Origin of the sequence: Bradyrhizobium sp. SZCCHNR2028, from assembly GCF_032380995.1 — a bacterium.
GTDB lineage: Bacteria > Pseudomonadota > Alphaproteobacteria > Rhizobiales > Xanthobacteraceae > Bradyrhizobium.
On record NZ_JAUHJF010000018.1, the window covers coordinates 1 to 57,671 of the forward strand.

42 protein-coding genes (1 of these 42 running past the window's edge) are annotated in these 57,671 nt (G+C 64.6%); 19 read left to right on the top strand and 23 right to left on the bottom strand.

Annotation, left to right across the window (positions count from 1 at the left end; translation table 11 throughout):
- A partial coding sequence (locus QX121_RS24395; RefSeq protein WP_409999369.1) for a class I SAM-dependent methyltransferase occupies nucleotides 1–443 on the bottom strand: 443 nt, incomplete at its 3' end.
- 400 nt (nucleotides 444–843) lie between these two features.
- Here QX121_RS24395 and QX121_RS24400 point away from each other — a divergent pair.
- Both QX121_RS24400 and QX121_RS24405 read left to right on the top strand, forming a co-directional pair.
- Nucleotides 844–1,113 (top strand): hypothetical protein, encoded by a 270-nt coding sequence (locus QX121_RS24400; RefSeq protein WP_315777190.1) that lies wholly within the window; start codon nucleotides 844–846, stop codon nucleotides 1,111–1,113.
- Between the two features lie 149 nt (nucleotides 1,114–1,262).
- Nucleotides 1,263–3,353 (top strand): TIGR04372 family glycosyltransferase, encoded by a 2,091-nt coding sequence (locus tag QX121_RS24405; RefSeq protein WP_315798949.1) that lies wholly within the window; start codon nucleotides 1,263–1,265, stop codon nucleotides 3,351–3,353.
- Nucleotides 3,354–3,440: 87 nt separating this feature from the next.
- On the opposite strand, the gene QX121_RS24410 is transcribed toward QX121_RS24405, so the two are convergent.
- Nucleotides 3,441–5,651 (bottom strand): TIGR04372 family glycosyltransferase, encoded by a 2,211-nt coding sequence (locus tag QX121_RS24410; protein ID WP_315813242.1) that lies wholly within the window; start codon nucleotides 5,649–5,651, stop codon nucleotides 3,441–3,443.
- 474 nt (nucleotides 5,652–6,125) lie between these two features.
- Between QX121_RS24410 and QX121_RS24415 the strand changes: the two genes are divergently transcribed.
- Genes QX121_RS24415 through QX121_RS24430 form a run of 4 tightly spaced genes read left to right on the top strand, consistent with a single transcriptional unit; the run spans nucleotide 6,126 to nucleotide 13,269 of the window.
- A complete protein-coding gene (locus QX121_RS24415) occupies nucleotides 6,126–8,228 on the top strand; it encodes a TIGR04372 family glycosyltransferase (protein ID WP_315798947.1) in 2,103 nt (700 codons plus the stop codon).
- Between the two features lie 14 nt (nucleotides 8,229–8,242).
- Nucleotides 8,243–10,207, top strand: coding sequence for an acyltransferase family protein (locus QX121_RS24420; RefSeq protein ID WP_315798946.1), 1,965 nt, complete (start codon nucleotides 8,243–8,245; stop codon nucleotides 10,205–10,207).
- 25 nt (nucleotides 10,208–10,232) lie between these two features.
- A complete protein-coding gene (locus QX121_RS24425) occupies nucleotides 10,233–11,312 on the top strand; it encodes a hypothetical protein (RefSeq protein ID WP_315813243.1) in 1,080 nt (359 codons plus the stop codon).
- Nucleotides 11,290–13,269, top strand: a complete 1,980-nt coding sequence (locus QX121_RS24430) for an acyltransferase family protein (RefSeq protein ID WP_315813244.1) — start codon at nucleotides 11,290–11,292, stop codon at nucleotides 13,267–13,269. The genes QX121_RS24425 and QX121_RS24430 overlap by 23 nt, the downstream gene beginning before the upstream one ends.
- Nucleotides 13,270–13,275: 6 nt before the next feature.
- Here the strand turns inward: QX121_RS24430 and QX121_RS24435 are convergent, their stop codons facing one another.
- The 18 genes from QX121_RS24435 to QX121_RS24520 form a co-directional block, all read right to left on the bottom strand.
- Nucleotides 13,276–14,253, bottom strand: a complete 978-nt coding sequence (locus QX121_RS24435) for a TylF/MycF/NovP-related O-methyltransferase (RefSeq protein ID WP_315813245.1) — start codon at nucleotides 14,251–14,253, stop codon at nucleotides 13,276–13,278.
- 251 nt (nucleotides 14,254–14,504) lie between these two features.
- Nucleotides 14,505–15,479: a hypothetical protein gene (locus QX121_RS24440; protein WP_315813246.1), complete on the bottom strand. Its 975-nt coding sequence runs from the start codon at nucleotides 15,477–15,479 to the stop codon at nucleotides 14,505–14,507.
- Nucleotides 15,480–15,486: 7 nt separating this feature from the next.
- Entirely contained in the window at nucleotides 15,487–16,380 is an 894-nt protein-coding gene (locus QX121_RS24445; RefSeq protein WP_315813247.1) for a hypothetical protein, read from the bottom strand.
- A 52-nt stretch (nucleotides 16,381–16,432) separates the two neighbouring features.
- Complete coding sequence (locus tag QX121_RS24450) at nucleotides 16,433–17,521, bottom strand: GSCFA domain-containing protein (protein ID WP_315813248.1); 1,089 nt, start codon at nucleotides 17,519–17,521, stop codon at nucleotides 16,433–16,435.
- A 57-nt stretch (nucleotides 17,522–17,578) separates the two neighbouring features.
- The gene (locus QX121_RS24455) at nucleotides 17,579–18,523 is read right to left on the bottom strand and encodes a TylF/MycF/NovP-related O-methyltransferase (protein ID WP_315738906.1); all 945 of its coding nucleotides are present in this window, start codon (nucleotides 18,521–18,523) and stop codon (nucleotides 17,579–17,581) included.
- 701 nt (nucleotides 18,524–19,224) lie between these two features.
- Nucleotides 19,225–19,887 carry a class I SAM-dependent methyltransferase gene (locus QX121_RS24460; protein ID WP_315738905.1) on the bottom strand — a complete coding sequence of 221 codons (663 nt, stop codon included), beginning with the start codon at nucleotides 19,885–19,887 and terminating at the stop codon, nucleotides 19,225–19,227.
- 27 nt (nucleotides 19,888–19,914) lie between these two features.
- A complete protein-coding gene (locus QX121_RS24465; RefSeq protein WP_315813249.1) occupies nucleotides 19,915–20,952 on the bottom strand; it encodes an aminoglycoside phosphotransferase family protein in 1,038 nt (345 codons plus the stop codon).
- A complete protein-coding gene (locus tag QX121_RS24470) occupies nucleotides 20,939–21,556 on the bottom strand; it encodes a hypothetical protein (RefSeq protein ID WP_315813250.1) in 618 nt (205 codons plus the stop codon). Before QX121_RS24470 ends, QX121_RS24465 begins: the two co-directional genes overlap by 14 nt.
- 9 nt (nucleotides 21,557–21,565) lie before the next feature.
- The gene (locus tag QX121_RS24475) at nucleotides 21,566–22,603 is read right to left on the bottom strand and encodes a zinc-binding dehydrogenase (protein WP_315753230.1); all 1,038 of its coding nucleotides are present in this window, start codon (nucleotides 22,601–22,603) and stop codon (nucleotides 21,566–21,568) included.
- An 8-nt stretch (nucleotides 22,604–22,611) separates the two neighbouring features.
- The gene (locus tag QX121_RS24480; protein ID WP_315753229.1) at nucleotides 22,612–23,535 is read right to left on the bottom strand and encodes a transketolase family protein; all 924 of its coding nucleotides are present in this window, start codon (nucleotides 23,533–23,535) and stop codon (nucleotides 22,612–22,614) included.
- Nucleotides 23,532–24,380: a transketolase gene (locus tag QX121_RS24485; RefSeq protein ID WP_315813251.1), complete on the bottom strand. Its 849-nt coding sequence runs from the start codon at nucleotides 24,378–24,380 to the stop codon at nucleotides 23,532–23,534. Before QX121_RS24485 ends, QX121_RS24480 begins: the two co-directional genes overlap by 4 nt.
- A gap of 42 nt (nucleotides 24,381–24,422) precedes the next feature.
- Nucleotides 24,423–25,421: an NAD-dependent epimerase/dehydratase family protein gene (locus QX121_RS24490; RefSeq protein WP_315777123.1), complete on the bottom strand. Its 999-nt coding sequence runs from the start codon at nucleotides 25,419–25,421 to the stop codon at nucleotides 24,423–24,425.
- 12 nt (nucleotides 25,422–25,433) lie between these two features.
- Nucleotides 25,434–26,042 (bottom strand): SIS domain-containing protein, encoded by a 609-nt coding sequence (locus QX121_RS24495; RefSeq protein WP_315712798.1) that lies wholly within the window; start codon nucleotides 26,040–26,042, stop codon nucleotides 25,434–25,436.
- Entirely contained in the window at nucleotides 26,039–26,977 is a 939-nt protein-coding gene (locus QX121_RS24500; protein ID WP_315738896.1) for an SDR family oxidoreductase, read from the bottom strand. The genes QX121_RS24495 and QX121_RS24500 overlap by 4 nt, the downstream gene beginning before the upstream one ends.
- A gap of 108 nt (nucleotides 26,978–27,085) precedes the next feature.
- Nucleotides 27,086–27,808, bottom strand: coding sequence for a nucleotidyltransferase family protein (locus QX121_RS24505; RefSeq protein ID WP_315777124.1), 723 nt, complete (start codon nucleotides 27,806–27,808; stop codon nucleotides 27,086–27,088).
- A 9-nt stretch (nucleotides 27,809–27,817) separates the two neighbouring features.
- Entirely contained in the window at nucleotides 27,818–29,305 is a 1,488-nt protein-coding gene (locus QX121_RS24510; RefSeq protein ID WP_409997764.1) for a PfkB family carbohydrate kinase, read from the bottom strand.
- A gap of 482 nt (nucleotides 29,306–29,787) precedes the next feature.
- Nucleotides 29,788–30,900, bottom strand: coding sequence for a hypothetical protein (locus QX121_RS24515; RefSeq protein WP_315813252.1), 1,113 nt, complete (start codon nucleotides 30,898–30,900; stop codon nucleotides 29,788–29,790).
- Nucleotides 30,901–31,206: 306 nt separating this feature from the next.
- Nucleotides 31,207–32,709 (bottom strand): MBOAT family protein, encoded by a 1,503-nt coding sequence (locus QX121_RS24520; RefSeq protein WP_315738893.1) that lies wholly within the window; start codon nucleotides 32,707–32,709, stop codon nucleotides 31,207–31,209.
- 455 nt (nucleotides 32,710–33,164) lie between these two features.
- Here QX121_RS24520 and QX121_RS24525 point away from each other — a divergent pair, with 455 nt between their 5' ends.
- The 3 genes from QX121_RS24525 (at nucleotide 33,165) to asnB (ending at nucleotide 38,585) form a co-directional block, all read left to right on the top strand.
- Nucleotides 33,165–34,214, top strand: coding sequence for a hypothetical protein (locus QX121_RS24525; RefSeq protein ID WP_315777126.1), 1,050 nt, complete (start codon nucleotides 33,165–33,167; stop codon nucleotides 34,212–34,214).
- A 406-nt stretch (nucleotides 34,215–34,620) separates the two neighbouring features.
- Nucleotides 34,621–36,576, top strand: a complete 1,956-nt coding sequence (locus QX121_RS24530; RefSeq protein ID WP_315813253.1) for a TIGR04372 family glycosyltransferase — start codon at nucleotides 34,621–34,623, stop codon at nucleotides 36,574–36,576.
- Between the two features lie 38 nt (nucleotides 36,577–36,614).
- Nucleotides 36,615–38,585 (top strand): asparagine synthase (glutamine-hydrolyzing), encoded by a 1,971-nt coding sequence (asnB, locus tag QX121_RS24535; protein WP_315813254.1) that lies wholly within the window; start codon nucleotides 36,615–36,617, stop codon nucleotides 38,583–38,585.
- A gap of 102 nt (nucleotides 38,586–38,687) precedes the next feature.
- On the opposite strand, the gene QX121_RS24540 is transcribed toward asnB, so the two are convergent.
- Entirely contained in the window at nucleotides 38,688–39,650 is a 963-nt protein-coding gene (locus QX121_RS24540) for a lysylphosphatidylglycerol synthase transmembrane domain-containing protein (RefSeq protein WP_315798930.1), read from the bottom strand.
- 186 nt (nucleotides 39,651–39,836) lie between these two features.
- Here QX121_RS24540 and QX121_RS24545 point away from each other — a divergent pair, with 186 nt between their 5' ends.
- From QX121_RS24545 to QX121_RS24570, 6 genes are all read left to right on the top strand, one after another.
- On the top strand, nucleotides 39,837–41,120 hold the full coding sequence (locus tag QX121_RS24545; RefSeq protein WP_315782703.1) for a nucleotide sugar dehydrogenase: 1,284 nt from the start codon (nucleotides 39,837–39,839) through the stop codon (nucleotides 41,118–41,120).
- Nucleotides 41,121–41,130: 10 nt separating this feature from the next.
- The gene (locus QX121_RS24550; RefSeq protein ID WP_315777131.1) at nucleotides 41,131–42,147 is read left to right on the top strand and encodes an NAD-dependent epimerase; all 1,017 of its coding nucleotides are present in this window, start codon (nucleotides 41,131–41,133) and stop codon (nucleotides 42,145–42,147) included.
- A gap of 11 nt (nucleotides 42,148–42,158) precedes the next feature.
- Nucleotides 42,159–43,571: a mannose-1-phosphate guanylyltransferase/mannose-6-phosphate isomerase gene (locus QX121_RS24555; protein WP_315758396.1), complete on the top strand. Its 1,413-nt coding sequence runs from the start codon at nucleotides 42,159–42,161 to the stop codon at nucleotides 43,569–43,571.
- Between the two features lie 69 nt (nucleotides 43,572–43,640).
- Nucleotides 43,641–45,863 (top strand): tetratricopeptide repeat protein, encoded by a 2,223-nt coding sequence (locus QX121_RS24560; protein WP_315813255.1) that lies wholly within the window; start codon nucleotides 43,641–43,643, stop codon nucleotides 45,861–45,863.
- Nucleotides 45,864–45,944: 81 nt separating this feature from the next.
- A complete protein-coding gene (locus QX121_RS24565; RefSeq protein ID WP_315813256.1) occupies nucleotides 45,945–48,164 on the top strand; it encodes a tetratricopeptide repeat protein in 2,220 nt (739 codons plus the stop codon).
- A gap of 84 nt (nucleotides 48,165–48,248) precedes the next feature.
- Complete coding sequence (locus tag QX121_RS24570; protein ID WP_315777134.1) at nucleotides 48,249–50,468, top strand: tetratricopeptide repeat protein; 2,220 nt, start codon at nucleotides 48,249–48,251, stop codon at nucleotides 50,466–50,468.
- A 13-nt stretch (nucleotides 50,469–50,481) separates the two neighbouring features.
- Here QX121_RS24570 and QX121_RS24575 read toward each other — a convergent pair whose 3' ends face one another.
- On the bottom strand, nucleotides 50,482–51,192 hold the full coding sequence (locus tag QX121_RS24575; protein ID WP_315777135.1) for a DUF1223 domain-containing protein: 711 nt from the start codon (nucleotides 51,190–51,192) through the stop codon (nucleotides 50,482–50,484).
- Nucleotides 51,193–51,552: 360 nt separating this feature from the next.
- Between QX121_RS24575 and QX121_RS24580 the strand changes: the two genes are divergently transcribed.
- On the top strand, nucleotides 51,553–52,563 hold the full coding sequence (locus tag QX121_RS24580) for a Gfo/Idh/MocA family oxidoreductase (protein ID WP_315777136.1): 1,011 nt from the start codon (nucleotides 51,553–51,555) through the stop codon (nucleotides 52,561–52,563).
- Between the two features lie 55 nt (nucleotides 52,564–52,618).
- Nucleotides 52,619–53,770: a DegT/DnrJ/EryC1/StrS family aminotransferase gene (locus tag QX121_RS24585; RefSeq protein ID WP_315777137.1), complete on the top strand. Its 1,152-nt coding sequence runs from the start codon at nucleotides 52,619–52,621 to the stop codon at nucleotides 53,768–53,770.
- A 1,141-nt stretch (nucleotides 53,771–54,911) separates the two neighbouring features.
- Here QX121_RS24585 and QX121_RS24590 read toward each other — a convergent pair.
- The gene (locus QX121_RS24590; RefSeq protein WP_315777138.1) at nucleotides 54,912–55,319 is read right to left on the bottom strand and encodes a hypothetical protein; all 408 of its coding nucleotides are present in this window, start codon (nucleotides 55,317–55,319) and stop codon (nucleotides 54,912–54,914) included.
- A 630-nt stretch (nucleotides 55,320–55,949) separates the two neighbouring features.
- On the opposite strand from QX121_RS24590, the gene murJ reads away from it, so the two are divergent.
- A complete protein-coding gene (gene murJ, locus QX121_RS24595; RefSeq protein ID WP_315777139.1) occupies nucleotides 55,950–57,479 on the top strand; it encodes a murein biosynthesis integral membrane protein MurJ in 1,530 nt (509 codons plus the stop codon).
- Nucleotides 57,480–57,629: 150 nt separating this feature from the next.
- Nucleotides 57,630–57,671, top strand: the 5' end (the start) of a protein-coding gene (locus QX121_RS24600; protein ID WP_315813257.1) for a xanthine dehydrogenase family protein molybdopterin-binding subunit. It continues 2,268 nt past the right edge of the window; the window shows 42 of its 2,310 coding nt (coding positions 1–42); its start codon is at nucleotides 57,630–57,632; the stop codon falls past the right edge of the window.

The following is a 57,671-nucleotide window of genomic DNA, read 5'->3' on the forward strand; positions in this document are numbered from 1 at the left end:
CGTTCGGCACGGAGGGTGGCCTGCCAGGTTTCCAGATAGGGATAGCGCCCCGCCGCGCCGTCGGCACCGAGCGCAAGGGCGCTCGCGGTGAGCCCGCGGGCCTGCAATCTGCCCAGCAGGGGCCCCTCGAATGGACCGGTGCCGAGGGCGGTGCAGGCCCGCGGCTTCAACGACAGCAGTTCTCCGACCAGGGCGTCGAGATGGCCTTCCGGCTCCCGGTAGCGGATCCATGGCACCTCGGGAACAAGCACGTCTGGCGGTGGAGGCTCGCGGAGCTGGACGAGCTGACACGTGTCGCACGCGACGATGTCGAGGGTTATCCGAAGCTGGACATGGTTCTCACGCGCGAACCGGTTGCAGACCGGGAGCTCACCAAGCGGGAGCGCCTGCGTGGAGATCGGCTGACCGCACAATCGGCAGCCGGATCGTGGTCCGGTGGACATGGCTCGGCTGGATCGCTCGATCAATGGACACGCTCAGGCTCGCCGCTGCGTCCAGCGCGCCGGCTGCTATGGATGTTGCCATCTGGAGGCAACCTCCATAGCAGTGTAATCGGGAACATGACAACGTAAAATGTTCGGCTTGGCACAGACCCTGGAACTCGCGTCATTTGTGATGTTTCGCGTTACTATTGCTCTTTGAGCGCTCGCATCACTCCTTCTCGGTTCAACCGACGAATCAGTGTCAAGAACGCCAGTAGATATTTGTTCTACAGTAGCGGGGATTGTGCGACTGGGCAGTCTTCCAGCGAAGATGCTACACATGATGACCAGGGGCTTTGGCGGCTATTGTTCCGCCGCATGAGATCTAACGTTGGTAAGAGGGGGCGCCGGCGTGAAGGATATGGTTTTCGTTTTAAGATCGATCTTGCGCACCGTCTGCGTGAGCACGGTCCTCTTCTGTGTTCTTCTTGCAGTCGGCGCAGGGTTCCTCAACGCCTTGCTTGCGGGATTTGTGGCTTTCGTCTTCATCTTGCTGGGGATCGGCCGGCTTGTGCTCGAGCGGCTGGCTCTGTGGTCGACAATTCTGCTGATTGTCGACAGGGCAGGGCTGTTGCCGATCACCGAGTGGGTTCACGGGATCATCACGCTCATTGGTCGCGGGTTGGCTTGACAGCCCGACAGGCATGCGGCGTGTATTGCCGACAGCCAATTCGAGACAGGCGACAAACGGCATAGCCTTCTCCTGGTCTGCCGCAGGGCGGTCTGGATGTTCGAGAACGGGGGCCTGGCCGTGAGCCGAAGACGGATTTGGGGTAGCCGATGCAGCGCTTCAAGGAGCCGCTAGTTCTGCAGAGCCAAGTGCGCAGACGCGGATTCCTTGGGCTGTTCAACGCACTGGAGACTCTGCCTGCCGAATCGGCCCGTTGGGGAGAGCGGTCTCTGCTGGGGCCGCAGCGATGGGCGCGCATCCTGATTGTCGGGACTGCCAAGCTGCTGAGCCTGCTGCCGCCGCGGCTGGCCTTCCTGATCCTCGCCTTCTTCGAGATCGGAGACCTTCGCGATCGCCGCCTGCTGCAAAGAGCCTATCAGGTCTACTGCGCGTCTCTGCTGGCGAAGGATCCGGACCTGCGGTTTTCGGGATTGCTCGGACGGTGCTTTCCAATGCTGTCAGCGGAACTGCTGCTTCGGATCGGGGCCGATTGGGAAGCCTATGATCTGGTCCTCCAGGATCAACTCGCAGCCCGCTCGCCGGAACTGGCGAACATGATGATTCGCGCGCTCTTCGAACTCGGGGAGTTCGACAAGGCCTATCGGCTGGCCTCCCAGCTGGATCTGAGGGCAAGGTCGGAATCGGAGATACATCTCGCCTTTCTCAAGGGCATGCTTGAGATCATGGTGGGCAACGAGGCCCGCGCCGTCGAATGCATGTCGGACGCATGCCGTGGCATTCCCGACTACATGCGTCCTCACCAGAACATGGCGTCGCGGCCGGCGCGGAACTATCATCCCAACCCCCTCGATTTCACCTGCGGCTCCGCGGGCAGGCTGTTCGATCTGTGCAACTTCACCGGCCAGCGCGTGACTCATGTCGGCTCTGGCGATGTCGGCATCGGTCTGTTCACGAGAGCGCTTGCGGCGCAGTCGGAGCTGCTCGGCAAGGCGGCGCCGGCCGTATCAGCGGAGGCCAGCCACCTGTTGCGCAGGTTGGGAATTCCACTGGAGCAATTGCGGGTCCTTCCCGAGGAATGGACGACCCAGATCGGTCACCTCGGGATGCTGGACATCCTGTTCCGAATGCGCGACCTGGGGTGGTGGTCGGGAAGACCGCTGATCGTCGTGCGACCGAACTGCGTGGCGAACAGGGCGTTTCTTCGGCTGTTCGAAAGGTTCGCCGATATCGTCGTGATCGGGGAAACCATCTCTCACGCGCTCGGCGAAGAGCTGCTGTCGCTGCAGCGTTGGTACGGCATGAACTTCAATGTGTTTCGACTGCCGAACGGCGACGTGGTGCCGTGGCAGGAAGCCGGGGCGCTTGCCATTCTGCAGTGGGAGCGGGATGGCCGCGGGCATCCCTTGCGCGACGAGTATGACCGCATCTACGAGGCGGCGCCGAAATTGCAGGACGACTATCGGCGGATGCGCGAATCCTGGGGCATGAAGCCGGACGACTGGTACGTGTGCCTGCACACCCGCGACGGTTCCCATTATTCCGAGGTCGACGGCACCGGCCAGACCCATCGCAATGCGCCGATCGAGACCTACCTCGATGCGATCCACGCGGTCACCCGCAGGGGCGGCTGGGTGATCAAGCTCGGTGGTCCAAATTCACCCGGACTTCCGCCGCTCGACCGTGCAATCGATTATGCTCAGAGCGGGTTCAGATCCGAACTGATGGACATCTGCCTCATCCGGAATGCCAAAGCCTTCATTGGCACGACTTCAGGATTGACGAATGTCGCGATCAGCTTCGGCATTCCAAGTGCCCTCGTGAATTGCATCACCACGGATCCACAATTGTGGAACAGCGCTGTTCGGTTTGCGCTGAAGCCGGTGCGTCTCGCCGACGGAAGGATGCTGACCCAGACTCAGCTCACCTCGCCCCCCTGGCGCTGGCGCTTGTTCGACGCCTGCGTTCTCAGCCGCAACGGAGCGCAGCCGTTGAACAACACGTCAGACGAAATCCTCGCGGTCGTCGAAGAGGTCGTCGATCTCGCTTGCGGGCATGCGGCCAACACCGCCTCGCAGCAACTCTTGTCGCTCTGGAGGGAGCAGCTTCTGCTGCCTCACTACTACGGCGGCGGCACGATCAGTGCCCACTATCTCGCGAAGTACGAAAGTGCATTCTTGGTGCCTGGACCGGCTCCGCTGCGGAAGAGCCTCCCCGAGGCCGCCATGGCACGACAACGCTAGTCCGACAGCACGGCCCAACTATTCGCGGCCGACGTCCTCAGGTGCGCGCCTGGTCCAGGCGGCATCGCTCGATGCGTTGCGCTGTCCTCACGGTTCTCTCAGCAGGTCCTGAGCGTATTTCTCGAGGAAATACCGGCTCGGCCGCGAACTGCCGAAGAAGCCCGGCACCTGGACGTGACGCTCCCATTTGCCGTCCACGCCGGGGGCGGGTCCTTTCCGCCGGGGATCGGAGATTTCGAGCACCTCGCGCACGGCTTCCAGGATTTCGTCGGAACTGCTCTCGCTCACGACGAGTTTGGCACGCGCCATGGATTCATGGGTCGGGTAAGCCCAGCGATACTCTTCCGAGGTCCATTCGCTCAGCGAAAGCATCTGGCCGTCCGCCGTGTGCACGGGCTTGAGCGCAAAGCGGGTGTCCGTCGACCACAGCAGGCCGATCGAGCTCAAGGCATTCACCATCGCGGTGGGGATGCCGAAGCTGCTTGCCACATAGGCAAAGCCGGAGGTCGTGCCGATGAACATGCGGGCACGGCGCATCAAGTGAATGTCCATCTCCGGAAACGCATCGTCGCTGCGGGCATAGTCCACCACCCGTTCCATTTGCGGGAACGGCGGCACCTTGCGACCGCCCATCCGGACAACCCATCCGCCGCATTCGGTGATGTGGCGGACCGCATCGAGATAGCTCGCGAGCGACGCGTTGCGGATGGATTCACCGACGCCTTCGGTATCATTCCGGGTCTGGGCGTCGCGCACGTGCAGGCAGACGAACCAGTCGCCGTCTGCCATGCCCCACCTGCGCCGGTAGTCCTGGTACGTCTGCTCGACGCGGTTGTCGGCAAGCAGTCGGCGGTCGTAGATGTCGCGCAGCGGAAAGCTTCGTTGCCGGCTTTCCCATTGCTTGAGCGCGAGTGAGCCCGCATCGTTCCAGTACACCGCGCGTCCGTCCTCGAAGCGGAATGCCTGGTGGGAATCCCCGATGAACGGGGTGAGGCTGGCGAGTTCGTGCCATAGTCCGGCGCTGACGTTCTCGCCCAAGGTGAGCGTCGGACAGATCTCGGAGAACAGCGACAGAAACGGCTTGTTGGCGATCCGGTCCTTGTAGGCCAGGAGCAGCGGCTGGCCCTGCCACCACTCCATCTCGCGCATCATCAGATGAACGTTGAGATGGCCGTTATGCCCGATCAGCGCGCTCCAGTCCGGAGAGAGCAGCCTGACGTCCGACAGATCGGTGTCGAGCTTCTTGAGAAGGGCCTTGAGCTCGGGGCTTGGCGCGGGAAGATGACGGCGCAACCGCTTCTGTGTCTCCGTCAGCTTGGTGTAGACCTGCGGGACATGGAAGCCCTCGCCGCTGTGATATGTCGTCAGCAGAAGGTGGCGATAGGCGTAGAACAGGTTGATCTCCGACAACACCTTGCGCTGCGGATGGTCGGCGGGAAAGCGCTCCCAGTATTGGCCGCGGTCCTCGCGTGCGGCGAGGATATCGTCGTGCCGGGGGAGACCGAGCTGAGTGACGAGGGTCTCGATCAGCTCCTTGTCGCAGAAGAAGTTGGGAACGTAGCGGTCGAGCGGGGCTTCGAACAACTCGGGGTCGCCGTCTCGGCGCGCATCATATTGCCGTCCTTCGAAGGACGTCTGCTCGAAACGAAAGTTCCGGTGCTCCAGCATGATCTTGATCAGCTCGGCAAACCGGCGCAGGTCTTGCGGACGAAGTGCGGTCCAATTGATGGTGTGGGCCTGCGCCAGCAGCTCCATGAAGTAGCCGGACGTCAGCTTTTTCGTCAGTTTGCCGATCGCCTCCATGAACTCGTCATCGACCCGGTCCCAGTCGATTCTGGGAAACAGCTCCAGAACGCGCTTCTCCTTCTCGCACATCAGAAGGAAGAGGATCAGCTCGTTGCCGTACTGACCCGAGTGGCCGCGGGCGAGCACCCATTGCATCTCCTTTTCGATGTCGGGACCGCAGAAATAGCGAAACTGCCGGTCAAACTCGTTCCGGTGTGCATAGCGGTGGAAGACGAGCGCCACCATGAAGGCCTGTTTGAAGGTCAACAGGGCGAAGATCAGGTCCTTCAAAGATTCCGCCCGTTCCTGGCCGGCTGCATTCAGAAGCCAGCCGATCGCTCTCGCGGCACGTCCGGCGAGGTTCGACTTCAACGCTTGTACCCGACTGCGTTGACGTGGCGCGGGATGCCCGGCTGGATCTGAGTGAACGGACTCGAAGAACATTTCCAAGGCCCCATGACGATATCGAAGGTTTCTCCGGCGCACTGCTTCTGCAGCCCAACCGCCCGGCATTGAAACGGGCCTGCCAGCTTTCCAGACCAGACAGGGATTGCGCCCAGGCGTGGCAGGAGCATAGAGCGCGAGTCGGTTGGCCGCCAGTCCAAGCGCTCGCCGTCTGTCAGGAGAGGGGGACTTGAACGGACCGCTGCCAACGACGATGGCAGCTCTCCGACGGGGCCGTTCGGATGGCTGTTGGGCTCGCGAGAGCGGATCCGGAGCCCCTGGGGCGTCGGCAAGTCCGGCGGCAGTGCTTCGCCCGATTGAAGCCGGGCGCGCCGCAATTCTGACGGTCTCGCCACAAGCGAGGGAGGCGAATTCACGCTGTCTCCGATGCAGGCATCACTAGGCACAACGTGCGGCTTATGTCCCCGAAGGCGGATCTCGAAGGCGGGCGCGGCGGCTCCTTCCGCCGGATTCGGGTTGATCGGGTGGGGCCTTCACAGTAATCGTTGCCTGCTGTTTCCGAGGTTGCGCCGGAGGTGCGGTTTGCCGCTCGACACCATTTCGACCGAGGGCCCGCCCGTCGGCAGCTCTCCGGTCCGCGACCTGACGCTCGCGGAACGTGCATTCGGACGGCATTATCCTCTATTGCGCCTTCTCGCGCGGCTTCCGGGTCGGCATTTTCTGCGCAATCTGGCATTCACGGTGTTGCCGTTCAGGGCGAGGTTTTGGCTGACGGTACAATTCCGCCACTTCTTCCAGCATCCGGGCCTGGACCGCCACTTCGTCTTTTTCTGCGGTCCCTTCCTGGGACGGCACTTGCCCTGGATCTTCAACAGCCCTGTTTGGGAGCGCTACCCGAACGAGGTGGCATTCTATCTTCTACTCGCCGGGTACCGGAAAGAAGCGCTGCCGTTGTTCCGCCGGTTGAAGTGGGATGGCGAGCACCCGATTGCCGAGCTCGCCTTGCACGGAACAGGCGTCGTCGGTGACGGATACTCGATGGATATGCTGACGCAGATCCATTATCTTGACTGGCAGCAGGCTGCCGAGCGGTCGCCAGCGATGCGGACCTTCGTCCGGCTGATGTTGGAGCATCGCAACTTTCAATATGAAGAACGGGCTTTTCGCGGGCGTGTCGAGTTCGATCACGTTCCGAGGGACGTTCCGGCCGAGCAATTCATTCCTTATTTCTTCCGCGACCGCGAGGTGATCGCGCGCCTGATGCAGGAACTCGGTCTCGTCGATTCGACGGGTGTCCTTCGAGAGCTGGATGAGTCCGGGCAGTACTGGGAAAGCCTCCCCGCGCATCTGCCTGATCGCGGGGTCTGTCTCGACATCTACTTGTTCTATGCTTATCGCGAACTCCTGCTCAGGACTTACCACAACGGTGAAGGAGATAAGGTCCCTCTCGTTTACAGACGCGGTCTGGACACGCAACGTCGCCTTCGCCGTCATCTTCCGAAGCCGTCTGCCGAGCTGAAGCGTGTGCTCGATGGGATCGGTGCCGAGCTCGGCGATGTCAGATTGCTCTCACCCGATTGGAGCGCGCTGATCGGTCACAATGGTCATCTGAACGTGCACCTGATGATGCGGAGCATGGGCTGGTGGAAAGGACAGCCGCTCCTGCTCGCCTACAAGGATCGGATCGCCAACAAGCCGTTTCTGTCGCTGTTTTCCGAGATCTGTCCAACGCTCACCCTGGGCGAGAATGTTTCTCCCGGCGCTTGGTACGAGCTCGCCAGCCTGACGCCCTTCCTCGGTGACTCGCATCAGGCCTTCCAGTTCGAGGACGGCCGGACGATGTATTGGAACGATGCAGGCGCGATGGCTCTCCAGCAGTGGGAGCGCGCAGGCAAGGGTTTTCCGTTGCGCGACATCTATGACGCGCGCATGCAGGCGGACGACAGGACCGAGGTGCTGTACCAGGCGCTGCGTCGGAAATGGGGGCTTGCACCCGGCGATTGGTTCGTCTGCCTGCACATGCGCGACGCCGAAGCGCGCGGCGAGACCCTCGGCACGGGCGAGTCGATCCGCAGTGCCACCATCGGTAACTATCTCGACACCGTCCGCTACGTCACCCAGCAGGGCGGCTGGGTGATCCGCATGGGCGGACGCAAGGCGCCGCCGCTGCCGGACATGCCGCGCGTGGTCGACTACGCGAGAAGCGAGGATCAGGTGGCGGAGATGGACATCCACCTGATGCGCCGCGCGCGCATGTTCATCGGCACGACCTCGGGCTTTGCCTATGTCGCGACCAGCTTCGGCATTCCGACCGCCATGGTGAACGCCTTGAGCTCCGTCGGCCTGCTGTGGTCGAAGGACACGCGCTTCTCGCTCAAGCCCGTGCATACGCGCGAGGGGCGCATGCTGTCATTGAGCGACGTCACCTCCGAGACCTGGCGCTGGACGTTTCCGACCTATGAGACGGTCAAGGCTGCCGGCCTCACCGTCGGCGAGAGCTCCGCCGACGAAATCCTCGAGACGACCCGGGAGGTGCTGGATCTGTCCTCCGGGGCGCCGCCCGTCATCCCGCCGGTCGACGATGCCTGGGAAAAATGTGTGAACATCCAGGGATTCTTCGGCAACTCGCGACCGTCCCGCTATTTCCTGGACAAATATGCGGCGTCGCTGCTCGATCGCTCCTGAAACGAACCGGTCCGATGAACTTTGCACAACCGAACATGTCCCTGGAAGAAGCCCGCGCCACGCCGCTCGGCTACCGCGCCGACATCGACGGCCTGCGTGCCGTGGCCGTGCTGCCGGTTCTCTTCTACCACGCGTTTCCCACGGCCGTGCCCGGCGGCTTCTATGGCGTCGACATCTTCTTCGTCATCTCCGGCTATCTGATCACCGGGATCATCCACAAGCAGATGCTGTCGAAGACGTTCAGCATCGCCGATTTCTATGCCCGCCGGATTCGCCGCATCTTTCCGGCACTGATCACGGTGGTGCTGGTCACCTTCCTGATCGCCTGGTTCGTGCTGCCGCCGCGCGAGCTGAAGTCGCTCGGCACCAACATCGCCGGCGGTGCCGTCTTCATCCAGAACTTCGTCCTGCTCGGGCAGGTCGGCTATTTCGACCTCGCCGCCGAGAAGAAGCCGTTGCTGCATCTGTGGTCGCTGGCGATCGAGGAGCAATACTACATCGTCTGGCCGCTGCTTCTGATGCTGATCGGCTCATGGCGGCGCAGGAGCCTCGCGATCACGGTTGCGCTGGCGGCGGCGTCGTTCGTTGCGTGCCTGATCGTGCAGCCGCGCGCGCCAGAGTATGCGTTCTATCTGCCGGTGACGCGGGCTTGGGAATTGCTGGTCGGCTCGGGACTGGCGCTCTGGGTCAATGGCCGCAGTGCGGAGGCTCGTCCGCAGCCGCTGATCGACGTCCCGTACGTCCGCGAGCTCATCGCGCTGGCCGCGCTGCTCGCGATCGTGGTCGCGTTCTGGCGCTACGGTCGCCTCACCCCGCATCCGGGCGTTCACACGTTGCTGCCCGTGCTGGGCGCAGCCGCCCTGATCGCGACCAGCGGCACGCTGGTGCATCGCTATGTACTGTCGTCGACACCGGCCGTCTTCGTCGGCCTGATCAGCTATCCGCTCTATCTCTGGCACTACCCGCTGATGGCCTATGCGCGCATCCAGTTCATCGATGCGGTGCCGGTGTGGGTCATGGTCGCGATCATCGTGGCCAGCATGGTGCTGGCCTGGGCCACCTACCGCCTCATCGAGCGGCCGATCCGCTTCGGCCGACGCCTGGTGCCGCTCAAGGTCGGTGGACTGCTCGGCGGCATGGTCGCGCTGGGCATCGTCGGTGTGGTCGCCGACCGTACCAATGGCCTGCCGGCGCGCATTCCCGCCGAGCTTCGCGGCTTCATGCTGGACGGCAGCGAGACTGCCCGCTTCTGGCGGGCCGACAAATGCCTGCTGAAGCCGGATCAGAGCGCGTCCGAATTCTCTCCGGAATGCGCGGGCACCGGCCGCCATCCGCTCATTTTGGTCTGGGGCGACTCCTATGCGGCATCGCTCTATCCGGGACTTGCTCATTTCGGTGCCGAGCGGGGATTCGAGGTCGCGGAATTCACCGCCTCCGCCTGTCCGCCGCTGCTCGGTTTCGTCCATCCGGAACGGCGGTTCTGCAAGGGCGCGAACGACTTCGTCATCCAGAAGGTCGCCGAGCTGAAGCCGGATCTGGTCCTGTTCTATTCGACCTGGAGCTATGGTCCGGACGACCTGCGCAATGGGCTGGATAGAACGGTTGCCGCCTTGAAGGAGCTCAATGTTCCGAAGATCGTCCTGCTCGGGCCGCCGGCGACCTGGCTCGGCGAAAGCCTGCCCGCGAACATGCTCGACTATTATTTCCGGACGCATTCGCTGCTGCCGGAGCGCACCAAGTTCCGCTCCAACGACAACTGGACGCGGGCGCTCGACGAGTTCCTGGAGGCGCACGCGCAGCGCGTGGGCATTCAATACATCTCGGCGCGCCGCATGATGTGCAACGACGACGGATGTCTCGCCCGGATCGGCGCGGACGGATCCGACCTGACCGCGTATGACAGCGGCCATTTGACCTATCCCGGCTCCGTCTTCATTGCCAGACAGGCGCTGGAGGCGTTGCCTGGCTTCGACAAATAGCCGCGTCGTCCGCCCCGGGGCCGCCATGGATCGTCGGACAGAGCAGACCGGTTGGGCCGGGCATGAGGCCGGGGACGGCCTCGGCCGGGCAGGGCGCTATCTCGCCAGCCTGCTCGGGATGACGGCGGCGATGCTGGGCGGTGTCAGCCTGTGGCTGGCTGCGCAGGGCGGCGACCATTTCAGCGCGATCAGCAGGGCCGGGGATCGGTCATGGTACCGCAATTTCGGCGGCGACAGCGTCACCGAGATCCAGGACCAGGATCTGTTCTACCATGGCATCGGCCGCTCGATCGACAACGCCCGCCAGGCCGATGTCATCATCCTCGGCTCGTCTCTGGTGTCGTTTGCGGTCGACGAGACCGTCATGCGCGAGCGCCTCGAGCACCCCTATGGCCTCAAGTTCTACAACATGGCGTTCGTCGGCGTTGCCAGCGGCGAATTCGCGCGGCAGATCGCGCTGAAGCATCACCTCCGTCCGCGGCTGTGGATCTTGAACGCCGACGATGGCGGAGGCGGGGGCAACTTCTTCCACCGCAACCTCACACGCGCGTTCGGCGCCGACGTCCGTCCGATCCCGAGCACGAAGCTCAGCCGTTTCGGCGCGACCTACGAGATCATCCGGCGCAATCTGCGCTGGCGCTTCGAGGACGTGACGCGGCCATGGCGCCAGGCGCTCGCCGGTCCGCGGGCCGGACCGCTGCCGCGCTTCGACCGCGATGATCGCACCGGCGCAGCCGACATGAGCACGTTTCCGCGCTTTCTCGCCGAAGGCAATCCGGGCGTGAAGATGACGCGCGATCCCGACTGTCACACCACGCCCGACGTGATCGCCAATGCGCGCGACCTCGTGCAGTCGCTCGGCGCGCCCGTGGTCTTGACTTTCGTTCCCAATTTTCACGGCTGCCTGACCCAGGTTCGTGAGATTGCGGATGCCGTCGGCGTCGAGACGGCGCTGCCGGCGCGGACCGACTATTCGAGCTGGGATGGCGGCGGCCATCTCGACGCCAGGGGCGCGGCTGATTTTACCCGCGACCTCGTCGGCGCTCTGGAAAAGACGCGAGCGTTTCAGGGAATGCGTGAGAATGGCGATCACCGAAAGCCTTGATCATGCGGCCGCAGCGGATCGCCATGAGCGGCCGATCAGCCGGGCGCACGCGCTGCTCTATCGTCCCGACATCGACGGCCTGCGCGCGATCGCCGTCGTCGCCGTGCTCGTCTTTCATACCTTCCCGCGGCTGCTGCCCGGCGGTTTTGCCGGCGTCGACGTATTCTTCGTGATCTCCGGCTATCTGATCACGGGCATCATCGATCGGCAGTGCGCGGACAAGAGCTTCAGTTTTGCGACCTTCTACGCCCGCCGCATCCTCCGGATCTTCCCGGCTCTCATCACCGTGGTGCTGGCGACGTTCGTGATCGCCTGGTTCATATTCCCGGTCGCCGAGATGGAAGCGCTCGGGTCCAACATCAAGGGCGCCGCCGCCTTCATCGAGAACTTCATGCTGCACGAGCAGATCGTCGGCTATTTCGATCCGGGCGCGGAGCGTCTCCCGCTGCTGCACCTGTGGTCGCTCGGCATCGAGGAGCAGTACTACATCGTCTGGCCCGCGATGTTCGTGCTGATCGCCCGATGGCCGTCACGGAAGGCGGCCATCGTGGCCGCGCTCGGACTCGGCTCCCTGGTGGTCTGCCTGTCGACTCCCGCAAGAGAGGCGGCGTGGGCGTTCTATTCCCCGACCACGCGGGGCTGGGAGCTGCTGGCCGGCTCGCTCCTGGCGGTGTGGCTGCGGCAGCGTGCCGATCGCCCGATCGGTGCGGCCACCAGCAATGCGCTCGCGGCTGTTGGCGTGGCGGGCCTCGCCGTCGCCTTCTTCGCGTTCAGCGCAGCCTCGCCATGGCCCGGCATTCGCACCACGGTGCCCGTGCTGGCGACCATGGCCCTGATTGCGACCGGCGGCACGCTGGTTCAGCGGGTGTTGGCGTGGCCCGCCCTGGTGTTCGTCGGCCTGACCAGCTACCCGCTCTATCTCTGGCACTTCCCGCTGATCGCCTTCACCAAGCTGCAGTTCGGCGGGGCGGCTCCGGCGTGGATCTTGCTCGCGGTGCTCGGGCTGAGCGCCGTGCTGGCCTGGCTCACCTATCGTTTCATCGAGCTGCCGATCAGGTTCGGAGCCGCGCCCGTCGCGTGGCGGGCGTGGTCTTTGCTGGCCGTGATGGCGGCGATGATCCCGATCGGCGTCGCGGCGACGAGCACGCGCGGCCTGCCGGTCCGGTTCGCGCCGGAGATCAGGGGCTTCATGCTGTCGGGCAGCGAGACCAATTCGCATTGGCGCCGTGGCCGCTGCCTGCTGCTCCTGCAGCCTGCCTCCGCATTCGGCGCCGACTGCGCCGGGCAGGGACGCCGGCCGCTGCTGCTGATCTGGGGCGATTCCTACGGCGCGGCGCTCTATCCGGGGCTGCTGCATCTGTCGACGGAGCGCGGCTATGACGTCGCGCAATATACGGCCTCCGCCTGCCCACCGCTGATCGGCTACACCTTGGAGGCCCGGCCGTTCTGCAAGAGCATCAACGACGACGTCGTGTTGCGGATCGGCCGTCTCCGGCCGGACGTCGTCATCCTCGACGCGACCTGGGGCCACGCCGAGTCCGTGCTGCGCGAGGACCTGCCGCGCACGGTCGCGCTGCTCAGGACCAACGGCATTGCGAAGATCGTGCTGATGGGACCGCCGCCGAGCTGGCAGGGCGTCGGCCTGTCGCACAACGTGCTCGACTACTACCGGCAGACCGGAACGGTGTTGCCGGAGCGGACCCTGTTCCGCTCCAACGACGAATGGACGCGCGGCCGCGACGCGCTGTTTCGCGAGCTGACCCGTGAGCTCGGCATCGATTATATCTCCGTGCGCGACGTGTTCTGCAACGACGAAGGCTGTCTCAGCCGGATCGGTCCGGACGGCTCGCAATTGACGGCATTCGATCCCGGGCACCTCACGGTGCCCGGTGCCGTCTTCCTGGCGCGCCACACCATCAACAGCCTGCTTGGCCCGGCCCAGCGGCCGTCGCCGTGAGCCGCATTACTCCGGATCAGCCGGGATGCCGCGATAGGCGTGGATGATGAAGCGGGTGCCGCCGACCGAATAGTCGCCGCCGTTGGAGGCCTCGATCGCGAACATCTCGACCAGCTCCTTCCAGGCCTGCCGTTCGCCCGTGGTCGGAATGGCACGATTGGCGTTCCAGTCGTCGAAGCAGATGACGGCGCCGGTCGAGATCATGCCGCGCTCGAACAGAGGGACGAGCGCATCCATGGTCGACTGGTAGAGGTCGCCGTCGAAATGGATCATCGCAAACCGCGTCTCGGGCGGCAGCGTCTTCACGGTGTCGGCGAACCAGCCTTCGTAGAGCTGAAAGCGGTGCGGCGGAATAATCTTGCCGATCACGGCGCGCAGCTGCGGCGCGGCCAGCACCTTGCAGCCGCCCTTGGCCCACGCGCCGGAGATGACGTGCGGAGCGACCTGGTCGACCGGCGAGGTGATCTCGGGAAGGCCCTCGAAGCTGTCGAACAGGCGCAGAATACGGAACGGGTTTTCTCCGGACGCGCTCTTGCCGAGCGGCTGGCGCTGCAGGTCGAACACCATCGACGTGGCGATCGCGCGGGCGCTGAAGCCGCCCATCGTGCCGAACTCGGCGATGTCGCCGTTCACATGGGCGCTGTTGATGTATTGGACGCACAGGGTGAGCGTCTTGGCGATCTCCTGTGCCGGCAGGATCAGCACGTCGGCATAGCTGTAATATGCGCCGGGCGAGGGAAGCTGCCGCGCGCTGTATTTCTCCAGCGCGATGTCCTGGATGATGCGTCCGTCATCGACCGTGTCGGCGGACGGGGCTGCGATTGCCACGGCCGGAGGCCTGTCCTGTACGGTGGCGCTGCTGCCGTTCCCGTAGGGCCAGGGCAGCGGCGGCTCGAACATGATCGCCCGTTTGACCGAGCGCATCCAATACAGCGCGTCCGGCGGCAGCGAGGTGGCGAGCGCATTCTTCAACGGTTGCAGCATTCAAATTCTCCAACGCGGCGCTGTTCGATGACCGCAAAACGGCCTTGAGGGATGGCGCAGATGCGACGCTGCGCCGAAGAGAGGTGTTCGCCTGGCAACGCCCGACAGGCGGCGTCACGTCGAGACGGGATCGCGCGCTCGGTGACGGCGATATCGGCGGTGAGTGCGCGCCTTCTGCGTCGCGCGCAAGCCCACCTGCTGCCTTCTGGCTTAGCCGTCCTCCATCCATGGTGCAAGCGGGCGGCCATGCGTCAATAGAGGCTGGCAGCCCGGCGTCCGTCGGCCAATGCGTCGTGGGCGTCGGCGGGCCGCTCCTTCGGCAGCTTGACGAAGAACGGGTCGGCGGGCCAGTGGTTCATGCCGACGACCATGATTGTCATCTCCTCGTCGGGCATGCGCGGCATGAACACCAGATCGATCGCGGAGCGTGTCTTGTGCGACGGCGGGCTGCCGCGATGCATGAGGCGGGTCGCATCGAACACCAGCAGATCACCAGTCTTGCCCAGAACCGTGTGCTCCCGGTAATTGGCGTCGCGATACTGGAACGGACCGGTCTGCTCGTCGACATCGCAGAGATAGAGCACGCCGCGAATGACGCCGGCCGGGCAGCCGTCGCTGTGCCATTGCTGGGGACCGATGCCCTCGGTCAAATGCGGCTTCGAGCGCACCAGCCGGACATTGGCGACCTTGGCGGGGCAGCCGAGCACGCCGCGGAAGAAGGAATCGAAATCGCCGCCGCTGAACAGCGCGTGCAGATAGTCGACGAGCGCCGCCGAGGGCATCCCGGTCTGCAGATCCTGCGTGTAGGGAGCGACGCTGTTGCCGGCCCAGTCCCATGCCGAGTGGCGGTTGCTGACGTCGCGGTCGAAGCTCTCGGTTTCCCGGAACATGGCCGCCTTTTCCGGATTCGTGCTGATCACCGTGACGCCGTTCTGCTGGAAGGCGACGATCTTGTCGGCGAGCTGGCTCGGCGTCTTCTGCGGATCGAACTTCGGCGCATAGGCCGTGCACATCGGCGGCGCGCTGTTCGCGGCCGGCAGCAGCGTCAGCTGGCGCGGCTGCGCCGTGCCGTTCTTGTCCGCGGGGGCTGCGTCTGGACTGGGATGTCCGTTCAGGCGGTCGAACGTGTCGGCCCGCACCAGGCGGTAGCCGAGAGCGCTGAGCGCCTGGTTGACGCCGCCCTTGAGCCGCTGCTTGGCAGTGCTGATCATCGGTCCCAAGGCCATGATGTCCTCATGCTGCGTTCGGCTTGGTGGGCTGGAACGGATCCAGGCCGCACGCCATTCGATAATAGAGTTCGTATCGCGGGTGATTGGCGACGAGGCCGCGGCTGTCGATCGCATGATCGATCAGCGACTCGAGCAGGAGACGGGCGCCCTTGGGCGGCAGATGCACCCCGTCGAAATCGAACTCCGGACGCAACAGATCGCCCTCGGTCAGGTCGGGCCAGCGGTCGACCGTGAAGAGGTTCACCGAACGCACCTTCTGCGCCAGCTTCCAGTTGAACGCCTGAACCAGCTTGGTCCGGACGGAGACAGGGCAGTCGTAGTTCTGCAGCTCTCGGACGCGCGCTTCCTGCCGGGTCGGGGGAACGACGCTCTGCACGTAGACGCGCTTGAAGCCGGCCTTGACCAGCTGATCGAGCCCGGCGACGAACGGCCCGAGCCGTGCCTCGATCGCCTCGTCGATGAGATCCCACGGCACCAGCGGCTTGTCGAGCAGAGGCAACGTGGTGGCGAACGGCGGAACGAAGTCGTGGGTGTCCTTGAGGAGTTGCAGGAGCGGACCGCGAACGTCGATCTCGCCGACGGTGATCATGATCAGCGGCGGCCGCACGGCCTGGCCGACCGCCTTGGCAATGGCGAAATCGACCTCGTCCATCGACAGATGCGTCGCGCGTCCGTTGCGCACCAGGCCCTCATATTCGAGGAAGGCGATGAAGTCAGGATGAAACTCGCCGGTGGCGGGATCATAGAACTCCCGCGCCGTGGCGCCGGGGATGTACTTGGTACGGGCCATCACCCAGGCGCCGGTCCACCGCTCCCGGAACACCATGTTCCGATACGGCAGGGAATGGCTGTCGCCGACGATATAGACCGGCAGAACCGCTTCGAGCTCGGTGTCCACGCTGATACGTCCCCCCTCACATCACAGGCTCGGCCGCGGCCGCCGCTCGTCCTCAGTTGTTACGGCTCGCGGCCAGTGCGCGGTAGAACTCGTCCTCGTCGCAGATGATCTGCGGCGCGGCCGGAGGAGCCGCCGGTTGCATTCGTTCGTCATCACGTGCGGATCGCACCTCTGCGCCAGCGTCCTCGCCGGTGAACTGCGCGAAGAACAGCTTCATCGCGCGCGCGACGCCCTCGGTCGTGACCGAGCGCGCATCGTCGGCGAAATACGCCCCCGCATTCTTCGCATTGGTGATGATCTCGTAGGACGCGAAATAATGCACGTTGTCGAAGCGCCGGACCATCTCCTCGGCGGCGACGCGCAGCACGCTCTTGGAATAGGTCGTGGCCTGCAGCACGTGGCGCGGCTCCATGGTGGCCGCGAGCGGGACCGGCGAGACCGTCAGGATGATCTGCAGGCGCGGATTGGCTGCCGACATCAGGTTGATCGCCTCGGCAAGATAGCCGGTGGTCTCCATGACCGAGAGATTGTGGAACGCGTATTTGGCATCGTCGAAGTCGCCAGCGCTGCCGCACCCCGGACAGGTCGGATACACCGTGCCGTCGAGCTTGGACACCCAGCTCTCGGTCAGACCGAGCGTGAAGATGAAGATGTCGGTGGTTTCGAAGAGCCGCCGCACCGCCTGCAAATGCTGCTTCAGATCGGCCTCGGCCTCGACCATCGAGATGTAGCCGCGCGGCGTGATGCGGGGGCGCAGCAGATCGAACACCCAGCCGTCGCTGTCGGTCCAGAACTGATCGGCTGGCCGGAAAGCTCCGAACGCCCGCTGCAGCAGTTGCAGCAGTTGCAGGGTGCTGTAGACGTTGCCGTAGCGCGCGGAGAACACGCCATAGCCGAAGCGCTCCTCCTGCTCGGGCGTCAGATGCGGCGGCGCCGGCTCGGTGACAAAGTAATTGTAGCCGCGCTCCTTCAGGGCGCGCGAGATGTGCTGCGCGAAGCAACTGCCGGCCGAGGCGACGCGCTGATCAGGACCGAAGCGGAGCCGCGCGGTCAGATGAGGATCGAGATCGGATGGGCTGCGCTCGGCAACGGCCTGACGCCAGAAGCTGCTCGCGGGCAGCGTGGTGTAGGGACAACTCATGCACTCACCCTCTGACCGCATGGGGCCGCGACGCAACGAAAGCGAAGCGCATGCTGCTCAAGCCCTCGGCTTCATTCCGAGATAGGAATGAATGATGAACTTGGTGCCCTGGATCGAGTAGTCGCCGGAATGGCTGGCGACGATGTTGAAGCGGCTGACGAGGTCGGCCCAGGCCTTGCGCTCGCCGGCCTCGGGGTCGGCCTCGTTGCAGTTCCAGTCGTCGAAGCAGAGCACGGCGCCCTTCGAGATGAAGCCGCGTTCGAAGCACGGCACCAGAGCATCCATGGTGGATGAGTAGAGGTCGCCGTCGAAATGGATCAGCGCAAAGCGCGTGTCGTCCGGGAGCAGCTTCACCGTGTCGGCGAACCAGCCTTCATAGATCTCGACCCGGCTGGGCGGAATGATGGCCTCGACCATGGTCCGCAGATCCGCGGCGCTGAGAATCCTGCAGCCACCCTTCGACCAGGTGCCCGATTTCACGTGCTGCGACTCGAGATCGACCTGCGCCGTGATTTCCGGCAGGCCCTCGAAGCTGTCGAACAGGCGCAGCTTGCGCAGCGGCTGGTTCGGCTGATAGCGCGGGTCGAACACCATCGCGTTCGCCAGGGTGCGCGCGGTGAAGCCGCCCATGGTGCCGAATTCGGCGATATCGCCTTTGACATCGGCGCTGTTGATATACATCACGCTCAAGGTCAGTGTGCGCGCGATCTCCTTGGCGGGCAGGATCAGGACGTCGTCGATATCGAAGAACAGGTACGGCGCGCTGATCTTGTGGGCGTCGAGCCGTTCCAGGGCTTCGGTCTGCCGCGTCCGCGGCTCCGACCCCGCTCCGGCGGCCGGCGCGGGGACCGGTTGAGGCTCGGGTTCGGGCTTTGGCTCCAAAGCGGCCTGCGGCCGTTCCGGAGGCGGCTGCCCCATCAGCGCGCGCTTGATCGAGCGCAGCTTGAACAGGGTCTGGGGGGGCAGGCCTTCGGCGATCGCCACCTTCAACGACTTCGTCATGACAGCCCCGTTCCCTGCCGCTCGCGATGTTTCGCTGCCAATCTATAGATACATTTTGCAAAGATCGCAAAAGCGGCATGCGGGATCCGCACTCGTTTTGCGTGGGTCTTCAGCCGGGGAGGCCGACAAAGCCGCAATCCGGGTCGCCGGCGTTCGAGCCGGTTCCGACGTGCGCGTCGACGACGAATTGGCTCGCATCTTCAGGTGCATCACCCTTGTCCAGTCAGGTGACGAAAAATATTCTTCTTTCGTTTTTCCAGAAAACGTGGTTTTCTCTCACCATCCCGCCTCGTGCAGAGGGACGTACGCGTCGTCACGATACGTGGAGGTGGGCTGCGATGGACGTGACGGCTGCGCCCGACGAGCGCAAGCGTTACGGACGGCGAAGTCGTGTGGTCCTGGCCTCTCGACGCTGAGGTCTGCGCAACGCGCCAAAGGCGCGTTGTCGCAAAATGGGGGCAAGAACGCCGATCCCCAGGGAGAGCACGAAGGACACCGTTAAAACCGATCGCGCGGGGAAGGCCGGGATGTCCCAGCCGAACCTGTGGTACCTGCCGCCTGCATTTCTTTCTGCAGGCGGGCCATGGGGGCGGCAGGCTCCCGGCCTTCCTCGCGCCCTCTCAATCGAGAGGGCGATGGTCAACTCACAGCTCGGACGCCAATGCGTCGCGAGAGCGCCTGTCGACGCTCTCAGCTCACCCTCATTCGAAGAAGATGAATTCGTGGTCGCCGGTGTAGCCGGAGCGCTTGAACTCGAACGCCCATTCCTCGGGGGTGTGGAAGATGCGGCAGGTGAGCTGCCAGTACATCAGGTTCACCTTCTCGCGCTCGTTGCGGTAGCCCTCGACGCAGAGATATTTGGCGCCGCGGCTGACGCGCTCCATCTCGCGCAGGGCGGCATCGAGATCGTAGTTGTAGAGGTTGTGCAGCGTGTTGATCGAGATGACCAGATCGAAGTGCTTGTCGGGGTAGGGCAGCTTGGCCGCGCTGCCGACCTGGCAGAACGGCTTCACGCTCTCCATCGTGTGCTCGACGCCGTAGGACGAGACGTCGATGCCGGCGACCTCGAGATCCGGGATGGCCTCGCGGAAATCGTGCAGAATGAAGCCCTTGCCGGAGCCGACGTCGAGCACGCGCATGCCCGGCTTGATGCCGTACGTCTCGATCATCGCGTCGGCGACCTTGCGCCAGCGGCCGTCATATTTGTAGCCACCATAGCCGGTCTCGCGGCTGCCGTCCCAATAGTCGTAATCGTACTTGATCGCCATCTCCGCGACATCGGCCTTGTCGCGCTGGGTGACACGCGCGAGATAGTCGCGCTTGGTCGATTTGTGGACGAGACTGACGAACTCGCGATAGGCCATGAAGATCTCCGGGCGTGGGATTGTCGGTTAGTCGGATGTGGCGCCGATCAGGCCGAGCTGCGCCTCGGCCTTGGCGAGCTGCGCGGCGCAGCGCTGCGCCCAGGCGCCGGTGTCGGCGAAGGCGCGCCTGATGGCGCCGAGCGGCAGGAAGTCGTTCAGGATGATGCAGGTCCACTTGACCTGGTAGGCGTCGAGCAGCAACCGGCAGCGCGCGACGCTGGCCGCATCGAGCCCGAGGCCCTCCGTCAGCCGCTCGATGAAATGCTCGTGCACGGCCAGCGGCACCGGCACCTCCGGCTGGCAGAAGAAGTCCGACACCAGCTTGGCCGGGTCGTCGCGGCCGGCATATTCGAAATCAAGGAAGGTCAGCTTGCCCGCGTTGTCGATCAGCGCGTTGTGGAAGCCGAAGTCGGACGGCGACAGGCAGACCTGATCGGCGGGGATGGCGGCCTCCAAGCCGAGCCCTTCGGCCGCGGCGCCGCTCAGAATGGTCGCCTTCACGTCTGCCCAGGCCGGCTGCAACTGCGTCGCCACGAATTGCCGGGCCTCGGCCACATGCGGTACGTCGGAATCGAGTGTCGCCAGCCGCGCCACACGGCGCTCGACGGTCGCGATGTGCTCGGCCAGCGAGAAGCAGGCTTCCGAGCCCGGCGCCAGCGCAGGGCGGGGTGGGGCGTTCACCGCGAGCACGAAATCGATCGCGGCCTCGACATGAACAGGTGCCAGCTCGGCAGCCGTCAGCTTGCGTCCTTCGACGAAGCTATAGAGGCCAGCCTGCTCGGCGCGGTCGCAGGCCAGCGGTTCCGGCACGACGCGAACGCCGCGCGACCAGGCATGGCTGATGAAGCTCCATTCAGCGCCGAGCCGGTCGCGGGTATCACGGGCATCGGTGAAGTAACGCTTGAGCACGAGGGGACCGGCCTCGGTGTCGACGCGAAAGACCTGGTTGTTGCGGCCGCCGGCCAGCCGCGTCAGTCCCGTAGGGCTGGCCTTGCCGGCCTGCGCGGCGAGGCGCTGGGCGAGCGCCAGCAGGGCGGCGTCGGCGTTGGCCTCAGCCGCGGTCACGGACGACATCCGCCGCGATCTCGGCCCAGGAGGCGCGGCGCTCATAGCCCGTGGCCTTGGTCGCGAACTGGTCCTCCGGATCGAACAGCACCTTGCGCATCCCTTGCGGGAATCCGGTCATGCCCAGGATCTCCGGAAGGTCGTCGACAAAGACCTCGCAGGCCAGCGCATGCGCACGGGCAACCTTCTCGTCCTTGGTCAGCTCGAAGAACACCCGGTCCGGCGCGATCTGGCCGGGCGCTGATCCCATCAGGCCGCGGTCTGTCAGGAACCCGCGCGCCGCGGCATGCATGTCGTGCTTCGGCCCGAGAATGGGGTGCCTCGTCTTATGGCTGACGATGAACAGGTCATGGCCGACGGCGCGGGCGGCGGCGACGAATTCCGCGAAGCCGGGGTAGGGCGACACCAGATCCATGCGGGCGCCGTAGACATAGCCCTGCAGCTCGGTGAAATCGTCCTTGCGCCCGCTGCCGTTGAGATGGTCGCGGACGCTGTTCTTGTCGCGGCCGAGATCGGCCGGGATCAGGCCGCGCTCGAGTGCTGCCGCATGAAACACGCCGTCATAGCAGGCGATCGTGTTGTCGAAGTCGATCCCGATCCGCATGGCCTGGACTTAACGCAGCGACATGTCGATCAGCGGACGGCCGACCTTGCCGGCGGCCAGATCCTGCAGCGCCTGGTCGGCCTGGGCGAGGCTGTAGGGCTTCGACAGGAGATCCCGCACCGGGAAGCGGCCGGAGCTCAGCAGCCGGCCGTAGCGGCCGTAGTCGCGATCCGGCACGCTGTCGCCGCCCCAGGTGCCGAGCAGGCTCTTGCCCTGGTTGAAGACGCCGGGATTCAGCGTGAGCGCCGCGCCGTGCTTGGCGTTGCCGATGACGACGGCACGGCCGCCCTGCTGGCGCGTCGAATTGATCGCCTGCTCCATAACGGCCGGAATGCCGGAGGATTCGACCGCGAGATCAACGCCCTGCGGCACGATCTTCTTGATCTCGGCCAGCACGTCGCCGCTGGCATCGATCACGTGGGTCGCGCCGTAGATCTGCGCCAGCGCGCGGCGGGTCGGGTTGGGATCGATGCCGATCACCGGCATGGCGCCCGCGAGCGCCGCTGCCATCAGCGCGTTGAGGCCGATGCCGCCGGTGCCGAACACGGCGACGGCGTCGCCCGGCTGCACCTTGAGCACGTTGTAGACCGCGCCCATGCCGGTCGGCGCGGCGCAGCCGAGCAGCACCGCGACATCCATCGGCAGGTCGGGCGGCAGCAGGGTCAGGCGGTTCTCGCTGACGACCGCATGGCGCTGGAAGGTGGTGACGCCGCCGGCGTTGACCTTCTTGCCGTCCCAGTCATAGACGGCGCCGCCGGCCTCGATGCCGGTGCCCTTGATCCAGGACAGCACGACCTTGTCGCCAACCTTGACCTTGGTGACGGCGCTGCCGGCCTCGATCACCGTGCCGGTGCCCTCATGGCCCAGGCAGTGCGGCACCCATTTGTCCTCGCCCTTGTCGCCGCGCCACTCCATCACCTGCGTGCCGCAGGCGCCGGAATAGGCGATCTCGACCAGCACCTGGCCCGGCTTCAACGCGGGGGTCTCGATCTCGGCCAACACGAGCGGTTGGCCGGTCTGGACCAGGAGGGCAGCTTGGGTCTTCATGTGATGTCTCAGCTCAACGCGTGGATGATCTTGTCCGCGATCTGGTGGCCGGTCAGTCCCAGCACCTCGCGGGCGTATTCCTGTTCGCCTGATTTCTTGAAGAAGGCGTCCGGCGTGCCGAAGCGCAGGAACTTCTGGTGCTTCGTCTCGGTGTCGGCGAGCCATTCGGAGACGGCGGAGCCGAAGCCGCCGATCAGCGAATGCTCCTCGATGGTCGCGACCAGCTTGAAGCGGCTGAAGGCCTGCTTGAGCTTGTCCTCATCCAGCGGCTTCACGGTGTGGAAGCTGACGACCTCGGCGGAGATGCCCTTCTCCTTCAATCTATGTGCGGCTTCAATGACTTCCGGCAGCATGTTGCCGGTCGAGAGCAGGCAGACGTCGGAGCCTTCCTCGATCGTGATCGCCTTGCCGATCTTGAAATCCGCAAGAGGGCCCTTGTGAACGACCGGCTCACCCTTCTTGCCCATGCGGATGTAGACCGGGCGGTCCTGCTGCATGGCCGCGCGCAAGGCGCCCCGCACCTCGAAGGCATCGCCCGGGCAGATCACGACCATGTTCGGGATCGAGCGCAGGAACGAGATGTCCTCGCAGGCGTGGTGGGTCGGGCCGAGGCCGGAATAGGCGAGGCCGGCGCCGACCGCGACGATGGTCACGGGGACCTCGTGATAGCAGACGTCGGTGCGGATCTGCTCCAGGCAGCGCGTCGTCACGAACGGCGTGATCGTGTAGGCGACTGGGCGGAGGCCGTTCATGGCCATGCCGGCGGCGACGCCCATCATGTTGGCCTCGGCGACGCCGCAGTTGAAGAAGCGGCTGGGGTGCTTGTCCTTGAATTTGTCGAACAGGCGATTGCCGATGTCGCCCGAGAGCATGACGACGCGGCTGTCCTCGTTGCCGAGCTTGGTCAGTTCGTCAGCGAACGCGTTTCTCATGACAGGCCGAGCTCCTTGAACGACTTGACGACTTCCTCAGCGGTCGGGGCGCGATAGTGCCAGTTGTTGTCGTCCTCCATGAACGACACGCCCTTGCCCTTCACGGTGTGGGCGATCAGCGCTACCGGCTTGCCCGAGCCGTTCGGGATGTTCTGCATGGCTTCCGCCAGCGCGCCGACGTCATGGCCGTCGATCTCGTGCGCGTCCCAGCCGAACGCCGCCCATTTGTCGCGCAGCGGTGCCAGCATCAGGGTTTCGTTGGAGCGCGCGGTCGCCTGCCACTTGTTGTAGTCGACGACGACGCAGACATTCTCGAGCTTCTGGGCGGCGGCGAACATCGCCGCCTCCCACACCGAGCCCTCGTTGTTCTCGCCGTCGGAGAGCAGGGCGAACACGCGGTAGTTCTCGCCCTTGATGCGCCCTGCGAGCGCCATGCCGCAGCCGAGCGGCAGGCCGTGGCCGAGCGAGCCGGTGGCCGCCTCGACGCCGGGCAAAAGGTTCGCCGGCGGATGCTCGGCGAGCCGGCCGCCGTCCTGGCAGTAGGTGTCGAGCTCCTCGATCGGGAAGTAGCCCTTCATCGCCAGGGTCGCGAACAGCGCCGCGGCGGCATGACCCTTGGAGAGGATGAAGCGGTCGCGCAGCGGGTCGGTGGGATTCTTCGGGTCGATGTTCAGCACATGCCAATAGGCTGCGGTCATCGCATCGGCGCAGGACAGCGACGAGGCCAGATGCGCGGCCTGCGCCTTGTGCGACATCTCGATGATCTTGCCGCGCAACCTTGCGGCCTGCGCCTTCAGGGCGGCGGCGTCAGGCTTGGCCGCCGGGCTCCGGACTGCAACGTTCATCGTGCTCTCCAGTCGCGCTTCTCCGGGAAGCGCAGGGGTCGATCAGGGTTTATGTTCGTACTTGGTCGGCAGCTTGGCCATGACATCCTCGAAACGTCGCGCCCAGGCGATGACGTCGTCGATGCCCTGTTCCAGCGAGAACGTGTCGCGCCAGCCGAGCTCGGTGCGCAGCTTGAAGCTGTCGAGCGTGTAGGCGGTGTCCTTGCCGGGGCGCTCCGGTCCGATCTCGACGCAATCCTCGAACGACTTGCCGAGACGCGCCAGGATCATCTCGACCAGGGTGCGGATCGAGACCAACTCGTAGCCCGAGATGTGATAGGTCTCGCCGAGCTTGCCGCTGCGTCCGATCTTCACCGTCGCATCCGACACGTCGGTCATGTGGATGAAGACGCGGATCGACTTGCCGCCGCCGTCAAGCCGCAGCTTCTGCCCCGTCATCGCCGCCACGATGGTGCGCGGCACGATGCGGTAGAGCTGCTGGCCCGGGCCGTACACATTGGCCGCACGTGTGAAGACCACGGGGAACTGGTAGTTGGCGAAATAGGTGCGCAGGCTCATGTCGCCGGCCGCGCGCGACACGGCGTAGGGCGTCGACGGGTTGAAGGCTGCGTCCTCGCGCACCCAGCCCTCGGTCGAGCCGTAGACCTCGGGCGTCGTGACGTGGACGTAGCGGTCGAGGCCGTCATAGTTGCGCAGGATGTCGTGCAGCCGGACCGCGGAGACGACGTTGGTCATCATCCAGTGGTCTGGATGCAGCCAGCTCTCGCCGACCATGCTCTGGGCCGCGAAGTTCACGACGTGAGTCGGCCGCTCCGAGGCCAGCAGCGCCTTGAGCGCATCGAGATCGTGATTGAGATCGACGCGCTGGAAGCGGACCTTGCCGGGACGCTTCTGCCATTTGTACGGCAGGAAGGCGTCATGCGGCTCGTCCGAGCGGCTGGTCGCGATCACGTCGTGACCGGCGGCAGCCAGGAAGTCGACGAAGGTTGCGCCCGAAAACGAGTTCGAGCCGAGGATCAGGTACTTTTCGTTCGCAGCCATCGTCCCTGTCCGTCAGACCTCGCGCGTCGTGATGATGTCGCCGCGCTGCGCGTACAGCCACTGCATGATCATGTGGCCGATCACCATCTGCGCGTCCTCGGCGATCTGCATGTCGTCGACCGCGAAATGGATCGGCACGTCGGCGAGCGCCTTGGCCTTGCCGCCGGAAAAGCCCAGCACGGCATAGCTGGTCATGCCGATCTTCTTGCCTTCTTCCAGCGCCTTCAGGATGTTCGGCGAGTTGCCGGAGCCGGAGAAGGTGATCAGCACGTCGCCCTTGCGCGCGAGCACCGCGAGCTGCAGCGAGAACACCTGGTCATAGCCTTCGTCATTGGCGAGGCAGGTGATCACGGATGGGTTCGACGACAGCGAGTGCACGCGCAGACCCGAGCCCGGCGTCTTCGAGAGCGCGTAGAGGAAATCGTTGGCGAGGTGGTTGGCGTTGCCGCCGCTGCCGCCATTGCCGCAGAAGAACACCTGCCGGCCGGTCTGCCAGCAGTCGCGCAGATCATAGGCGAGCTTCTCGACCGGGCTCCAGTCGAAATCCTTCAGCACGGTGCTGAAGCGGCTGGTGTAGTCGGCGAACAGGCTGCCGGGGGTCTTGAAGGCCAGGACGTTCATTTCACGACCTCCTTCTCCATCCATTTCAGATTGTACCAGCGATCGTCGTTCTTGAGCTGGCCCTGCGAGTACATGCCGATGATTTCCTTGATCGCGTCCTCCACCGTCTTCTTCGGGCGGAAGCCGGTCGCGAGCAGGCGATCGGAGTTGACGCGATAGCTGCGCGGGTCGTTCGAGGGCGTCACGATGACCTCAGCCGGCACGTGCTTGGTGACCAGATTGGCGATATCGAGGATCGAGATGTTCTCGAAGCCCGCATTATAGATCCCGGTGTGCTCAGGATGATCGAGCAGGAAGAGATAAAGGTCGGTGATGTCGTCGATGTGGATGTTCGGCCGGGTCTGGTCGCCGCCGAACACGGTGATGCGGCCGTTCATCAGCGCCTGCATCGTCAGCATGTTGACGGAGACGTCGAGCCGCTGGCGCGGAGAGTAGCCGCACACGGTCGCGGGACGGACGATCTGCACCACCATGTCATCCTTGTAGGACAGCACGATGCGCTCGCCGCACATCTTGGTCTTGTTGTACTCGGAGATCGGCAGCAGCTCGAGATCCTCGGTGACCTGCTCCTCTTCCTTCACGCCGTAGACGCTGCCGGAGGACGCGTAGATGAAGCGCTTGATGCCATGGCGATAGGCGCGGTCGGCGAGCTGCATCGTGGCGAGGCAGGAGATCTCCCAGGTCAGCTTGGGGTCGAGATCGCCGCACGGGTCGTTGGCGACGCTGGAGAGATGGATGATGGCGTCGACCCCGGTCAGGTCGATGGCGTCGGGATTGCGGACGTCGCCCTGGACGACGGTGAGATCCGGATGCGGCTCGAGGAAATTGCCGAACCACATGATGTCGAACGCGACCACCTTGTGGCCGGCCTTCAAGAGCTTCGGCACGAGCACGCTGCCCTTGTAGCCGCACGCTCCGGTCACGAATATCTTCATCTGAGCAATCCCCGTGGCTCGCCTGTCGTGTCGCCGGCTGGCGCGTCGCGCGCACCTTTATACAAATTGGCTAGGGAAGGCGACCAGCCCGGCGGCGCAAGCCGCCCGTCAGACGTCCCCGCCACGGCGCGGTTCGTGATTAAACTCCAAATGGGCCCGGCGCAAGCTTTCCGGGTTACCGATATCCCGATGATAACCGCTGGTTTCCACGCACAAAATGCGTCCGAGATAGTTGGGGATGATTTCGGTGGAGAGATCGACGATCGGCTTTCCCAACGCGGCGATGTCGGTGATGACGGCAGGATCGAACACGTAGACCGCGCCATTGGCGAGGTTCCCAGGCGGATTCTTGACCTTCTCGTGGAAGGCGATCACCCTGTGCTGATCGTCCAGCTCGAGAATCCCGCACGAGCTCGGATCATCGGTGCGGAACGCGAGCATCGTCATGATGCAGCCATCAGGGCGGTTGCGATGGGCGGAGAGCAGCCCCGCGACGTCGAAATCCGTCAGATTGTCGGCGTGAGCCACGAGGAAGGGCTGGTCGCCGAACCAGGCGCGGTTGGCAAGCATGGTGCCGCCCGTCCCGAGCAGTTCATCTTCGTGAACGAGATCGATGCGGTCCCGCCAGCGCGATTGCGCCACGTGCACGCGCACCTGTTCGGCGAGCCAGTGTGTGTTGAGCAGCGCGCGCTCGATGCCGCCTTCGAACACGAGATCGAGCCAGTAGTCCAGCAATGGCCGGTCGTGCACACGCACCAGGCATTTCGGCGTCGTATTGGTCAGCGGGCGCAGCCGGCTTCCGATCCCCGCCGCGAGCAGGAGGGCACGCATGACGACATCCTACTCCTGGCTGAACCCAGTCTCGTCGATTTCCCGCACCAGCTCCGCCGTCGTCAAGGGCAGGTTGCCGACGCGGGAGACCTGGAGGGCGGCCGCCAGCGATCCGAGATAGGAGGCCCGCCAGATATCGGCGCCCGCGCGCAGGCCCATCGAGCAGGCCATGAAGAAGCTGTCGCCGGCGCCGGACACGTCCTTCGGCGACGGATTGAACGCCGGCAGCCGGTCCGAGGTGAAGGTGCCATCCGCCAAGGTGTTGATCAGCGCGCCTTCGGCGCCGAGCGTGATCACCAGATTCTTGGTGCGGGCCCGCTCGACCAGCCGCTCGCTGATCACGGCGAGGCCCGAGATGAAGTCGTTCAGCGCGACGCGCGCCTCGCGCTCGGTCGGCGTCAGCAGGGTCATGCCCTTGAAGCGGGAGACGTCGCCGGTCTGCGAGGACACCTGGCTGTCGGCCGCCATCATCACGCCCTGTGCGCGGGCGCGATCCGCGATCGCGTCGACCAGATCCTGCGGCAGGCAGCCATAGTTGAAGCAGGAGAACAGCAGCAGATCGCAGGTCTTCAAGGCACGCTCGACCGATGTCAGCATTTGCCGCTGCAGGTCGGCGTCCGAGGCGTGCTGGCGCAGATGGTTGACCCGCAGCAACGTCTTGTTGAGCGCGCGAAAACGCTGTTTGCGCGTGGTCGGCCGGCTCTGGTCGGTGAAGGCGTTGAAGTTGACGCCATGCTGTTCCAGCGTGTTGCGCGCGAATCGCGCCGCCTCGTCGTCGCCGACGAGCGTGAAGAACTTCACGTCCGCGCCGAGGCCATGGGCATGCGCCGCAACCGCGCCGGCACCGCCGACGAAGGTGCGGGTCATCAGCGGCGTCACCACGATGGTCGGATCCTCCTGGGACATGCCGACCGCATCGCAGGTGACATATTCGTCGACGATCAGGTCGCCGATGACGGCGACCCGCATGCCGGAGAGCTTGCGGAGCAGATCCTTCAGATTCGTGATCTCGAAGCCGTGGCGCTTGGGAAATTCCTGCGGTTTGCGAACCGTGGAGATGTCGATGTTGGCGTCGCGTTCCAGCAGCGACAGCGACGCAAAGCGCAACTCACCGGACGAGAAGATCAGCCGCCCGCCATAGACGTCCACGGCCTCCTGCTCGGGATTGGCGCGATCCTCGAACTCCTTGCCCTTGACGACGACGGTCGGCTTCAGATGCGCGATGAAGTCGGACGCCGACGTATCCAAGCGCACGGCATGGTGCACAAAGGCGATGGAACGCACATTTTCGAGGCGCATGTCCTGCGCCAGGGTCACGCCGGGCGTCGAATCGGGATTGACGCCCACGACCAGCACGTCGGCCTGCTCGGCGGCGAACTTCAAGAGCCGTAGATGTCCGGGGTGCACGACGTTGAAGTTGCCGGACACGAACGCAATCGTCTCCCCGGAGTCACAAGAGGCGCGAACAGTCTGGCAGGCCAGATCCATCTCACTCATATCGATCACCTGATCCAAGGAATTCACCTCCGGCTCGATCGGGCTGAGGTAGGACATCCGGCCAGCGTGTCATTCGCCGGCCGAAGAACTCCGATGCAAAGCGTCGCTGTCGCCCGGCACATCTGCACCGCGAATCCCGTTCCGATCTGCATCTTTCATGCCCGACATTGATTTCGTTGCGAAAAAAACAAGCGCGACCCCGAGATCGGAGCGATGGAGGGGCCGGCGGCCGATCATTTCCAATGGTCTCTTTATCAGGTGTGCGCAGCAGCACAAACAGTCCTGTTAGCTTGCGGTTGTGTGGTCGCGTCGGAATGCGGCTTCCGGAGAGCTCATCGTCCTTCACGGCAATGCTCGGCGCTGTGCAGACGAATCAGGCGAAGGATGGATCCAAGAATGCTCCGGCGAGAGACGGACTGCGTTGCGCTGGTCGGCGGGCCACGCGGAAAAGCCTCGGGGACGCCAGTCTCTCGCAGGACGTCTCAGTGATAGAGGTCGAACTGTTCACCTTGTCCTTTTTCAAGATCGGCCGTCAACGCGCTGCGGTCGATCAGCGGAAACAGCTTGCCGAACTCGGGGCGGTCCAGCAGTGCGAGGTAGGTCTTGAGCATGCCCCGTTCCGAAGGATGCGCGGGATCGAAGAAGTTGCCGGCATCGCGCGATATCTCGGTGCGGCTCATGTCGAAGAACTGAATGCCTAGCTGCGCAAATCTTTCGACGGTCTGTGGACTCCTGATCTCGCGCCAGAGTCCGGAATAGGGCCAATAGGCCTCATCGGTGTCGAGAAAGGCGGCAGCGCTCTCCAGGAGCGGATACTGGATTGCAATCACCGAGAACCCGCGCTCGCGGGACAGCCGAGACAGCCGCTCGATCTCGCCAAATTCGCGTTCGCTGAGATGGGGCGCGCCCGGAAACGAGGAGGTGACGTATTGAGCGCCGCGCGCCAAGGTTTCGGCTGCTGCATTCCGGTAGGGTGGCGCGACCATGACGGAACCATCCTTGCGGAACCCGAACTTGCCACGGATCGCCTCTGTTCCTATCAGCCTGTTGTTGTCAACAGGCTCGAGCTGCGGCGTCATCATGGCCGAACGGATTGCATCGAGGTCTCCGTGGGCCCGCGTGACGAAGTCTGCGACGTCGTGCAGCTTCCGCCGATGCGAATCGATGCCCTGGGCGAAGTCCATCGTGCGTTCTTTCCGCCAGACGTCAGCGAGGAAATCGCCAAACAGGAAGTAGTCCAGCGCTACGACGACTACGCGCGGCTTCGCCACCGTGGTTGCGCGATCGACAAAGTCCACAACGTGCGTGAGAGGCCAAGCCGTCAGGCACGCATTGTAGGTCACATAGGGGCGGAACATCTGCTCGCGCGCCTGACCGCACCGCGAACTTCCTACCAGCAGAACCTCAGGACGGACCTGTTTGATTCGTTCGAGCTTGTAGGGTGCATAGTCCTTGAAGGTGCCGAGCCAGACCAGCCGTTCTGTGCGCGATTGCTGGGCTGCAATCATGGAGAGCGGAACGGTCGCGCCCAATCGCCAGCCGGCCCATTCGAAAACAGCCAGCAGCGGCAGGAAAACGACAGCAAACAGCGCCACTACGATCGCAAGATACCGCGCCAAAGTTCGAGCCCGCCTTGATGATTGTGCTTCGGGAGTTAGCGAGTTTGGCTCGCAATCCGCGTCGTGCTGGGAGTTGATTGCGCTAGAATCAGGCTAATAGCTTGGCGTGGTTGCCGCAAGCGGATGATGCGCCAGCGCCACGCCGCCTGCCTGGACAGCTTCGACGAGAACATATTCGGATTCCTCAGCAGGATCGGCGCGATCGACGGCCCTTCTGCGTTCACTAAGCCAGAATGTCGGTGGCGAGGGCTCGAGGCCCGTCGCTTGCCACGCCCGGCTCGTTCAGAATTGGAAGTAGAGGAACTGCGAGGTGTCTCCGGCAATGATGTTCATCAGAACTGCCGCCACGAGCGCGATGGAAGTTCCGATTGCCCACGGCAAGGACGGTCGCCACTTCAGGTTCAGAATGCTCCAGGGACGAGGGTTGTGGTAGGTTTCCAGCCCGACTTTCCAACGCTCGAACATTGTGTTCACGTTGGGCAGGGTGAAACAGGCGACATAGCCTGCCAGGATCGCGATCATGACGCGCGGATCGACGAGGTTCGTTGCCGTGATCTTCTCCGGGTTGGACAGGGCGAGCATCCCCTTGATCAGCCTGACCGCGGCATTCGGATTGTCGGCCCGGAAGAAAACCCATGCCAGAACCACGACGAACTGTGTCAACAATAGAGCCGCCACCGCATACCAGGCGGTCGCCGACAGGCGGGTGAGGGCCGGTCGCTGCGCGACGAATTTGCTCCAGCGATGATTGACGATCAGAAACAGCCCGTGCAGGGCGCCCCAGATGATGAAGGTGAAGCCGGCGCCGTGCCAGAGACCGCCGAGCAGCATGGTGGCGAAGAGGTTGGCGTTTCTCCGGTGCTCGCCGTAGCGGTTGCCGCCAAGCGGGATGTAGAGATAGTCGCGCAGGAAGCGCGACAGCGAGATATGCCAACGGCGCCAGAATTCGACGATGCTCAGCGACTTGTAGGGGGAATCGAAGTTGAAGGGCAGCCGGATCCCGAACATGATCGAGATGCCGATCGCCATGTCCGAGTAGCCTGAGAAATCGAAGTAGATCTGCAGCGAGTATGCGAGCGCGCCGCCCCAGGCGTCGATCAGGTGAAGGTGGCTCGAATTGGCGGCCTGGAACACGGGATTCGCGATCAGGCCGAACCCATCCGCGATGAACGACTTCTTGAATAGCCCAATGGTCAGAATCGTGAGGCCGACCGCGACTTTTTCGAGCGAAATCCTTCGGCTCTCCTCCGAGCCGAATTGCGGCATCATCTCGCGGTGATGGAGGATCGGGCCGGCGACCAGATGCGGGAAATACGTGACGAACAGGCCGTATTTCACGAAGCTTCGCTCATCGGAATACCCCCCGTAGACGTCGGCGAGGTAGGCGATCTGGGTGAAGGTAAAAAACGAAATGCCGAGCGGGAGAACGATCGCGAGCGAGGGGTGTTTCGACGCGGTGATCGCATTGAGGATCTGGATGCCGAAATTCGTGTATTTGTAGAACGCGAGCGCAGCCAGGTTGAGCGTGATGGCAGCTGAAAACAGGCCAGTGCGGAGCTTTCCGGTCTGTCCGGCAATCAGCAGACCCATCGTATAATTGAAGACGATGGAGACCAGGATGATCGGGACGAAGTGAATGTCCCAATAGCTGTAGAAGGTGAGCGACGCCGCGGTGAGCCAGCTGAGGCGCACGACGGGGGCGGCGAAAAAGCGAGCCAGCAGAAAATAGCCGACCAGGGTCACCGGCAGGAACAGGAACAGAAACTCAAACTGCGTGAAAAGCATAACAAGTTTCTTGATGTTGCTGCATATTGCGTTGCTTTATCAATGATTGAGGGCGCTGCCAAGTTGGGTGCACCTCTCCCGCTGCGAATTTCGGGGGATGCCGCCTCCTGACGGCAGCGACGTGCGGCCGGCCTCTCGAAAAGAGCGGGCCCTTTTCGATCAATGATTCTTCTGCTATGGCAGCTCGAAAATCTGACCAACGACGCCAATCCGACGACGCCATGATGGGGTTTCGCGCAATCACTCTCGCCGATGATCGTAGCGGCGAGGAAACCCTCTATGGGCCATGCAGATGACATCCCGATAGGTCTGCGCTCTCGCGCGCAAAGCAAACTGGGGAGGAGCGGGAAACCCTCTGTTCCACCGGCTGACGTCGTGTCTAGACTCTCGTTGTCGAAGCCGAAAGCAGCTGCCACGACACCCACCGAGACAACCTATCGAGCGGGAATTGCGTCATGTCGACAGTCGGCCGGTCTGCACCGGAAAAGTCAGCTGAACCGGGTGGATTCGGGCGCTATCTCATCGCAGTCGGAATTGTGGGCCTGGCGGCCGCGTTCGCGTTTTCGCTCGGTTTGTCGCTGTTCTCGTCCGACGTGTGGACGTTGCGCGATGGAGTGCTGCAGATTCCGCGCCAAGGCGACACCAACTGGTATCGTGATTTCGGAGGCCGCAGCATTCCGCAGATCCAGGACCAGGATATCTTCTACAGCAACCTCGGAGGATCGGTCGAAGCCGCCAAGCGGGCTGACATTGTCTTTCTTGGTCCGTCCTTCGTCAGCTATGCCGTGGACCGGCAGACGCTCGCGCAATCGCCGGTGCTCGGTCGATTGGGGATCTACAACATGGCCTTCGTGGGCATTCGCGGCGGTGAGTTCTCGCGGCTCGTGATCCAACGTTGGAAAATCCGTCCGCGTCTGTGGATCATCAATGCCGACGATCAGTTCGTGCACTTTTTCAGCAACGATCTCAACGTCACTCTTGGTCCGCAGAAACAGCCCATTGCCGCCGTCCAGCGCAATCGAATGCGGGGGTACCTGACGGTGATCGGCCGCAATTTGCACTGGCGTATCGAGGACTTGGTTGCGGCGTATCAGAATGGCTATTTCTCGCCCACCGGCCTCTATCGCAACATCACTGATGGTGACATGGCGCTGGATGCCAATCCGGGCTACGTCGCCTTGGGCAACAAGCCGATGCTGTCGGCCCGCAATCCTGACTGCCATACGACCCCCGCGATTGTCGACTATGCGAAGAGATTTCTCAATGAGGTGGGCGGACAGGTCGTGCTCACATTGGTCCCGCATAGCCAGTCTTGCGTCCAGCAGGCCGCGGAACTGGCGAAAGAATTGAACATCGAGCTGATCGCGCCGCCATTCGATGGCCTGACGACGATTGACGGCGGCGGCCATTTGGATCGGCAGGGCGCTCAGGTCTTTACGAGCCATCTTGCTCGCGAGATCGTCAAGACGGCGGCCTTCAAACGGGCATTTCCCGACGGCAAATGATTGTGCGGGATTTCAGCAAAAGGCGACGCCGGCGCCATGCCGGTTCGTCCGAGACGTCGACGTCTCCCCGCCATCAGGGGCGATGTGACCAGGTGCGGTTGGATGCCGGAATTTCTGAATTCTCCTCTCTCTTAGGTTTGCTCGCGTTCATCCCCATGTTCGGCTTGGAAAATTCCCGACACCTCTGTTATAGGTGCGATCCAAACGGTTCAATCCCTGGTTGGCATTTGCGGGGCGATGTCTCCTTGGGGGAATCTCGCATCCGACCCGGCGAGCGTGCTGTCCTCATCCCGAGAAGTGATCCCGGGCGCGCAGCGCAGGCGACTTGAACGGCCGGTCGTCCAAGCTCTGCCTTGATCCGAACGCGCGGAATCGGGGATTTCAAGGTTGTGTGGAACTTGGTCGTATGAAACTGCAAAAGCGAAGGCCGATGCGCGGCGGGCGCCGACGGTTTGTCTACCAGGTCTTTGTCATAGTCGGGGCGACCCTCAATCTGCTGCCGCGACGCGTGGTGTTCCTTGGTCTGGTGATCGCCTTCGCCGCGAGACTTCCGCTCAGGCGGCGCCTGGCTCAGGCGTATTTTCCCTATGTGACGTCATATCTTGCAACTCGGCCGGAGTTTCGTTTTTCGACGGCTCTCAGCCGCCATTTCCCCGCTGCCTCGCTTCGAGCCCTGAGCAGCATCGGTGCCTATCGCGAGGCCGCCGGCATGGTCGGCCGCGATGCCTTGGCGTCCGATGACGCGGAGACCAGATACGCGCTGGTTCGATCCTTGTTCGAGCTGGGCGAGTTTTCGGAGGCGCGCGACGCCGCGGCAGGAGCGAAGCCCGAACAGCTCGAGGCGATGGTCGATCTCGCCTTCTACAAGGCCATGGTCGACCTCATCGAAGGGGATGAAGCGGCGGCGCTCGATGCGATGTTCTGGGCGTGTCGGAGCAGCCTGCATTTTTTCCGTCCCCACCAGAACATCGCGGCTCGGAATTCACCGCGTTACTTCCCGAACAGCCTCGATTTCCTCTGCGGGGCTCGCGGCCGGCTGTTCGACCTGTGCAACTTCACGGGCCAGCGCGTGATGCATGTCGGTCGCGGCGAGATTGCAATTCGCTTGTACGAGCGGGCTTTGAACGTGCAGCAGGAACTCCGGGCATCGCCGCCACCGCTTTCTGATGAGTTGAGGCGGCTGCTCGACCGGCTCGGCGTGACCCTGGATGCGCTGCGGCTCGTTCCTGAGGAATGGGCGACGCAGATCGGCCATCTGGGCATGCTCGACATCCTGTTTCGCATGCGAGAGCTGGGCTGGTGGTCAGGCGAAGCCGTGATCGTCGTCCGCCCCGACAGCATCGCCAATGCGGTCTTCTTCAAGCTGTTTGAAAGTTTCGGCAAGGTCGTGGTGATCGGTGAAACCGTATCGGAGCGACTGGGTGAAGAACTGCTGTCCTTGCAGCGCTGGTACGGGTTGAATTTCAACGCGTTCAGGCTGCCGGACGGGCGGGTCGTACCTTGGCAGGACGCCGGTGCGATCGCCATCGAACAATGGGAGCGCGAGGGAAGAGGGCATCCGCTGCGTGACGCCTACGATCGGAGTGCGGCCGCCGCAGCGGCTCGCTTCGACGCGTTCCGTTCCAGCCACGGCATGAAGCCCGACGACTGGTATGTGTGCCTGCACACGCGGGACGCTGCGCACTATTTCGAGTTCATGGGCACAGGGCAGACCCATCGCAATGCGCCGATCGAGACGTCTTTGGACGCCATTCGTCTGATCACCACCCATGGCGGATGGGTCATCAAGCTCGGTGGTCCGAACTCGCCGAGGCTTCCGCCGATGGCTCGCACGATCGATTACGCGCTGAGCGAATTCAGATCGGAGCTGATGGACATCCACCTGATTCGCCATGCCCACGCATTCATTGGGACGACGTCCGGGTTGACGAATGTCGCTGTCAGTTTCGGCATTCCTTGTGCGATCGTGAATGCGATCACGACCGACGCCCAGCTGTGGAACAGCAACGTCCGTTTTGCCCTCAAGCCCGTCAGGCTAGCAGACGGCACCGTGCTGACGCAGCATCAACTGACGACGTCGCCCTGGCGCTGGCGCGTGTTCGATGCGGCCGTGCTGGGCCGGAGCGGTGCGCATCCGGAGACCAACTCGGCGGACGACATCCGCCACACGGCCGATGAGGTCCTGGCCATCGCCGACGGTCGGTTGGCTGAATTCGAAGGCGATCACGATGGCGCAGGACTGTTGTCGCGCTGGAGGCGTGCGCTGGGGCTGCCCTATTACTACGGCACCAGCCGTCCGAGCCTCGGTTTCCTGGCCAATCATGAGACGGAGTTGCTGCGCGACGCCGTCGAGGGCCACTGAGCCATGCAGATGGGGGACGGGGTGGCGGAGATGGCACCATGTGCGGCATAGCCGGCCTGTTTCGCCCCGGCGGAGCCGACGAGGCCCAACTGACCGGAATCATTGATCGCATGACGACGGCGCTGGCGCATCGGGGGCCAGATGCGTCCGGCAGTTGGATCAGCGCTGCGAGGGGCCTCGCCTTCGGACATCGCCGTCTGGCGATCCTCGATCTCTCCGAGGCCGGGGCGCAGCCGATGCACAGTGCCTGCGGGCGCTACACCGTCACCTTCAACGGCGAGATCTACAACCATCTCGATGTCCGTGCCGAGCTGGAGGCCGGTGGCGACGCGCCGAATTGGCGCGGTCATTCCGATACCGAAACGCTGCTCGCCGCGATCAGCCGATGGGGCGTTCGACCGACGCTTCAGCGCCTGATCGGCATGTTCGTCTTCGGGCTGTGGGACGCCGAGACTCGGCAATTGATCCTGGCACGCGACCGCTTCGGCGAAAAGCCGCTGTTCTACGGCTGGAGCAACGCTGATCTGGTGTTCGGCTCCGAGCTCAAGGCGCTGGCGGCGCATCCCTCCTGGGCGCCGTCGCTCGACCGAGCGGCGCTCACGGCGTTCATGCGCTATTCCTACGTGCCGGCGCCCGCCACGATCTGGACCGGCATACGCAAGCTGCCCTCGGCGTCGTTCGTGAGCTTCTCCGCGGATGCGGCTCCCGGCGGCTGGCCGCTGCCGCAACCCTATTGGTCGCTGCGCGATCGTGTCGCCGCCGCTCAGGACGATCGCATTGCCGACGAGGGCGAGGCGGTCGAACGGCTGGAGCAGCTGCTGTCGGTGGCCGTGAAGCGACAGTGCTTGTCGGACGTACCGCTCGGCGCGTTCCTGTCCGGCGGCGTCGATTCGTCGACGATTGTCGCCCTGATGCAGGCGCAGGCGGGCCAGCCTGTGCGCACCTTCAGCATCGGCTTCGCCGAAGGCGGCTACAACGAGGCCGAGGACGCGCGCAACGTCGCGCAGCATCTCGGCACCGATCACACCGAGCTCTATGTCGATGCGCGGACCGCGATGGACGTGGTGCCCAAGCTGCCGCGGATCTATGACGAGCCGTTCGCCGACTCCTCGCAGATCCCGACGCATCTGGTCGCGCAGCTCGCGCGCCGGCATGTGACTGTCGCATTGTCAGGTGACGCGGGCGACGAGCTGTTCGGCGGCTACAACAGGCATGTATGGGGCGGCGCGCTGCAGGCGCGCCTTGGTCGCGTGCCGATGTCGCTGCGGCGTGCGATTGGTGCCGTTCTCGGTGCGATCGCCCCAGAGCCGGCCGATACGGTTCTCAGGGCGCTGCAGCCGGTGTTGCCGGCCCGATTGAAGGTTCGGCATGCCGGCGATCAGGCGGCCAAGCTCGGCCGCGTCATTGCCGCCGACGGCTTTGATGGCCTCTACCGGGCGCTGTGCTCGATCGATCAGGATCCGGCCGGGACGGTGGTGGGCGGCACGGAGCAGGAAAGTTGGGCAGGGAACGAGATGCGGCAGCTTGCGGCGCAGCTCGACCCGCTCGACCGCATGACCCTGGCGGACTCCCTCAGCTATCTCAGCGACGACATCCTGCAGAAGGTGGATCGCGCGGCGATGGCGGTGGCGTTGGAGACGCGCGTGCCGTTCCTCGACAAGGACGTCGTCGAGTTTTCAGCCAAGGTTCCTTCCAGCATGAAGGTGCGGGACGGTCGCGGCAAATGGCTGGTACGACAGGTGCTGTATCGCCACGTGCCGGCTGAGATGATCGATCGGCCGAAGACGGGCTTCAGCATTCCCCTCGACGCGTGGCTGCGTGGGCCGTTGAAATCGTGGGCCTCGGACCTGCTGTCGCCGGAGCGGCTGAGGCGGCAGGGTCTGTTCGATCCGGTGCGGGTGACGCGCATGTTCGACGAGCATCTCAGCCGCCGCCACAATCATTCCTACTGGCTTTGGAACGTGCTGATGGCGCAGGCCTGGCACGACGAATGGGCGCGCGCCGCCTAGAGCATGATCCGGAAAAGTGGAAACCGGTTTTCCGAAAAGATCATGCTTAAACAAAGAGATGAGATCATGATGCGATTCCGTGGAATCGCATCATGATCCAGGTCAGTCTTCGACCGTCGCGGGAACGGCGAGGCGGCCAGCGCCCTTTTCGGCGCTGAGAATCCACACGAGTCCGCCCATGCCGCCGACGATGAAGTAGACCGCGCCGAACAGGATCGAGACCACGGTGCCGTCGGCCGGCGCAAGCCCGGCATAGCCGAATGCGACCATCATCGTCGCCTCGCGGACGCCCCAACCAGCGATCGAGATCGGCAGCATCGTGATCAGCATGATCGGCGGGGTCAGCAGGAACAGTTGTTCGAATGCGGCTGGCGCCGCGATGGAGCGCACCGCGCACCAGGCGATGACGACGGCGAGCACGTGAATCGACAGCGACAACACGGCGATCTTCGCAGCCGTGCTCCGGCCGAAGATTACCCTGTTCGCGATCACCGAGCAGGCATAGACGTGGCGCGTCGGCCACCACGCCTTCATCCACGCCGCCGGCAGATGGCCGATGGTGAGGAAGCCGACGCCGGCCGCCAGTGCGGCGGCGTCGACCAGCACCAGGGCCAGGCGCCCGTGCTGGTCGGCGATCATGCCATAGCTCCACGGCAGGCTCGCGACGATGATCAGCGCCAGCGCGATGAAGCCGACGGCGCGGTCGGTCAGGATCGAGTAGCTGGCTGCGCGCCAGCCGGCGCCGGTGCGCCCGATCAGCCACAGCCGCACGGCGTCGCCGCCGATCGAAGACGGCAGGGTCTGATTGAAGAAGGCGCCGATCATGTTGTAGCGGAACGCCTGCATGTCCGTCAGCGGCGCGCCGCACAGCGCGGAGATCTCGCGCCACCGCAGGGCGCCGATGAAGATCTGCACCAGCGTGATGGCCACCGCCAGCCCGATCCAGCCGATGTTGATCTGACTGAGCCGCTCGCGGATCGCCGCAAAGTTGATCCCGCGCAGAGCGAGATACAGCAGAGCCAGCGACACCACGATCCGGAGGAGAAGAATCAAAAACGCACGCATGCCAGGCTGGCTTCGCTCTTGGTTGAAACGGTCCAAGCCGAGTGCGATACGCGCAACGCCCGTCCTGGCAGGGCCGGACCCCGGGTAAGGGGAGCCGTAGCCGCCCCTTGCGGTCCTGATGCCCCGGTGGCTAAACAGTCGCAGGGGTGGCGTCAATGGCCTCCGAAACGACCGGAATATCAATTTATGTCTCATGGCCGGAAGATTGCGGTGATAGGCCTTGGCTATGTCGGCCTGCCGGTCGCGGCTGCGTTCGCGCGGACAGGCTGCCCGGCGATCGGGTTCGATATCGATGCGGCCCGCGTCGCAGAGCTGAAGGACGCCAGGGATCGGACCTGCGAGGTCGATGCGGGCGATCTGCGGCGGCCGGGCCTGCGCTTCACCAGCGAGCCGGCCGATATCGAGACTGCCGATTTCTTCATCGTCACGGTTCCGACCCCGATCGACAGCGCACGTCGGCCCGATCTGGGCGCCATGCTGGCCGCGACGCGCGCCGTTGGCGCCGTTCTGAAGCACGGCGACATCGTCGTCTATGAGTCGACCGTCTACCCGGGCGCCGTCGAGGAAGACTGCGTCCCGTTGCTGGAGAGCTGCTCGGGCCTGAAGGCGGGGGCCGATTTCAACGTCGGCTATTCGCCGGAGCGCATCAATCCCGGTGACAAGACGCATCGCTTCGAGACCATCACCAAGGTCGTCTCGGCACAGAACCCGCAGACGCTCGAGATCGTGGCGGCCGTCTATGGCTCGGTCGTCACGGCCGGCATTCATCGTGCGCCCTCGATCAAGGTCGCCGAGGCGGCGAAGGTGATCGAGAACACCCAGCGCGATCTCAATATCGCCTTCATGAACGAGCTGTCGCTGATCTTCCAGGCGCTCGAGATCGATACCGGCGACGTGCTCGCAGCCGCCGCCACCAAGTGGAACTTCCTGCCCTTCACGCCCGGCCTCGTCGGCGGTCACTGCATCGGCGTCGATCCCTATTACCTCACCTATCGCGCCGAGAAGGCGGGCTACCATCCTGAGGTCATCCTGGCGGGCCGCCGCATCAATGACGAGATGGGCCGGCGCATTGCGCGCGAATGCATTCGCGGGCTGCTGAAGCGGAAAGGGCGCAGCGGCCTCGTCACGATCCTCGGCATGACCTTCAAGGAGAATGTGCCGGACATCCGCAATTCGCGGGTGATCGACATCATCAGCGAACTGCAGTCGTTCGGCGTCGAGGTGCAGGTCGCCGATCCCCTGGCCGATACGGCGGCGGTGCACGAGGAGTATGGCATCGGCCTCACGGCAGTTGACGCGCTGCGTCCAGCCGACGCGGTCGTGCTGGCCGTGTCGCACGATCAGTTCCTGGCCGGAGGCTGGCCTTTGGTTCAGAGCCTCCTCGGCGAGGAGAGCGGCCTCGTGCTCGACGTCAAGATGAAGCTCGACCGCGCGAGCAAACCCGCCGCCATCGAACTGTGGCGACCCTGACGGAGCGACCATGGCAGATCATCCCATCCTCGTGACCGGCGCCGCCGGCTTCATCGGATTTCACCTGTCGCAGCGGCTGCTCGCCGAGGGACGGCAGGTGGTCGGCATCGACAACATCAACGCCTATTACGATCCGAAGCTGAAGGAGGCGCGGCTCGACATTCTGAAGGCGGCGCCCGGCTTCACCTTTCACAAGCTCGATCTCATCGACCGTGCCGGCATCAAGGCGCTGTTTGCCCAGCATCGCTTTCCCGCCGTGGTGCATCTCGCGGCCCAGGCCGGCGTGCGCTACTCGCTGGAAAATCCGCACGCCTATGTCGATGCCAATCTCGAGGGCTTCATCAACGTCCTCGAGGGTTGCCGCCATCATGGCTGCGAGCATCTGCTGTTCGCATCGTCCTCATCGGTCTATGGCGCCAACACCAAGCTGCCGTTCTCGGTCAAGGACAATGTCGATCATCCGATCAGCCTCTATGCGGCAAGCAAGAAGGCCAACGAGCTGATGGCGCATTCCTACAGCCATCTCTATCGCCTGCCGGCCACCGGGCTGCGCTTCTTCACCGTCTACGGCCCCTGGGGCCGTCCCGACATGGCGATGTTCATCTTTGCCAAGGCCATCCTCGCAGGGCAGCCGGTCAGGCTGTTCAATCAAGGCCGGATGCGGCGTGATTTTACCTATGTCGACGACATCGTGCAGGCCATCGTCCGCCTGATCGGCCGCCCGCCCCAGGGAAACCCGGATTGGGATGGAAACAGGCCCGATCCGTCGAGCAGCCGGGCGCCATGGCGGATTTACAATATCGGCAACAATCATCCCGAACAGCTGATGGACGTGATAACACTACTAGAGAAGGAGTTCGGGCGGCCGGCCATCAGGGAGATGCTGCCGATGCAGCCCGGCGACGTCGAGGCGACCTATGCTGATGTCAGCGACCTCGAACGCGACATCGGCTTCCGGCCGGCGACCTCGATCGCCGACGGCATCGGACGTTTTGCGAAATGGTACCGCGACTATCACCGAATTTAACGGGTTGATTCATGACCGGACGCATCATTCCTCTCATCATGTGCGGCGGCGCTGGGACCCGGCTGTGGCCGGCATCGCGGGAGGTTCGCCCGAAGCAGTTCCTGCCGCTGTTCGGCACCCGTTCCACGTTCCAGGACACGCTGCTGCGCGTATCCGATGCCGACTTGTTCGAACGGCCGATCATCATCACCAACCTGGCCTATCGCTTCATGGTGCTGGAGCAACTGGCCGAGATCGGCATCGAGGCCGACGTCCTGCTGGAGCCGATGCGGCGTGATTCAGGCCCGGCCATCGCAGCCGGAGCCGCCTTCGCCCAGTCGCGCCATCAGGACGCTGTCGTGCTGGCACTCGCGGCCGATCACGTCGTTCGCGACACCGCGGCCTTCCTCGCGGCGTGCCGGCAGGGGCTCGCTGCCGCCGAGGCCGGCCGCATCGTCACCTTCGGCGTCAATCCAGAGCGCGCGGCCACCGAATATGGCTATATCAGCCCGGGTGCATCGGTATCCGGGGAAGTGCGGGCCGTCGCAAAATTCGTCGAGAAGCCGGATCAGCCGACCGCCGAGCGCTACATCCGCGAGGGCTATCTCTGGAACAGCGGCAACTTCATGTTCCGCGCGTCGGTCCTGCTCGATGAATACCGCAAGTTCGACGCGGGCAGCGTGCAGACGGTGATCGACGCTGTCTCCAAGGCCGGCCGCGACCTCGGTTTCATCATCCTGGATTCCGATGCCTTCGCGGCGGCCAAGCCGATCTCGATCGACTATGCCGTGATGGAAAAGACCGAACGTGCCGCCGTGGTGGCGGTGTCGTGCGGCTGGTCTGACGTCGGCTCCTGGCATGCGGTCTGGGAACTGTCCGACAAGGACGGGCAGGGCAATGCCGCGCGCGGCACCGCCGTGTTCGAGGATTCCCGCAACTGCAACGTGGTCACCGACAAGGCGCTGGTCGCGCTCGAAGGCGTCGACGATCTTGTCGTGGTGGCCGCGCAGGACGCCGTGCTGGTGTCGCGCCAGCGCGATGCCAACGGCTTGAAGCGGCTGGTCGCCAAGCTCAAGACCGTGGCGCCCGAAGTGACCGAGACGCACATCAAGGTGCACCGGCCCTGGGGCAGCTATCAGTCGGTCGACAATGGCGAGCGTCATCAGGTCAAGCGCATCATCGTCAAGCCGGGCCAGCGCCTGTCGCTGCAGAAGCACTATCACCGGTCCGAGCACTGGATCGTGGTGCGCGGCGCGGCGCGGGTCACCGTGAACGAGACCGTCAAGACCGTGCATGAGAACGAATCGATCTACATTCCGATGGGCGCGGTGCACCGGCTGGAGAACCCGGGCAAGATCCTGCTGGAGCTGATCGAGGTCCAGACCGGGTCCTATCTCGGCGAGGACGACATCATCCGCATCGAGGACGATTACCGCCGCGAGTAGGGCGGGTCTCGCCTCGAATCACGCGAGCCGTGCTAGACAGCCCCGGACGTCGTCCGCCGGAGAGCTTCGTTGCAAAGCACGATCGGATCGCGCGCGTTCCAGAATGCGCGCCTGCAGAAGAAGAATCGCAAGCAGGCCGATAGCCTGCTGCCGAAGGCCGTCGAGGCCTATCGGGCGGGCCGGCACGCCGATGCCCAGACCATCTGCGGACAGGCTCTGGGCCTCGTGCCCGATCATTTCGACGCCTTGCACCTTCTCGGCGCGTCCGCGCTCGACAGCGGCCGGCTCGACCTCGCCGAGCAGGCCCTGACCCGCGCGGTCGCCGTGGAGCCGCGCAATGCCGAGGCCCTGGCCAATCTCGGCCTCGTGCTGTTCAGCATGAAGCGCTACGAGGAGGCGCGCGCGGTACAGGAGCGCGCCGTTGCGCTCAAGCCCAATTTTGCCGCGGCGCTGACGAGCCTCGGCAACACCCTGATGAACATGCAGCTGTTCGCGCAGGCGATCGAGGTGCATGACCGCGCCATCGCCCTCAAGCCGGACTTTGCCGACGCCTACTGCAATCGCGGCATGGCGCAACTGCTCCTGCTGCGCAACGAAGAGGCCAAACAGAGTTTCGACCGCGCCTTGGCGCTGGCGCCGCGGCACATGCAGGCGACGTTCGGCAAGGGACTGGTCAGCGTCAATCTGCGGCATCTCGAGCAGGCGCTCGCTGCCTTCAACGCGGCGCTCGCCATGAAGCCGGGGACGGCGGCGGTCATCGCGCAGCGTGGCCGTCTCTACGTGCAGATGGGACGGTTCGCCGAGGCCGAGGCCGATTTCGATGCTGCGCTGGCGACCGACCTCGGGCTGGAGGCGGCGCTGCTCGGCAAGGCCCATGTCTGCGTGCTCACCGAGCGGGTCGCGCCGGCCATGGTGGCCTGCAAGCGGGTGCTGGAGCAGAATCCGGCGTCGGAGGTGGCGCTGATCTGGCTCGGCACGTGCCTCGCAAAGCAGGGCGATACCGCCGGCGCCATCCAGCACTTCGACCGCGCCCTCGAGATCAAGCCGGATTTCGAGGATGCGATCATGAAGAAGATCTTCGCGCTCGATTTCTATCCCGGCGCCGACGTGGCCGTGCATCAGGCTGTCCGCCGCGAATGGTGGGAGCGGATCGGCGCGCATATCCCGCAGCGCCAGCTTGCCGCCATCGACCGCGATCCGGATCGCCGCATCACGGTCGGTTACGTGTCGTCCGACTTCCGCAGCCATTCGGCCGCGCTGACCTTCCTTCCGGTGCTGCGCCATCACGACCACGCGGCATTCAAGGTCATCTGCTACTCGTGCTCGCCGCTGGTCGATTCCGTGACGGAACAGTGCAAGGTCGCGGCCGACGGCTGGGTCGACGGATCTCAATTGTCCGACGATGAGTTGGCCGATCGCATCCAGGCCGACCAGGTCGACATTCTGGTCGATCTCTCCGGCCACTCGGCCGGCAATCGTCTCACCGTGTTTGCCCGCAAGCCGGCGCCGATCCAGGTCACCGCGTGGGGCAACGCGACCGGCACCGGATTGCCTACGATGGACTACTTCTTTGCCGATCCGGTCACGGTGCCATCGGCGGTGCGGCCGCTGTTCGCCGAACAGGTCTACGATCTCCCGGCGCTGATCACGACGGATCCGCTGCCGGGAGCGCAGGCGACGCCGCTGCCGATGCTGCGCAACGGCCACGTCACGTTTGGTGTCTTCAACCGCGTCGACAAGATCTCCGACGAGGTGCTGAGGGTCTGGTCGGCGCTGCTCCAAGCGTTGCCGGACGCCCGCATCGTCATCAAGAACGGCGCGCTGGAGGACGCATTCCTGCGCGACACGCTGATCGCCCGCTTCGCCGCGCACGGCGTCAACGAGAGCCGCCTCACCTGTCTCGGCGCCTCGATGCGCCACGAGCACATCGCAGCGTTCGCCAACATCGACATCTCGCTCGATCCGTTCCCGCAGAATGGTGGCGTCAGCACTTGGGAATCGCTGCAGGCCGGCGTGCCCGTGGTCGCCAAGCTCGGCAGCAGCGCGGCGTCGCGGGCCGGCGGCGCGATCGTCAAGGCGATCGGGCTCGACGACTGGGTGGCCGAGGACGACGAGGGGTACATTGCGATCGCCCTGAAACACGCGGCGCGGCCGGCCGAGCTCGCTCAGCTCCGCGCGGAGCTGCCGACGCGGGTGGCCAACTCGGCCGCCGGCAATGTCGAGACTTACACGCGCAAGGTCGAGGAGGGGTATCGCCAGTTCTGGCGCCGCTATTGCGCCACTGGCGGCTGAGGCCCATCCGTCGCGGCCTGAAGCAAGGTCGCGCGTGAACAAGCCCGATATGTAGTTCCACGCGTTATTCGGAGGCCGTCTTTGGCAAGCGATGTCGGTTCCCGCGCGTTTCAGAATGCGAGGCTGCAGAAGAAGCATCGCAAGCAGGCCGATGCGCTGATGCCCGCAGCCGTTGCTGCCTATCGCGGCGGTCGCCGTGCCGAAGCCCAGGCGATCTGCAGCCAGATCCTGGCGCTGCTGCCCGATCATTTCGATGCCCTGCACCTGCTCGGTGTGACGGCGCTGGACGGTGGCCAAATTGATCTCGCTTCGCAGGCGCTCACCAAGGCCGTCGAGATCGAGCCGCGACATGCCGAGGCGCTCTCCAATCTCGGCCTCGCGCTGTTCAACCGCAAGCGCTTCGAGGAGGCGCGCAAATACCAGGAGCGGGCGATTGCGCTGAAGCCAGCCCTCGTGGTCGCGCAGACGGGCCTCGGCAACACGCTGATGCGCCTCGGCCTGCCGGACGAGGCGATCGCGGCGCATGAGCGGGCCATCGCGCTGAAGCCAGACTATGCCGACGCCTATTGCAACCGCGGCATGGCACTGCTTCCGCTCGGTCGCAACGCCGAGGCCAATCAGAGCTTCGATCGCGCACTGTCGCTCAATCCGCGCCACATGGAGGCGATGTTCGGCAAGGGGCTGGCGAGCATCAACCTGCGTCATCACACCGAGGCGCTCGCGGCCTTCGATGCCGCGCTTGCCGTCAAGCCCGGTGCGCCGCAGGTGCTGGCGCAGCGCGGCCGGCTGCATCAGATGGCCGGCCGTTTCGACCAGGCGAAGGCGGACTACGAGGCGGCGCTGGCGCATGATCCGATGCTGGAGATGGCGCTGCTCGGCAAGGCCCAGCTCGGCCACTTCAAGGACGTCGCCCAATCCGTCGATGCCTGCCGCAAGGTGCTGGAGCGGAATCCGCGCTCCGAGGAGGCCTGGCTGTGGCTCGGCGTCTGCTACGCCAAGCAGGGCGAGGTCGTTGCGGCCGTCGAGCATTTCGACCGCGCCCTTGAGATCAGGCCCGATTTTGCCGAGGCCATGACCGCGAAGATCTTCACGCTCGAGTTCATGCCGGAGGCCGACTTTGCGCTCCAGCAGGTGGCACGGCGCGAATGGTGGCAGCGGATCGGCGCCCACATCCGGCGCCGGCCGGCGCCGAAGCGCGATCTCGACCCGGAGCGGCGTCTGACGATCGGCTACGTCTCCTCCGACTTCCGGAATCATTCGGCGGCGCTGACATTCCTGCCGGTGCTCAGGCATCGCGACCCGCAGAATTTCGCAGTCGCCTGCTATGCCTGCTCGCCGGTGCAGGATGCCGTCACGGCGCAATTCCGTGCCTGCGCCGACCTCTGGGTCGACGCCGCGCAGATGTCGGATGACGAGCTCGCCGACCGCATCGACGCCGATGGCGTCGATATCCTGGTCGATCTCTCCGGCCACTCCGCCGGCAATCGCCTGCCGCTGTTTGCCCGCAAGCCCGCCCCGGTCCAGGTCACAGCCTGGGGCAGCGGCACCGGCACGGGGCTGCCGACGATCGACTATTTCTTGGCCGATCCGGTCACGGTGCCCGCAGCGGTACGTCATTTGTTCGCCGAGCAGGTCCATGACCTGCCGGCGGTGATCACCACCGAGGCGTTGCCGGACATCGCGCCGACGCCGCTGCCGATGCTCCGCAATGGCTTTGTGAGCTTCGGCGTGTTCAATCGGTTGGACAAGATCTCCGATCCTGCGCTGATCGTCTGGACACGGATCATGCAGCAGCTGCCGGACTCGCGCATCGTGATCAAGAGCAGCTCGCTCGATGATCCCCTGTTGCGTGACCGTCTCCTGGCGCGCTTCGCCGCGCAAGGCGTCGCGCCGGAGCGCGTGGTCTGTCTCGGCTGGTCGACGCGCGAGCAGCAGATCGCGCAGTTTGCCGAGGTCGACATCTCGCTCGATCCGTTTCCGCAGAATGGCGGCGTCAGCACCTGGGAGTCGCTGCAAGCCGGCGTGCCGGTCATCGCCAGGCTCGGACGCAGCGCGGCGTCGCGCGCCGCCGCGGCGATCGTCACGGCGGTCGGGCTCGGCGAGTTCGTCGCCGAAGACGACGACGGGTATGTCGCGCTCGCCGCGAAGTGGGCCTCGAAGCCGGCTGAGCTGGCGAAGCTGCGGACCGCGCTGCCGGCGATGGTCGCGGGCTCGGCCGCGGGCAATGTCGAGACCTACACGCGCAAGGTCGAGGAGGGCTACCGCCTGTTCTGGCGTCGCCATTGCGCCAGCGCCGGCTAGTCTTTGTGTCGCGGCATCCGGTGGTGTCGCATGTGATGTCACTGCGTTCCCGCGATCTGCACGCCGCCCGTGGAGGCAAGTCTCTTGGCAAGCAATGTCGGCTCTCGCGCCTTCCAGAATGCGAGACTGCAGAAGAAGCATCGCAAGCAGGCTGACGAGCTCATGCCGCGCGCCGTGGCGGCGTATCGTGCCGGCCGTCACGCCGAGGCGCAGGCGATCTGCGGACAGATCCTGGCGCTGCTGCCCGATCATTTCGATGCGTTGCACCTGCTCGGCGTTACGGCGCTCGACGGCGGCCAGCCCGATCTCGCCGAGCAGGCGCTCACCAAGGCCGTCGAGATCGAGCCGCGACATGCCGAGGCGCTCTCCAATCTCGGCCTCGCGCTGTTCAACCGCAAGCGCTTCGAGGAGGCGCGCAAGTGCCAGGAGCGGGCGATTGCGCTGAAGCCAGCCCTCGTGGTTGCTCAAACAGGTCTCGGCAACACGCTGATGCTCCTGGGGCGGCCGGAGGAGGCGATCGCCGCGCATGACCGGGCGATCGCGCTCAAGCCCGATTACGCCGACGCCTATTGCAATCGCGGCATGGCGCTGCTTCCGCTCGCGCGCAATGCGGAGGCCAATCAGTGCTTCGATCGCGCGTTGTCGCTCAACCCGCGCCACATGGAGGCGATGTTCGGAAAGGGGCTCGCCAGCATCGCCCTGCGCCATTCCGATGAGGCGCTGGCGGCCTTCGACGCTGCCCTCGCCATCAAGCCGAACGCCGCGCAAGTGCTGGCACAGCGCGGCCGGCTGCATCAGCAGGCCGGACGTTTCGACAAGGCGATGCCCGATTTCGAGGCCGCGCTGGCGCTCGATCCGCGACAGGAGGTGGCGCTGCTCGGCTTCGCGCAGCTCAGTGTGATCAGGGACAACATCGCGCCGGCGATGGACGCTTGCCGCAAGGTGCTGGAGATCAATCCCGCGTCCGACGTCGCCTGGACCTGGCTCGGCGAATGCTTCTGCAAGCAGGGCGATCTCACGACGGCCCTGCAGCACTTCGAGCGCGCGCTCGCGCTCAAGCCCGACTATGGCGATGCGATCACCGCCAGGATCTTCCTGCTCGACTTCATGCCCGACACCGATTTCGCGCAGCACCAGGCGGCGAGACGCGAATGGTGGACCAGGATCGGCAGCCAGGTCGCGCGCCGTCCGCCGCCGGTGCGGGATCGTGATCCGGAGCGGCGCCTGACGATCGGCTATGTCTCGTCCGATTTCCGCAGCCATTCGGCGGCGCTGGTGTTCCTGCCGGTGCTGCGTCATCACGACCACGCCGCGTTCAAGGTGATCTGCTACTCCTGCTCGCCGTTGCGCGATACGATGACGGACCAGTGCCGCGCGGCCGCCGACCTCTGGGTCGACGCCTGGCAGATGTCCGATGAGGAGCTGAGCGATCGCATCGAGGCCGATCAGGTCGATATCCTCGTCGATCTCTCCGGCCATTCCGCCGGCAACCGGCTGCCGGTGTTCGCGCGCAAGCCGGCGCCGGTCCAGGTCACGGCCTGGGGCAGCGGCACCGGCACCGGCCTCCCCACGATCGACTACTTCTTCGCCGATCCGGTGACTGTGCCCGAAGCTGCACGTCATCTGTTCGCCGAGCAGGTCTACGACCTGCCGGCCGTGATCACCACCGATCCCTTGCAGGGATGGCAGCCGACGCCGCTGCCGATGCTGCGCAACGGTTGCGTCACCTTCGGCGTCTTCAACCGGATCGACAAGATCTCCGAGCCTGCGCTCGCGCTCTGGTCGCGCCTGATGGGCGCGCTGCCGGACTCGCGGATCGTCATCAAGAACGGCGCGCTCGACGACGCGCTGCTGCGCAATGGCCTCGTCGCGCGGTTCGTCGCGCATGGCATCGCGCAGGAGCGCATCACGTGCCTCGGCCTGTCGACGCGCGATCAGCACATCGCGCAGTTCGCAGGCATCGACATGTCGCTCGATCCGTTTCCGCAGAATGGCGGCGTCAGCACCTGGGAGTCGCTGCAGGCCGGCGTCCCCGTGATCGCGAAGCTCGGCCACGGCGCGGCAGCGCGCGCGGCAGCCGCCATCAACACGGCGGTCGGGCTCGGCGACTTCGTGGCCGAGGACGACGACGGCTACATCGGTCTCGCCCTGAAGCAGGCCGCGCAGCCTGCGGCTCTCGCGAAGCTGCGGACGGAGCTGCCGGCGATGGTTGGCAGCTCCGCCGCCGGCAATGTCGAGACCTACACGCGCAAGGTGGAGGAGGGCTACCGCCTGTTCTGGCGCCGCACCTGCGCGTCCGCCTGACAGGCGGTCGAAGCTATAGCCGCGCGGCACCGACGATGCGCCCCTCCGGGCTTTCGAGCAGCACGGCCGCATCCTCGCCCTCCGGCATCGGCTCGGTGAGGCGCAGCGCCGTGCCGCTCCAATCGCCAAGCGTCCGCACCGAGCGCACCACGTTCAGCTCCTCCAGCGTGCGGCCGTCATTCTCGCCGCGGCGGATCGCCGTCTCATGCCGATGATCGAAGCCGACCAGAAGGAGGCGTCCGCGTCCTTCACCGCCGCCGACCTCGACCGTGAGCTTGTCGCCATTGCGTGCGAGCTTGACCGGCGCCGCCGTCGCGCTCGCGCCCCTGGCGCGATCGATCGCGGCTCCCACCTCGGCCCTGTTGGAGCCGACATGACCCGTCACCCCGTCGACGACGATCTCCGGCGTGTAGGAGCCGTCGCCGAAGCGGCTGCCGTAGCGGGCCTGGCGATCGGTGGCGGCCGGCAATGAGAACGGGTCCTTCCAGCCCAGCCGATCCCAATAGGTGACGTGAAAGGCGAGCGGCAGCACGTCGCGGCGCTGCCGCACCAGCTCGTTCAGATAGGCATTTGCAGGCGGGCAGGAGGAGCAGCCCTGCGAGGTGAAGAGCTCGATGACGACAGGCCGATCCACGGCGGCAGCCGACGGCGACCACGGGGTAAGCGAGGCGAGCAGCACGGCGAAGGATGAGGCGTAGCGGAGCGAGGCGAGGCTGAGGGTCATGGGTGTTCTCCCGCGATGTGACGTGATCTCCTTCGCTGGCGGGATCCACCGCGTTACCTCCGGCCGCGGCCAACACGCAGGCGTGAAGCCGCTGCAACCGTTGTGTCCGTGGCCTGTCGTGACGCGTGAACAGGGCACTTGCCACACGTGAAGGGCATCGCGCACGCCGTTCAAAAGACAGCGGTTTTCGTCCAAACCCGATGTAACTTTCTGAATCAAATCGTGTCCTGAAAAAGGTTTCCGCATTCGCCTCGCTTCAACCGGCATGCTAGGAGAGCTTCGACCGGTGATTTGCAGTTCGTTAACCGTCATGGCCAATCCGTGACGTCGCAATCCGGGGACATTGATGGGGTCGATGACATGAGTTCCAAGGGGGCGGGCCACAAGGCCGAGCTGAGGCAGGCGCTGCGAGTCGGCGTCATCGGAGCCGGCGTGATGGGCAGCAACCATGCCCGCGTGCTCGCCGGACTGCCCGATGTGCACTTGGTCGGCGTGGTCGATCCGCTGCCGGCGCATCGCAGCCGCGTCACCGAGCTTGCGAACTGCCCGACCTTCGAGACGCTCGATGAGCTCGTCGCCGAGGGCGTCGATGCGGTGACCGTCGCCGCCCCGACCCACCTGCATCATGAGCTCGCGCTCGCCTGCATCGCCCGCAAGGTGCATCTGATGGTCGAGAAGCCGATCGCCTCCACGGTGGACGAGGGCAGGGAGATCGTCTCGGCCGCGCATCGCGCCGGCGTCACCCTGATGATCGGCCATGTCGAGCGCTTCAATCCGGCGGTGGCCGCGATCAAGAAGGCGATCGCCGGCGAGGACCTCCTGTCGATCGCGATCACCCGCGTCGGTCCGTTCCCGCCGCGCATGTCCAATGTCGGCGTCGTCATCGATCTCGCCGTGCACGACATCGACCTCATCCGCTGGTTCACCGAATCCGACATCATCGAGGTGCAGCCGCAATTGTCGAGTGCGGTGGCGGAGCGTGAGGACATCGCGCTCCTGCAGTTCCGCACCGCCTCCGGCGTGCTCGCCCACATCAACACCAACTGGCTGACGCCGTTCAAGGCGCGCAACGTCACCGTGGCGACGCGCGGCAAGTACATCATGGGCGATCTGCTGACGCGCCAGGTCACCGAGTGCTTCGGCTTCAAGCCGGATGGCAGCTACTCGATGCGCCATCTGCCGGTCGGCCATGACGAGCCGCTGCGCGCCGAGCTGATCGCGTTCCTGCACGCGGTGCGCTCGGGCACGGCGCCCGCGGTCACCGGCGACGAGGGCGTCGCGAGTCTGGCGATCGCCACGCAGTGCCTGGAGACCTCGAGCCATCGTCCCGCCGAGGCGGCTGCTACCAAGCGTCGCGCCGTGGCCGGCTAGCCGGCCACGCCTCCGCTTCACCCCATCGTCTCGATCCGAACCTTTGTCAGAGCTCATGAATCAGCACCTGCGTCATCAGCCCATTCCGTTCATCGACACCGCCGCGCAGCGCCAGCGGCTCGGCAAGTCGCTCGACGACGCCGTCGCCCGCGTGCTCGCGCATTGCCAGTTTCTCGGCGGCCCCGAAATCATCCAGCTCGAGAAGGAGCTGGCTGAATTCTGCGGCGCCAAATACGCGGTGAGCTGCTCCAGCGGCACCGACGCGCTGCTGATGGTGCTGATGGCCCAGGGCATCGGCCCGGGCGATGCCGTGCTGTGCCCGTCTTTCACCTTCTGCGCGACCGGCGAAGCCGTGGCGCTGACCGGCGCCACGCCGGTGTTCGTCGACGTGCTGGAGGACACCTTCAACATCGATCCGGCCTCGCTCCACCGCGGCATCGCAACCGCCAAACGGCTCGGTCTCAAGCCGAAGGCCGTGATCCCGGTCGATCTGTTCGGACAGAGCGCGGACCACGATGCGGTCGCCGCGATCGCTGGGGACGAAGGCCTGTTCGTGCTCGACGACGCCGCGCAGGGCTTTGGCGCCAGCTACAAGGGCCGCCGCATCGGCACCTTCGGGCTGGCGACCGCCACCAGCTTCTATCCGGCCAAGCCGCTCGGCTGCTTCGGCGACGGCGGTGCCATCCTCACCGACGATGCCGGCCTCCTGGAGCGCCTGCGCAGCGTGCGCGCCCATGGCGGCGGCAGCGACAAATACGACAACGTCCGCCTCGGCCTCACCGCGCGGCTCGACACCATCCAGGCCGCGGTCCTGATCGAGAAGCTCAGGATCTTCGAGGACGAGATCGTCGCGCGCAACAAGGTGGCCGAGCGCTACACGGCCGCGCTGGCCGATGTCGTGAAGGTGCCGCGTCTCGTCGAGGGCTGCACCTCGGTCTGGGCGCAATACACCATCCGCCTGCCCAAGGGCATCGATCGCGACACCTTCGCCGCGGCGCTGAAGGCGCAGGGCATTCCGACCGCGATCTACTATCCGAAGTCGATGCATCAGCAGACCGCCTACCGCATCTTCCCGAGCGCCGATGGCGGCCTGCCGGTCAGCGAGCAGCTCTCCAGCGACGTCATCAGCCTGCCGATGCACGCCTATCTCGACGAGCCGACCCAGGCCCGCATCATCGACGTCGTCCGCGGCGCACTTCAGGGCTGAGGCATAAGGCATCGTTGACGTCACGCCGCTTGCAGCGGCGCGGCTCACAGCCCCGGCGGGCGATCTGCCCCGCCGACAGTCCCAACCAACACTGTCGTCCCGGCGAACGCCGGGACCCATACCGCGTGATCTCCGAAACGGGCAGGCGGCCCGTTCCGCGCACCCCACCAGCTGCACAGCGTATGGATCCCGGATCTGCGCCCGCCGCCGCTTCGCGTCGGCCGGCTTGTCCGGGATGACAGCGGAGTGGGAAGCGCGCCTCTCGCCTCCCCACCGGCGTCGCACGTGCTGACGCGGGATCGGCATATTCACCGTCATTGCGAGCGAAGCGACTTGTCCGCCATAGCCCGAAGGGCGACGGCGGAAGCAATCCAGAGTCCCCATGCGCGACTCTGGATTGCTTCGTCGCTTGCGCTCCTCGCAATGACGGCGGTGAGACATGACTCCGCTCTCTCGCGGCGCATCTTCGCGTCCGAGCTTTGCCGATGGACCCACCCTCTCCTCGAAGAGGGCACGGGGAATGCCGGGCGCTGGCCGCACCCATGGCCCGCCTGCGAAAAAAATGCAGGCGGCAGGAACCACAGGTTCAGCCGAGACATCCCGGCATTCCCCGCGCGATGGTTGGAACGGCTGCTTCGCGTTCTCCCCGGTGCTCCGGGCTTTTTGGCCACCGTCATCGGCACTGCGCCTTTGCGCATCAGCACCGACTTGGCATCAGCATCGGGATGCCAGGACCACGCGACTTGACCGTGCGCATCGATGTCGTTCGTCGGCATGGAGAACCATGCTGCAACATCGACACACCCACCGCATCCCGCCTCAACGTCCGTGACGACCGCGAAGCGCCCCTCTGATCGAGACGGGACGGCGGCATACAATCATGATTTCGGATAAAAAGAAAGAGAAATATTTTTCAGAAATGGACTGGATGGAGGGAGGCGCTTCAAGCGGCTAGCGAAATGAGTTTTGAGGCGGGCTGTTCGGACGCCATAAAGCGGTCGGGAGATCAGTAAGTGGGTAGATAGACGCCATCGCGCCATTCAGCGAGTTGCCCGACGAGTCAGTCCGCTGATATCGGGCTTCTCGTGTTTCGTGCTGGCCCGGAGTCTCGGGTACGACGGGTCCGTCTTAGGTTGTGGGGTCAGCGAGGCGCCTCATCTTCAGTCCACCAACGCATCTGCTGCACCTTGCCGCTCCTCTCCAGTATCATCTGCAGGGCTCCAGCCAGACGGTCGACCGTGTCGGTTGTCGGAATCTTTTTCAGCAGTCGTCGAACGAAGGGATGCGAAGGCTCGATGAAACACAGAAACCCGTTCTCATGCTCCTGGTAGTGGCCGCATCCGAGCCAGATTGGAAATTCCGAATTTTCGAGATCGATTCGCCACCCCCAATCCTCTGGGGTCATACGCGAAACCGTGAAGTCGTGACGCGGCAACTCCTCGGACAAGAATTCCGCCAGGCGCTTCCCATACAGCCCCGGATTGACCAGTTCATCTTCGCCGGGCTCCGGCGGAAAGGCTGTCGAGACAAATTCGAGGTGAGTCTTCATTTAGCGAACGTACTTGGATTGTCGAGAGCATTCCAGCCAGCCCGTAGGGCGGATTAGCGGAGCGTAATCCGCCGTCATGCCACATTCGATATTGCGTGCCAGAACTGGTCGGGTGGCCACGTCCACACACTCGATCGGGATAGACTCTCACCATCATCGATTGTCCGCACTAGGCGCGGCGGATTACGCTCCGCTAATCCGCCCTACGGGCTGACGTTGGCATGAAGTGCAAGTGTCGGAACGCACAGCGCGCAGGGCGGATTGGCGCGGCTAAATCCGCCATCATGCAACCTTTGACATTGTCAGCCACAACTGATCGGGGGCCACGTCTATCCGACCTTTCCCCGCAATCCCGGCAAGAGCCCACGTCGTTCTGGGGACGCTGCACGACGTGGATGGCCGGGACAAGCCCGGCCATGACGACGTGGAAGCAGACGGGCGCGAAATGTAAGAGCGGCATATGCGAAAGCCTGCTGCGAGCGGGGAGGTTTCCAGCCGGCGCCCGCTGAAATCCTGGCAGCCGTTGCTCCAAGCGGGAACGGGCCGCGACAGGGCGCCGCATTTTGGCCGCACGCGGCAAGAACGGACGTTCCGCTTCAAACTCCCCGCCCAATGCTCTAGAAGCCCCCCATGCTCGGACGTATCTTCACGGTCGGCGGCTATACGCTGCTGTCTCGGCTCACCGGCTTTGCCCGCGACATCATGCTGGCGGCGATTCTCGGCGCTGGGCCGGTGGCGGATGCGTTTTTCATTGCGTTCCGGCTGCCCAACCATTTCCGGGCGATCTTCGCCGAGGGCGCGTTCAACGCCGCCTTCGTGCCGGCCTATGCGCATGTCCATGGCGAGAAGGGGCCGACCTCGGCGAGCCTGTTTGCCGACCGCATCTTCACGCTGCTGCTGGCCTCGCAGATCGTGCTCTTGATCCTGGCCTGGGTGTTCATGCCGCAGGCGATGACGATCCTGGCGCCCGGCTTCACCGACGATCCGGTGCAGCGGGACCTGGCGATCACGCTCACGCGGATCACCTTTCCCTATCTGCTGCTGATCACGCTGGTGACGCTGTATGGCGGCATGCTCAACGTGATGCAGCGCTTTGCCAGCGCTGCGGCTGCCTCGATCTTCCTCAACATCGCGATGATGGCGACGCTCGCGCTCGTGGTGTTCTTCCCGACCGCCGGCCATGCCGCGGCGTGGGGCGTGCTGATCTCCGGCTTCCTGCAATATGTCCTGCTCGCCGGCGATCTCGCCCGCCATGGCGGCCTGCCGCGCTTTGCGCCGCTCAAGCTCGACGATGACATCCGCGCCTTCTTCAAGGCGCTGGGGCCCGCCACGCTCGGCTCGATGGGCACGCAGGTCGCGATGTTCGCCGACACCATCATCGCGACGTTCCTGCCGGCCGGCGCGATCTCGGCGCTGTATTACGCCGATCGTCTCAACCAGCTGCCGATCGGCGTCATCGGCATCGCCATCGGCACCGTGCTGCTGCCGGAGATGTCGCGGCGGCTGACGGCGAATGACCAAGAGGGCGCCATGGAGCAGCAGCGCCGCGCCTTCGAGTTCACATTGCTGTTCTCGGTGCCGTTCGTCGCCGCCTTCCTCGCCGTGCCCGACGTCATCACGCGGGCGATGTTCGCCCGCGGCGCTTTCACCAAGGGCGATGCCGCGGCCGCCGGTGCGACGCTCGCTGCCTATGCCGTCGGGCTCATTCCGTTCGTGATGATTCGCAGCGCGGTCTCGACCTTCTACGCGCGCAAGGACACCGCCACACCGGTGAAGGCTTCGCTCACGGGGCTGACCGCCAACGTCGTGCTCAAGGTCCTGCTGATGGGCTCGCTCGCGCAGGTCGGTCTTGCGCTGGCGACAGCTGTCGGCGCGTGGATCAACCTGTTGCTGGTGCTCGGCTTCGCCGTGCACAAGGGTTATCTGCGTTTCGATCGGCGGCTCACCATGTCGCTGATGAAATTTGCCGGAACTGGCGCGGTGCTCGCGGCAACGTTGTGGGCGACGGCCTTCGTGGCATCGACCCATCTCGCATCGCTCGGCCGCATGCAGGATGAAGCCGTTCTCGGTCTGCTGATCATCGTCGGCGCCGTCATTTATGCGGGCGCCATTCTCGTTCTGTTCGGCCCGCGCTGGCTCAAGGCGCTGGTGCGGCGCTGAGGTTTGCGCTGCAGCATCGCTTGCTGGCATGCCTGCCGAGAGTTGACCGCGCGTGTTGCGGCGCCGGCCATATGGCGTTTGCGCGAGTCCTCGTTCCGCTGCAATATGCCGTCCAATAGTTGCGACAATGCAAGCGGGAAGTGAAACCAGATGGCAGCTCCAATCAAGTTCGGTGTCGGACAAGGCGTTCTC

Coding starts and splice junctions, on each gene's coding strand:
- QX121_RS24400 (WP_315777190.1), top strand. CDS start 844: ATGGTTTTCGTTTTAAGATCGATCTTGCGCACCGTCTGCGTGAGCACG.
- QX121_RS24405 (WP_315798949.1), top strand. CDS start 1,263: ATGCAGCGCTTCAAGGAGCCGCTAGTTCTGCAGAGCCAAGTGCGCAGA.
- QX121_RS24410 (WP_315813242.1), bottom strand. CDS start 5,651: ATGCCGGGCGGTTGGGCTGCAGAAGCAGTGCGCCGGAGAAACCTTCGA.
- QX121_RS24420 (WP_315798946.1), top strand. CDS start 8,243: ATGAACTTTGCACAACCGAACATGTCCCTGGAAGAAGCCCGCGCCACG.
- QX121_RS24425 (WP_315813243.1), top strand. CDS start 10,233: ATGGATCGTCGGACAGAGCAGACCGGTTGGGCCGGGCATGAGGCCGGG.
- QX121_RS24430 (WP_315813244.1), top strand. CDS start 11,290: ATGGCGATCACCGAAAGCCTTGATCATGCGGCCGCAGCGGATCGCCAT.
- QX121_RS24435 (WP_315813245.1), bottom strand. CDS start 14,253: ATGCTGCAACCGTTGAAGAATGCGCTCGCCACCTCGCTGCCGCCGGAC.
- QX121_RS24440 (WP_315813246.1), bottom strand. CDS start 15,479: ATGGCCTTGGGACCGATGATCAGCACTGCCAAGCAGCGGCTCAAGGGC.
- QX121_RS24450 (WP_315813248.1), bottom strand. CDS start 17,521: ATGAGTTGTCCCTACACCACGCTGCCCGCGAGCAGCTTCTGGCGTCAG.
- QX121_RS24455 (WP_315738906.1), bottom strand. CDS start 18,523: ATGACGAAGTCGTTGAAGGTGGCGATCGCCGAAGGCCTGCCCCCCCAG.
- QX121_RS24460 (WP_315738905.1), bottom strand. CDS start 19,887: ATGGCCTATCGCGAGTTCGTCAGTCTCGTCCACAAATCGACCAAGCGC.
- QX121_RS24470 (WP_315813250.1), bottom strand. CDS start 21,556: ATGCGGATCGGGATCGACTTCGACAACACGATCGCCTGCTATGACGGC.
- QX121_RS24475 (WP_315753230.1), bottom strand. CDS start 22,603: ATGAAGACCCAAGCTGCCCTCCTGGTCCAGACCGGCCAACCGCTCGTG.
- QX121_RS24480 (WP_315753229.1), bottom strand. CDS start 23,535: ATGAGAAACGCGTTCGCTGACGAACTGACCAAGCTCGGCAACGAGGAC.
- QX121_RS24485 (WP_315813251.1), bottom strand. CDS start 24,380: ATGAACGTTGCAGTCCGGAGCCCGGCGGCCAAGCCTGACGCCGCCGCC.
- QX121_RS24490 (WP_315777123.1), bottom strand. CDS start 25,421: ATGGCTGCGAACGAAAAGTACCTGATCCTCGGCTCGAACTCGTTTTCG.
- QX121_RS24495 (WP_315712798.1), bottom strand. CDS start 26,042: ATGAACGTCCTGGCCTTCAAGACCCCCGGCAGCCTGTTCGCCGACTAC.
- QX121_RS24500 (WP_315738896.1), bottom strand. CDS start 26,977: ATGAAGATATTCGTGACCGGAGCGTGCGGCTACAAGGGCAGCGTGCTC.
- QX121_RS24505 (WP_315777124.1), bottom strand. CDS start 27,808: ATGCGTGCCCTCCTGCTCGCGGCGGGGATCGGAAGCCGGCTGCGCCCG.
- QX121_RS24510 (WP_409997764.1), bottom strand. CDS start 29,305: ATGAGTGAGATGGATCTGGCCTGCCAGACTGTTCGCGCCTCTTGTGAC.
- QX121_RS24520 (WP_315738893.1), bottom strand. CDS start 32,709: ATGCTTTTCACGCAGTTTGAGTTTCTGTTCCTGTTCCTGCCGGTGACC.
- QX121_RS24525 (WP_315777126.1), top strand. CDS start 33,165: ATGTCGACAGTCGGCCGGTCTGCACCGGAAAAGTCAGCTGAACCGGGT.
- QX121_RS24530 (WP_315813253.1), top strand. CDS start 34,621: ATGAAACTGCAAAAGCGAAGGCCGATGCGCGGCGGGCGCCGACGGTTT.
- asnB (WP_315813254.1), top strand. CDS start 36,615: ATGTGCGGCATAGCCGGCCTGTTTCGCCCCGGCGGAGCCGACGAGGCC.
- QX121_RS24540 (WP_315798930.1), bottom strand. CDS start 39,650: ATGCGTGCGTTTTTGATTCTTCTCCTCCGGATCGTGGTGTCGCTGGCT.
- QX121_RS24545 (WP_315782703.1), top strand. CDS start 39,837: ATGTCTCATGGCCGGAAGATTGCGGTGATAGGCCTTGGCTATGTCGGC.
- QX121_RS24550 (WP_315777131.1), top strand. CDS start 41,131: ATGGCAGATCATCCCATCCTCGTGACCGGCGCCGCCGGCTTCATCGGA.
- QX121_RS24555 (WP_315758396.1), top strand. CDS start 42,159: ATGACCGGACGCATCATTCCTCTCATCATGTGCGGCGGCGCTGGGACC.
- QX121_RS24575 (WP_315777135.1), bottom strand. CDS start 51,192: ATGACCCTCAGCCTCGCCTCGCTCCGCTACGCCTCATCCTTCGCCGTG.
- QX121_RS24580 (WP_315777136.1), top strand. CDS start 51,553: ATGAGTTCCAAGGGGGCGGGCCACAAGGCCGAGCTGAGGCAGGCGCTG.
- QX121_RS24585 (WP_315777137.1), top strand. CDS start 52,619: ATGAATCAGCACCTGCGTCATCAGCCCATTCCGTTCATCGACACCGCC.
- QX121_RS24590 (WP_315777138.1), bottom strand. CDS start 55,319: ATGAAGACTCACCTCGAATTTGTCTCGACAGCCTTTCCGCCGGAGCCC.
- murJ (WP_315777139.1), top strand. CDS start 55,950: ATGCTCGGACGTATCTTCACGGTCGGCGGCTATACGCTGCTGTCTCGG.